This window comes from Polaribacter sargassicola, assembly GCF_021991835.1.
Lineage (GTDB): Bacteria > Bacteroidota > Bacteroidia > Flavobacteriales > Flavobacteriaceae > Polaribacter > Polaribacter sargassicola.
On sequence record NZ_JAHDAU010000009.1, the window covers coordinates 57,672 to 115,342 of the forward strand.

At 32.5% G+C, this 57,671-nt stretch carries 34 protein-coding genes (2 of these 34 cut by a window edge); 2 read left to right on the top strand and 32 right to left on the bottom strand.

The window, feature by feature from the left end; all coding sequences use genetic code 11:
- The 22 genes from KI686_RS13645 to KI686_RS13750 all read right to left on the bottom strand — a co-directional run.
- Positions 1-1,984: the 5' portion of a COG1470 family protein gene (locus KI686_RS13645; RefSeq protein WP_237589879.1), read on the bottom strand. It extends 1,520 nt beyond the left edge of the window; 1,984 of the gene's 3,504 nt are visible here — the first part of the coding sequence; its start codon is at positions 1,982-1,984; the stop codon falls past the left edge of the window.
- Positions 1,985-2,069: 85 nt separating this feature from the next.
- Positions 2,070-3,605 (bottom strand): sulfatase-like hydrolase/transferase, encoded by a 1,536-nt coding sequence (locus KI686_RS13650; protein WP_262914003.1) that lies wholly within the window; start codon positions 3,603-3,605, stop codon positions 2,070-2,072.
- 235 nt (positions 3,606-3,840) lie between these two features.
- The gene (locus KI686_RS13655) at positions 3,841-6,486 is read right to left on the bottom strand and encodes a glycoside hydrolase family 31 protein (protein WP_237589881.1); all 2,646 of its coding nucleotides are present in this window, start codon (positions 6,484-6,486) and stop codon (positions 3,841-3,843) included.
- Between the two features lie 10 nt (positions 6,487-6,496).
- The gene (locus KI686_RS13660) at positions 6,497-7,936 is read right to left on the bottom strand and encodes a hypothetical protein (RefSeq protein WP_237589882.1); all 1,440 of its coding nucleotides are present in this window, start codon (positions 7,934-7,936) and stop codon (positions 6,497-6,499) included.
- A gap of 9 nt (positions 7,937-7,945) precedes the next feature.
- On the bottom strand, positions 7,946-10,450 hold the full coding sequence (locus KI686_RS13665; protein ID WP_237589883.1) for a glycoside hydrolase family 95 protein: 2,505 nt from the start codon (positions 10,448-10,450) through the stop codon (positions 7,946-7,948).
- 3 nt (positions 10,451-10,453) lie between these two features.
- Positions 10,454-12,415 (bottom strand): hypothetical protein, encoded by a 1,962-nt coding sequence (locus tag KI686_RS13670; protein ID WP_237589884.1) that lies wholly within the window; start codon positions 12,413-12,415, stop codon positions 10,454-10,456.
- A 446-nt stretch (positions 12,416-12,861) separates the two neighbouring features.
- Positions 12,862-13,743: a sulfatase-like hydrolase/transferase gene (locus tag KI686_RS13675; RefSeq protein WP_368735874.1), complete on the bottom strand. Its 882-nt coding sequence runs from the start codon at positions 13,741-13,743 to the stop codon at positions 12,862-12,864.
- Complete coding sequence (locus tag KI686_RS13680) at positions 13,739-14,422, bottom strand: sulfatase-like hydrolase/transferase (protein ID WP_237589885.1); 684 nt, start codon at positions 14,420-14,422, stop codon at positions 13,739-13,741. The genes KI686_RS13675 and KI686_RS13680 overlap by 5 nt, the downstream gene beginning before the upstream one ends.
- A 322-nt stretch (positions 14,423-14,744) precedes the next feature.
- A complete protein-coding gene (locus KI686_RS13685; RefSeq protein WP_237589886.1) occupies positions 14,745-16,109 on the bottom strand; it encodes an alpha-L-fucosidase in 1,365 nt (454 codons plus the stop codon).
- A gap of 264 nt (positions 16,110-16,373) precedes the next feature.
- A complete protein-coding gene (locus tag KI686_RS13690) occupies positions 16,374-19,544 on the bottom strand; it encodes an alpha/beta hydrolase fold domain-containing protein (protein WP_237589887.1) in 3,171 nt (1,056 codons plus the stop codon).
- 13 nt (positions 19,545-19,557) lie between these two features.
- Entirely contained in the window at positions 19,558-22,341 is a 2,784-nt protein-coding gene (locus KI686_RS13695) for a heparinase II/III domain-containing protein (RefSeq protein ID WP_237589888.1), read from the bottom strand.
- A gap of 14 nt (positions 22,342-22,355) precedes the next feature.
- Positions 22,356-25,016 carry an endo-acting ulvan lysase-like protein gene (locus tag KI686_RS13700; RefSeq protein ID WP_237589889.1) on the bottom strand — a complete coding sequence of 887 codons (2,661 nt, stop codon included), beginning with the start codon at positions 25,014-25,016 and terminating at the stop codon, positions 22,356-22,358.
- A gap of 21 nt (positions 25,017-25,037) precedes the next feature.
- Positions 25,038-26,708 (bottom strand): sulfatase family protein, encoded by a 1,671-nt coding sequence (locus tag KI686_RS13705; RefSeq protein ID WP_237589890.1) that lies wholly within the window; start codon positions 26,706-26,708, stop codon positions 25,038-25,040.
- Positions 26,709-28,730, bottom strand: coding sequence for a glycoside hydrolase family 97 protein (locus KI686_RS13710; RefSeq protein ID WP_237589891.1), 2,022 nt, complete (start codon positions 28,728-28,730; stop codon positions 26,709-26,711). It lies immediately after the preceding gene.
- The gene (locus tag KI686_RS13715; RefSeq protein ID WP_237589892.1) at positions 28,720-30,207 is read right to left on the bottom strand and encodes a sulfatase-like hydrolase/transferase; all 1,488 of its coding nucleotides are present in this window, start codon (positions 30,205-30,207) and stop codon (positions 28,720-28,722) included. The genes KI686_RS13710 and KI686_RS13715 overlap by 11 nt, the downstream gene beginning before the upstream one ends.
- A 6-nt stretch (positions 30,208-30,213) precedes the next feature.
- Positions 30,214-31,023, bottom strand: a complete 810-nt coding sequence (locus tag KI686_RS13720) for an alpha/beta hydrolase (RefSeq protein WP_237589893.1) — start codon at positions 31,021-31,023, stop codon at positions 30,214-30,216.
- Between the two features lie 18 nt (positions 31,024-31,041).
- Positions 31,042-32,364 carry a sugar porter family MFS transporter gene (locus tag KI686_RS13725; RefSeq protein WP_237589894.1) on the bottom strand — a complete coding sequence of 441 codons (1,323 nt, stop codon included), beginning with the start codon at positions 32,362-32,364 and terminating at the stop codon, positions 31,042-31,044.
- 33 nt (positions 32,365-32,397) lie between these two features.
- A complete protein-coding gene (locus tag KI686_RS13730; RefSeq protein ID WP_237589895.1) occupies positions 32,398-33,489 on the bottom strand; it encodes a glycoside hydrolase family protein in 1,092 nt (363 codons plus the stop codon).
- A 47-nt stretch (positions 33,490-33,536) separates the two neighbouring features.
- A complete protein-coding gene (locus tag KI686_RS13735; RefSeq protein ID WP_237589896.1) occupies positions 33,537-34,763 on the bottom strand; it encodes a glycoside hydrolase family 88 protein in 1,227 nt (408 codons plus the stop codon).
- 651 nt (positions 34,764-35,414) lie between these two features.
- Positions 35,415-36,836 (bottom strand): D-xylose transporter XylE, encoded by a 1,422-nt coding sequence (gene xylE, locus KI686_RS13740; protein WP_237589897.1) that lies wholly within the window; start codon positions 36,834-36,836, stop codon positions 35,415-35,417.
- Between the two features lie 60 nt (positions 36,837-36,896).
- Positions 36,897-38,213 carry a xylose isomerase gene (gene xylA / locus KI686_RS13745; RefSeq protein ID WP_237589898.1) on the bottom strand — a complete coding sequence of 439 codons (1,317 nt, stop codon included), beginning with the start codon at positions 38,211-38,213 and terminating at the stop codon, positions 36,897-36,899.
- A gap of 66 nt (positions 38,214-38,279) precedes the next feature.
- On the bottom strand, positions 38,280-39,764 hold the full coding sequence (locus tag KI686_RS13750) for a xylulokinase (RefSeq protein ID WP_237589899.1): 1,485 nt from the start codon (positions 39,762-39,764) through the stop codon (positions 38,280-38,282).
- 831 nt (positions 39,765-40,595) lie between these two features.
- On the opposite strand from KI686_RS13750, the gene KI686_RS13755 reads away from it, so the two are divergent.
- Complete coding sequence (locus KI686_RS13755) at positions 40,596-43,814, top strand: SusC/RagA family TonB-linked outer membrane protein (RefSeq protein ID WP_237589900.1); 3,219 nt, start codon at positions 40,596-40,598, stop codon at positions 43,812-43,814.
- Between the two features lie 25 nt (positions 43,815-43,839).
- The gene (locus KI686_RS13760; protein WP_237589901.1) at positions 43,840-45,627 is read left to right on the top strand and encodes a RagB/SusD family nutrient uptake outer membrane protein; all 1,788 of its coding nucleotides are present in this window, start codon (positions 43,840-43,842) and stop codon (positions 45,625-45,627) included.
- 2,000 nt (positions 45,628-47,627) lie between these two features.
- Here KI686_RS13760 and KI686_RS13765 read toward each other — a convergent pair.
- The 10 genes from KI686_RS13765 to KI686_RS13810 all read right to left on the bottom strand — a co-directional run.
- On the bottom strand, positions 47,628-48,926 hold the full coding sequence (locus tag KI686_RS13765; protein ID WP_237589902.1) for a TRAP transporter large permease: 1,299 nt from the start codon (positions 48,924-48,926) through the stop codon (positions 47,628-47,630).
- A gap of 5 nt (positions 48,927-48,931) precedes the next feature.
- A complete protein-coding gene (locus KI686_RS13770; protein WP_237589903.1) occupies positions 48,932-49,402 on the bottom strand; it encodes a TRAP transporter small permease in 471 nt (156 codons plus the stop codon).
- On the bottom strand, positions 49,399-50,292 hold the full coding sequence (locus KI686_RS13775; RefSeq protein ID WP_306665757.1) for a TRAP transporter substrate-binding protein: 894 nt from the start codon (positions 50,290-50,292) through the stop codon (positions 49,399-49,401). The genes KI686_RS13770 and KI686_RS13775 overlap by 4 nt, the downstream gene beginning before the upstream one ends.
- Before the next feature lie 443 nt (positions 50,293-50,735).
- On the bottom strand, positions 50,736-53,060 hold the full coding sequence (locus KI686_RS13780; RefSeq protein ID WP_237589905.1) for a GumC family protein: 2,325 nt from the start codon (positions 53,058-53,060) through the stop codon (positions 50,736-50,738).
- 17 nt (positions 53,061-53,077) lie between these two features.
- Positions 53,078-53,836 (bottom strand): polysaccharide biosynthesis/export family protein, encoded by a 759-nt coding sequence (locus KI686_RS13785; protein ID WP_237589906.1) that lies wholly within the window; start codon positions 53,834-53,836, stop codon positions 53,078-53,080.
- A 52-nt stretch (positions 53,837-53,888) separates the two neighbouring features.
- Positions 53,889-55,280 carry an undecaprenyl-phosphate glucose phosphotransferase gene (locus tag KI686_RS13790; RefSeq protein WP_262914004.1) on the bottom strand — a complete coding sequence of 464 codons (1,392 nt, stop codon included), beginning with the start codon at positions 55,278-55,280 and terminating at the stop codon, positions 53,889-53,891.
- Between the two features lie 43 nt (positions 55,281-55,323).
- Positions 55,324-56,091, bottom strand: coding sequence for a glycosyltransferase family 2 protein (locus tag KI686_RS13795; protein ID WP_237589908.1), 768 nt, complete (start codon positions 56,089-56,091; stop codon positions 55,324-55,326).
- Positions 56,092-56,103: 12 nt separating this feature from the next.
- The gene (locus tag KI686_RS13800) at positions 56,104-57,006 is read right to left on the bottom strand and encodes a glycosyltransferase family 2 protein (RefSeq protein ID WP_237589909.1); all 903 of its coding nucleotides are present in this window, start codon (positions 57,004-57,006) and stop codon (positions 56,104-56,106) included.
- Positions 57,006-57,575 carry a putative colanic acid biosynthesis acetyltransferase gene (locus KI686_RS13805; RefSeq protein WP_237589910.1) on the bottom strand — a complete coding sequence of 190 codons (570 nt, stop codon included), beginning with the start codon at positions 57,573-57,575 and terminating at the stop codon, positions 57,006-57,008. The genes KI686_RS13800 and KI686_RS13805 overlap by 1 nt, the downstream gene beginning before the upstream one ends.
- Positions 57,575-57,671: the 3' portion of a polysaccharide pyruvyl transferase family protein gene (locus KI686_RS13810; RefSeq protein ID WP_237589911.1), read on the bottom strand. Its footprint extends 1,040 nt past the window's final position; 97 of the gene's 1,137 nt are visible here — the last part of the coding sequence; its start codon lies off the right edge, out of view; its stop codon occupies positions 57,575-57,577. Before KI686_RS13810 ends, KI686_RS13805 begins: the two co-directional genes overlap by 1 nt.

A 57,671-nucleotide genomic window follows, 5' to 3' on the forward strand; every position in this document is an offset into this window, starting at 1 on the left:
CTTTAGCTTGAGAGCGTAATTGTACAATTCCCATATTATCTGCATATGCAGACTCCGTCATTTTTTCTGAAGTTACTTTTGGTAAATCAGGAACACCATACAATAAATCTCTTTTATCTCCTCTATTAATAATAGCTGCATATTCTGGATCTTTATACACATAATAAGCCAATTCATAAGACTGCCCAGACAGTTTTCCTTCTACAGCATCATTTACTGCTAACAACACACCTCTAAAATCCATAAAAGAAATAGAAGCATCCCACATGTCTTTTATTTTTACGTTATTTCGTTCTATTTTTCCCCATTTTTCAAACTCCATTCCCATAATTCCACCTTTACGTCTGCTAGATAATAAAGAGAAATGTTTGGTTGTTCCGATAGGAAAAGTTCTATCTTTAAAATTAATTCCCCAAGGTTCTAAAGCCAATCCTATTTCTGTAAATTCTGTTGCTACCCAAGTGTTATAACCAACCGCACACTCGTACCACCAACCATCATTCATAATACCATGTTCTAGATGTTTGTAAATACCTGTAGAACCATTTAATAGTTGATTAATTAAATTCCAATCTTGTAAATTTAAAGCACAATAAGTAGCTGCTGTAAGTTCTGCCACATTCCAATTACTTATTGCTCCTTTAGTATTTCCTTTTAAGGTTTGATTTACAAACAATCTAAATGTTTCTTCTGTTAACCTTTTATCTTCTATAGTTACTTGTGGACTATTTCTAATTAAATCGTACATTCTACCTACAGCTTGCCAAAATTTACCTTCTCCTACAAAAGAATTACTACCTCCTACCAAAGTTGCCGGATACCCTATTTTAGGATCGATTAATCTTCGTAATAATTTTAGACATTTTGCAGCATATTCTTCGTTTCCTGTAAGCTGATAAGCAATGGCACAAGCGTAAATTTCTTTACCATCTGTTTTAAAAATAGATTGCCCTAAAGGACGTTCTATTGCATTAGAAAAGTCTGTTCCGTCTGGTACTTTCCATTTTTCTGCTTTATCAATATAATCTTGTAGTCCTTCTTTTGCCCAATCATATTTATCCACCTTAGCTCTTACTTTGTCCCAACCTTCTTTGGTAAAAACAATGTTAGGAAAAGGAATACTTACTGCTGTAACAAACTCTATAGTAGCGCTAGATGCTCCTAATCCGTTTGCAACGGCTTTAACAACTTGTGTTTCTATAACTCCTTTAGGTAAATGTTTGGGTATTTTTACTGTTAGAATTGCTTTTTTTATCTCTCCTGGTTGTAAATTTAAATTAGTTGGCTCTATACTAGTTTGCATAGACTCCCATCCTTTTTTTTCTATTTTTAACTGAATTGCCTGTGCTTTTTCTGTTGTGTTACCAACCTCTATTTCATATTTAACCTTACTACCTACGGTAGATGATTTTCCTTTAATACCCGCTGCCAAAAAAGTAGTTGCTCCTTTAGTTATTTGTATATTTTTAATTTGATAAGTAGAATTTTCTTTTGAAGATACAGCTAGTAATACATGTTTTACAGCAAAAAGAGTCGCCGTTTTTTGACCTGCATCTACATCAAACAGATCCCAAGTAATAAATATTTGATGCCAACCTTTTCCTTTTACTTGAATATTGGCCGTATTTATCGGATTTAAATCTCCATAATCTAAAGAATCTACTTTAAAAACAGCTGTTATTTTAGCCAAAGTTTCTTTTTTAAAATACACTTCAAAAGACAAACCTTTGTAGTCTGTCCAATTTGCTGCATCTCCTAAAAAAGGTCTTTTAATTCCCGGAAAATAAATACGATTTTGATTGGAATATGTATAAGAAATAGTATCTCCTTCTGCCACTATTGCAGCATTTTTTTTCACTTTTTCTACACCTTTCCAATCAGAAAAATTTATACTTCCAACATGTTTTGTGGCTTGCCCAAAAACACTACTTACAACAAACACGCACAATACAGCCAAACACTGTAATTCTTTTTTAAATAACATATAAAATTTTATTTTCTAAACTAGATAATAGTCGGTTTTTTATTGATTTAAATATTGGCTACTTTATTAAAAGCCTCTTTATTATTTACTGAATTATCTTTTTATAAAGCTCTTCTGTTTTTTCTCTAAATTCTTTTAATACTTGTTTATGCTCTTTACTATGAGCTAAATTATTTTGTTCTAAAGGATCATTTACAACATCATACAATTCTTCTATTCTAGGATTATGTTCGTAATACACAAAATATTTCCACTTCTTAGTTCTAACTCCTCTTGCTCTGTAAGATTTATTTTCCTCTATTAATTTTTGATTGATTTCATCTGCCTTAGGATTGTTTTTTGCTTTAAACATATCTACCAAAAACAAATCTTCCATAAAGACTATATCTCTCCATTGAGATAGATCTTGCATTTTATTTAAAACACCAGTAATATCTTTACCTTGCATACTTTTAGGAATTTCTAATCCTGCTAAAGAAACAATGGTTGGTGCCATATCTACAGATGAAATTAAGGCATCTTCTCTTCTACTACGCTCGGCGGCAGATTTTCTTCCATCATAAACAATTAATGGCGCTTTTACAGCTTCATCATAAAGCAAACACTTATCAAAAAGTCCATGAGTTCCTTGAAAACGTCCATTATCACTAGTGTAAATAATAATGGTATTATCTAACATGTTTCTTTCTTTAAGTTTTTCCATAAGCTTTCCTACTTGGTCATCTACCGAATAACCTTGTGTAGCAAACCTGCGCACCAAACGTTGATATTGTTCTGGTTTTGCTGTTCGCTGGCGATGTAAATAAACTCCTCTGGCATTCTCTTTTACTACTTTTGGTAGTTTTTCATTTTCTCCTTCTACATAATTCTCTGGCACAGAAAACTCCTCATTTTTAAATTGCTGAAAATGTGGCATAAACATATCATTATTAGAATCATGTTTTACAGCATAAAAACTCACCGATAAACAAAAAGGTTGATTATCTGGCTGTGTTTCTATAAAACGAAGCATTGCTTCTCCTGTTTTTAAAGTTCTTCCAGAATTGGGTCTATCTTCTTTGTAAATTTCTTGCAGATCTAAATCGTTTTCTGGCCATAATTCTAAACCTTTTTCGGGTCTGGTTTCACTGCCAGCAAAAAAATCAAAAGTGTTTCCTAAGTTTTCTTTGTAAAAATGTTGTTTCGGTATACTTGGTCTTTGTGCTTCTTTAGTTACCGTAAAACCAACTTTACCAACAAACCCTGTTCTGTAGCCTGCTTTTTTAAGTATGGCTGGATATCCTTTTGCAAAATCTGCTTGAGATAAAGTATAATCATCCGGAGCAACAAATCCTACACGGTGATTTGAATTGTATCTCCCTGTCATCATGGTTACACGACTTGGCATACAAATGGCTACCGCATAAAAAGCATTGTCAAAAACAACTCCTTCTTTTGCTAATTTATCTAAATTGGGAGTGTAAAATTCTGGACGCCCATAACATCCCATATTATCCCATCTCTGATCATCTGTCATTAAAAAAATAATGTTTGGTTGTTTTGTTATTTTTTTTGTTGAGGATTGACCATTGCATAATTGTAATACCAACAAACAATAAATTAAGAATATGTAAAACTTCATCGTTTTGTTTAAAATTTTGGTTTTTTAAAATTTAATTAAGAGAAGATTCTTTTCAAAAAATCATTCTTAACCTATTTACCTATCAATTATTACAGTAAAAATAATTGATGCTAGTTCATTATGTTATAAGACATGGTTCTTTTAGTATAAAATAAAAACCAAAAAAGGCAATACTAAGAGTCTTGCTCTAGTATTGCCTTTTGGTTTTTAGCTAGTTAAGTTTTATACGTTTTTACTAAAACTGAACTTTTAATTCTTCTCCTAAAAAAGTATGTAACTTTACTTCTTGATCTTTACCAACTACATAAACAGCTAAATCTATTGGAGAAATACTAAAATCAAAATAATCTCCGTTTCCTTTTTTAACGATTAGCTTTTTATCTTTTTCTGAATAAGAAAAAACAACTTCAGAATAAATTCCTTTTTCATATTCATAACTTTCGTTATCATCAAAATATAAAGTAAACTCTGCATCTTTACCTGGATATATACAAATTTTAAGAGGATCTTTGGTTGGCTGATTTGCATATTGAACTTTTGGTCCGAGAGGTAAAATAGTACCTTCTTTTACAAATATTGCTGTTTCTTCTAACTCAGCTTTTACATTAACAGTTTTACCGCCTATAATTTTTTCGTTTGTCCAGTAATTGTACCAAACTCCTTCAGGTAAATACATATTCTTTGTTCTTTGCTGATATTCTGTAACAAAACCTACCATTAAAGATTCTCCAAAAAAGAACTGATCTTTAATACCCCAAGTATTTTTATCATTTGGATAATGATAAACTAACGGACTCATAAGCTGCTTACTGTTGTTGGTAATTTGCCATGCTTGAGAATAAATATATGGCATTAATTGGTAACGTAAATCGATAAACTTGCGTGCAGTACTTTCAAAAGCATCATTATATCTCCAAATTTCTGTTTCTGAGACGTAACCGTGAATTCTAAAAATGGGACTAAAAGCACCAAACTGAAACCAACGAGTTAACAATTCTATGTATTCGGGGTTTGTATATTGATTGTCAAACTGTGGATTGATGGATTTAGAATCTCTAAAAAAACCACCAATATCATGAGTCCAATAAGGTACTCCTGCCATGGTAAAGTTTAAACCTGCTGCTATTTGCTCTGAAAATTGTTCCCAAGAAGCTTCAACATCACCAGACCAAGAAGTTGCTCCGTAACGTTGTTGTCCTGCATAGGCTGAACGAGTTAAATTAAACACACGCTCCATTGGGTATTCCTTTCTTCTCCCTTCGTACATAGTTTTTGTAACCAACAACGAATAAGGATTCTGGACTTCTTTATAAGGTCCTACAGCAGTTCCTACACTAGTATCGTTTACTCCTTCTGGTTCTGTTCCATCTAACCAAATAGATTTTACTCCTTTATGAAACATAGAATCACTTAAAGCTCTATAAAATTGATCGCTTACTTTTTTATCATAAATATCTACGTAATTGCTGCTTTCTATCTTCGTCAATCCGTATTTTTCTTCTAATGCTTTGTTTTTTACCTCTGGCCATACAGAAACCATTAAATTTAAATTCAGTTTTTTTAACTCATCCACCATTGCATTAGGATCTGGGTATTTTGCTCTATCCCACTCAGGTCCTTTGGTTCCTTTTGGCCAATAAAACCAATCTTGCACAATATTGTCTACAGGAATTTTTCTTTCTCTCATTTCACGAGCATTTTCTAGCAACTCCTCCTGATTGTGATATCTTTCTCTACACTGCCAAAATCCGTAAGATTTTTTAGAGAACATGGGTGCTTTTCCTGTTAAATCTTGATAATTAGCAATTGCAGTCCCTGGATTTTCTCCATAAACGAAATAGTAATCTATGGCATTTCCTTTAATACTACTAAAAACAGTTTTGTTAAAATCTGGTTCGTTGTAGAATAACTTCCCTGGTATTTTTGCTCCAGTATTCTGGAAAACAACTTTGTATGTTTTACCCGCTTCTAAATATTTTTTACCAGAATATCTTCTTGGCATCCAAATAGTTGAATAGTTTATAACAGGATCATTGTCTATACTTACATTAATTTCACCTCTCATACGACCTTTATGATCACTCAAAGCTAAAAATGTATACTCTCCTGTTTTAGTGGGGGTAAAAGTAGTTTCTCTAATATTTTTTTTCTTAGCTTCTTTGGCTGCATAAGCGGCTACATTTTCTTTTTCACCATTTGCAGGCACTACTTGTTCTTGTTTGTTTTCTTCTACAACTTCTTCTACAGTTTCAAACTCAATTTCGTTTTCAGGATTGTTAAAATCTGTAAGGCTGTAATTGTGCCAATAGATTCCATATCCTTTGGTAGATACCAAAAACGGAATGGCAATTTCTTGATTGTATTGTTGCAAACGAATAGGTACATTTTTCCAGTTCATAATACCACTTTGAAACTGACCCAATCCATATAAACCTTCATCTCCCGCTACAAAAGCCTGAGAAACACTATGCTCATCTGTAGTGTTAGCTCTTATAAAAGTATTTTTGTTAGTTTCTGCCAATAATGGTTGATTGTCTTTTGTTTGATACTCAATAGTTCCATCACTATTTACAAATACGGTTACATTTTCCGTACTAACGCTTACACTATCTTCAGTTTCCGTAAAATCCCATGCTATATTTTGAGGCTCTAAAACAGTTACATAATCTGGAATGGTGGTTGCCTTACTATCTTCTTTTATTTTGTGTACATGAATGATGGATTCATTAATCACTTCTATTGAAATAAGAGTACTATCTTTTTTAATGGTAATACCATTGTCTAATTTTTCTACTTGATATCTAAATTTTGATTGGCATCCTATTACCATCAACAATAAAATAGACATATGAATAAACCTAAGATTTTGTCTCTTTTTCATAATATCCTTTTTATTCTTCAATAAATTCTAATAAGTTATCAGTGCCATAATTAGAAACCTCTCCTAAAGATTGTCCAAAAATCCCTATACTTTTATCAGATAAAAAAACAGGAAAATTGGTAAGGTTTATCAACTCAAAATCAGATCCTTTAAAATTATTTTGCTTTGGTAAATTCCCATTTTGCAAACGAATATTGTTCTTATCTCCACCAACACTTATTTTTAATCCTTTTTCTACTCCTTGATTAGAACCACGTAAAATAATTTTATGTGTACTACCACCAATATATGCGATATTACCAGAACCATTATAATACTCTTCTGTAGATGATAAAATAGTAATATCTGCATTGTAAGCCACATCTCTTTCGTATGTAGAAGCATAAGCGGGTCCATAAATTACATCTGCTCTACAATTAACTACCGTACCAGAACCTAAAGAAAATCCATTTTCATTACCCAAAGAAGTACAATTTTCTACGTATTTTTTACCTGTTGCATGAGCAATGGTAACACCAGTTCTCATATTTTTTACGACACAATTTTTTACTGTTGGGTTAGAAGTTCCTCTATTATACGTTTTTCCGTCTATTATTGTTTCACCTCCATCATAAGCACGTATACCAGCTTCTCCGGTACTTAACATATATCCTGCGGGTAATTTATATCCCCAAACTGTCATAAAATCAACTTTATCTGCAGGAGAACCTGTACCTGCTTCCGCTAACATATCGTCTGTTTTTCTAACTTCTCCTTCTACATAACATCCTTCTATTAGAGGATTGTTTGCCCCTTGCATAAAAATACAATGCCCATAACTTCTGTGAAAAAATGTTGAATTTTTAAGATGATTCGATTCTCCTCTTATTAAACAAGCACTATGTTTTCTATGTTTTATAACCGATTTACCTCCTTTACCAAAAGCATCTCCATAACCATACGGAAAAGAGCCTTTTGTTGTAACAGTAAAACCTTCAATTCTATTATAAGAACCATCCATTACAATGTTTGTTGCTCTAGCTGTTGGTGCATCATGTACAGAACCATCATCAATAAGTGTTAAATTTTTAAGAACATTATTGTTTCCTATAATTTGAAGCTCATGTACTTGATAATTACCAAAAGATTGATGCACTTTTGTATCAATTTTTATGGTAACTCCAGTAAAATCGTAAGTACTATTGTTTCCTTCAAAAAGTAATAATATTTTACTAACTCTTTTTAAATTCAGTTCTTTTTTATACAATCCCTTTTTTACATCTTCTGCTGTTATTGTATATACTCCTGGTTTCATTTTTACAGTAACATCATCATCATCTAAAAACGGCATTAATTCACTTAATGAGGTTACAATAGTTTGTGCATATAATGTTGAGTTAGCAAGTAAAAACAAACTCAATATTAATAATGGTTTTAAAAATACAGTCTTGTTATTTTTTGATTTTATCATCGTTTTAATTTATTTGGCTACTAAAATAATTTCTTCTCCAATTTTTGTTTTTATATCATATTCAAAGACCTTTTTTAAGTTTACTTTTTCATCTTTTGCTAATTTTGATATTTCTGGTTGCTTAATCTCTGGCAATTGATAAAATGGATTTTTATTTACGCCTTTGGCTAAAGAAAGTTTTTTATCATTCTCTAATTTTAACTCATTATAAGACCTTAATCTAAGTTTACCGCCTAATTTAGATTTTAAGATCGCTTTTACAATTTTTCCTTTTTTCCATTCTAAAGAAACAATTTCAAAACCACCTCTAGCTCGTAAACCTTTTACAAAACCATCTTGCCAAACATCTGGTAAAGCGGGTACTAAATGGATAGCTCCATCATGACTTTGTAGCAACATTTCTGTAACCCCAGATGTAAATCCGAAGTTACCATCTATTTGAAATGGTGGGTGTGCATCTAACATATTTGCATACGTTCCTCCTCCTTTCGGAGAATCTGGACGGCCAACCAACTTAATTTGATCTCCCATTAATTTATACGCATGATTTCCGTCTAGCAATCTTGCCCACAAATTAATTTTCCAATTCATAGACCAACCAGTTGATGGATCTCCTCTTTGAATTAAAGTGTTTTCTGCTCCTTTAAATAATATCGGATTTCTATAAGGAGATATTTGATTTGATGGATACAATCCGTATAAATGAGAAACATGTCTATGATCATCTTCTGGATCATCTAAATCTTCCATCCATTCTTGTATTTGATTGTATTTACCTACTTTATAAGGCGGTAACTTTTCTAGAGTTAATTTCATTTTCTTTATCAACTCTGCATCAACATTTAATATTTTTGCAGCAGCAATTGTCTTTGTTAACATATCAAAAACCAATTGACTATCCATAGCAGCACTTTCTACAATATTTACACTTTTTGGGCGTCCTTTAGGGCCATGTTCTGGAGAAATTGTAGGAGAAATCACCAAATATCCATTTGGATCTTCTGTTAAAAAACTTAAACAAAATTCAGCAGCTCCTTTCATTGCCGGATATACCGATTTTAAATATGCTACATCTCCATTAAACATGTATTTTTCCCATAAATGTTGCGCTAACCACGTTCCTCCTGTGGTCCACATTCCCCAAGTTGCACCATCAACAGGCCCCGCAATACGCCAAAGGTCTGTGTTGTGATGTGTTACCCAACCATCTGCACCATACATTACTTTTGCTGTTTCTTTACCGGTTACAGAAAGGTCTTTTATTAACTGAATTAATGGTTCGTGCATTTCTGATAAATTAGTAACTTCTGCTGGCCAATAATTCATTTGAGTGTTAATATTTACAGTATAAGCACTTTTCCATGGTGGTGTTAAATCTTTGTTCCAAATTCCTTGTAAATTTGCTGCTTGTCCTCCTGGTTGCGAGGAACAAATTAGAAGATAACGTCCAAATTGAAAATACAAAGCGGCCAAACTAGGATCGTTAACAGTACTAAATTCTTTAATTCTAACATCTGTAGGTTTGTCTTCTTGTTCCGATTTTCCTAAATTTAAAGAAACTCTATTAAAATAATTTTGATAAAATTTAGTATGATTTTTTAATAATTGATTGTATTCTTTTTTTTCTGCTTTAACAATGTAATCCGCTGCTTTTTGATGAGCATTTGCACTAACATCTCGATAGTTTACAAAATTAGTAGCAATAGACAAATAAAGTGTTACGCTATCTGCGTTAACAACTTCTAATTGATTATTTTTTGATGAAATACTTCCGCCTTCATTTACAATTTTAAGGCGAGATTCAAATGCTACTTTTCCTTTAATTGGTGCTGCTTTCCCTAATCTTTTATTTAAATTATCGCTACCAAAACCAATCATTTTTAAAATATGATTACCTTCGGTAGACACCGTAACTTTTGCTGGTTCTGGTCTATCCATATCTGCAGTAAAACTCAATTTCCCTTTTTTATCCGCAGTTAATCGCATAACAATAACTTGGTCTGTAAAAGATGTAAATATTTCTCTTTTATAGTTTACACCATCTACAGTATAAGTAGTTGTATTTACAGCATTTTTAATATCTAATGTTCTATGATAATTAGAATATTTTTGATGATTTAAAAAATCTAATCTTAAATTACCCACTGTTTCATAAGGCATTCCGTGGGATGTTTTAGATATAATTTTAGCATTTGCTAAATGATGAGCTTCTTTATATTTACCCTCAAATAATAATTTTCTAATTTCTGAAAGTACCGCTTTCGCATTTGGATTGTCATTTCTATGAGGTCCACCTGCCCAAAGAGTACTTTCATTTAATTGAATATTTTCGTGTTCTGGAATACCATAAACCATTGCGCCTAAACGTCCATTGCCTAATGGCAAAGCTTCATTCCAATCAGCCGCAGGTGCATTATACCAAAGTTGTAAAGGATTTTTTTGTTGTGTAAAAACACTTTCTATCAAAAGAATTGATAGTACAACTATAGAAAATATGGTATTCTTTTTGTTCATTTCTTAGAGTATTGGTGTGTAAATTATTGTAATTGTTCCCTCTTTTAAAGGTTTTATAAAATCGATACCAATTCTCTTGGCATCTTTTCCTTCTCTCAAATATTTTACAGGAACCGGTTCTGGATTAATAGCAACTTTACCTCCAGTACTTTTTATTTCTACTTTTACTTTTTGGTTTTTACCTGTTAAAATTAATGTAGTTGCATTTACTATTTCGTATTTAGAATAGGTCATAATTGCGGTTCCAAAATCAACTTTTTCTGAGGCTTTAAAATCATCCTTTATAGTTATAATTCCGTTTTCAGACTTGTCATTTATCATCGTTCTTTGTAAAGATTCTAGCATTGATAATTCGTAAGCTGGTTTTAAATCCATCACTACTTTATCTATAGTCTCTTTAAAAACAGTTTCTAAAACTTCTCCTTTAAATTGATATCCGTTAGATTGTAATTTTCCATTAATTATAGGAACCGGATGCCCCCAAGAACTTCTTGCTTTATTATTCGGAGAGAAAGAACCAGCTCTGTAAGAAGGTGCACCAATATCTCCCGAAATTAAATCTTCATCTAACACTAAAATATAAGTACCAACATCACTATGGTTATGGTTTTCTGCATTATGACCCGCTTTAACGGCTATCGAAAAAGGAGTTTCTTGTTTTCCTCTAGAAATAACCATTCCAAAATCTTCAAAATACGTGTGATTTTCTAAAGTAGAATTTTGATTATTTTCTGTTGTATTTGGACTAAATAATGCTGGATTATTCCAAGCGATAATTTGTTCTACCGCTTCTTCAAATCTAATTTCATTAGGTTTTATTGCTCCATAATATTTTGATGATAATACCCTAGCAAAATTGCTACCTTTACTTGAGGTATGCGAAACTCCATCTGCAAAAGGAGCACAAGTTCCATTTTGTATTTCAAAATGCTCAGGAAAATTACCTACTCTTTTTAGTTTTTCAAAATCTTCCCCTTCAAATAAATTTATTTTACCATCAGTATATTCGAATATAATTTGCGCTAAATACAAATAATGACCAAAACCATATCCCCAATATCCCAAACCTTCAGAACAATAACCATCGTCTCCAAAACCACTTAAATAATATTTCATTCCGTTTATTGCTGTACCAACTGTTGCCAAACGTTCTTCATATTTTTTTGAATTGGTAATCGTCACAAAAACAGTTCCACTGGTACATACAGAATTCCAATTACTTTGCCCATCAATCCATCTATTATTTTTATCTAATCTTTTGGCACTTTGCAAATAAGAGTCTGTAATTCTTCTCTGTAATTCTGTATTTATTTGACTTTGCAACTCCTTAGAAAGTACATCTCCTAATAAAGATTTTGCTAATACTAAAACAGAACCAAACTTTCTAGCCCCTAAATCAATCGTCATTCTTTTGCCTTCTAAAACAGTATTATTGTCATCATCATGGTTAGGATGTAACCAAGATTTCATTGCTAAAATTGCTTTTGAATAGGTATGAATTTGTGGAATAAATTGCCCTTTATTTTCGATACATTCTGCTAAAATAAAATGTTCTAAACGATCCATTGTTCTGTAATATCTTGGCTTATAAATAGGTCTATTTCCTTCTTTATTAGCTCTTCTATAAATTTCATCTGTAATTGGTACTTCTGGATCTTTAGGTAATAAAGTAATTGCTTTTTCTAAATAAGCTTGTCCAGAGGTAGTTGCTGCTATTTTATTCCAATAAGATCTATCTGTAATATTAGGAGCCGGTTTAAAAGCTTGTTGTGGTATTACTTTTTTTAGCATTTCTATTTGCTTTGCAGAAGGGTATATAGTATCTGCATTGGCTAAGGATAAATACTCTTTAATATTTAGCGGTTTTTGTTGTATGGCAACTTCTTTCTGACAAGAAATTATTAAAAACAAGGTAAAAAAGAAGGTACAATAAAGTAAGTTTGATAAAATATTTTTAGATTTCATTTTCTGTATTTATTTAAATTAAATAAGCTTAAATATAATATTTAAAATTTATTTTGGCCATACCTTTATTTTATTCTCACCCAATTTTAAATCTTTAAAAGGTCCAACCATAGAAGACAATTTATTTCTTTTTTCTCCAAAGAAATCTTTATCTATCCATCTAAAAAATTAACAGGACTTTTATTGATAACTATTACAATTTTAAAAAAACTATTAAATCATTTATATGAAACAAAATTCATTTTATTATAAATAATACCCCTTTTCTATTTTTTAAGGGATATAGGAAGAAAATAACCGGAGACAATTCGTTATAACTAAAGACGTAATTAAAAAATTCGCTTTTAAAAGCGGATACCTCTTTTTTACTACTACTCTAAAAAATGAAAAAATAAGATTTCTTAAAAACTGACTTGTAGTCTATTTTTTACTAAAAATGATTAGAGTTATTTCACATCCATCCAAGTTAATTGTTCCCAATTTTCTTTTACAAATGGTTGTGGTTCTCCTTCTGTAGATCGACCATTTTTTATAATGTTAGTAATTTTTTCTTGAAGCTTTTGTACAACTTCTGGATGTTTAAAATATAAATTAGTTGTTTCTCCTGGATCTTTTTCTAAATCATACAGTTCAAACAATGCTTCTCCTTCTTCGGGTTCTATTAATACAGGTTTTAAAGAACCTCCAGAACCTCTTAACATGTTCAACTTCCATTTACCTTGTCTTATTGCAAAATGTCCTGTAAAAGAATGATGAATAACTGCTCTGTTTGTATCTAACTCATTTTTTGTATCCTTTAAAACAGGATATAAACTATAACTATCTTCACCTGCATTATCCAGAATTTTAGCTCCTACAATATCTGCAATTGTTGCTAAATAATCTGACTGGCAAACCGGCATATCTACTTTTCCTCCCGCACTAATTACATTAGGCCAACGCATTAAAAATGGCACTCGGTGTCCTCCTTCATAAATATCTCTTTTACCTCCTTTAAAATTCATGCTACTGTAATGATTATAGGTATCTCTTTGATATACGTAATTAGATTCAGCTCCATTATCCGAAGAAAAAATAACCAAAGTATTCTCTTCTAAACCATTTGCTTTTAAAGCATCTAGCACTTGCCCAACACGATAATCTGTTTCTTGCATAAAATCGCCATAATTTCCACAAGTACTTTTTCCTTGAAAATCTGGATGTGTACAATGCGGTAAATGCGGACTAGTTAAAGGCATGTACAAGAAAAAAGGGTTGTCTTCTTTAGCTGCATTGTTAATATATTCTACAGCTTTATTGGTTAAATTTTCTAAAACATATTCATCAATTAAACGACGGTGCTACCTCTACATATCCTTTGGCAATTTCTTCTTGATAAGGCGGTGTCATTCTATATGTACGTGGTGTAATGTCCATTTTCTTTTTAGTAAATAAAATTGGAGGATCAAGCACTTTGTCATTTTCTAAATAGGTTAACACACCATAATTCATAGAGGCTGGTACACCAAAAAAATAATCAAATCCTTTTTCTATGGGGCCATCTGTAAAAGGTTTAGACCAATCTCTACCTTCTCCTCTTTTTCCTTCAAATTCCATTTGAAGATGCCATTTACCAATCATAGCGGTTTTATATCCTTTTTCTTTAAGTAAAGAAGCAATTGTTACTCGTCCATCTTCTATCAAACAAGGTCCATCTGCTCTTAAAACCCCTTTTTTTAAAGATGTTCTCCAACTATATCTACCTGTTAACAAGCTATATCTAGATGGCGTACAAACTGCATCACTACTATGCCCGTCTGTAAAAGTGATTCCTTCGTTAACCAATCGATCCATATTTGGCGTAGAAAACTTGGCTTCTGGATTTAATGCACTTACATCTCCGTAACCTTGATCATCAGTATAAATAATTACAATATTGGGTTTCTTTTCTTCTGATAATTTTTCTGGTTTACAAGAAACCAACGAGAAAACGCTTATAAGAATGGTTATTTTTAATATACTTTTCATTTTTTAATTATCAATTATTATTTTTTACAATTACGTTGGCAACTTCTTTTATTTGATTTAAGGTACTAACAATGTTATTTATTTTTAGCGAAAAACCTGTTAACTCATGGTTCAATCTATATAAACTATTACCTCTAATACAGTTTATTTTACATCTTTTTAATTGTCTTTATCATCATTTTACATCGTAGAATAATCATCTTCTGGTTTTGTTAAACTGAATCTTTAATTTAAATAACTTTCTTTTTATTATTATAAATAAAACAGGCAAACACCTTAAACGATGTTTGCCTGTTTTACAATATTATAAGATCTAAATAATCTATTTTGCTAACTCAATTTTAACGACTGTTACTGTAGCATCTGGTGCTAACATTGGTACATCAACTAAAACCTCTCTAGAAGTTGCCAATGTTGTTAACTCGGTTTTAGGATCTGTTAAAATAGTGGCTTTTTTAACTTTAATATCTTTGTGTAATTTTAAAGTTCCTGATGTTGGCCAGTTAAAAACATGAGCATATAAAACACCATCTTTAGTTGTGTAACGTCCCCATTTTGGTTTTTCGTAAGGACTAGCAGATGCTCCATAAATAGCTTCTCCATTTTTCTTTGTCCATTCTCCCATTGCTTTTAAGCGTCTTATACTTTCTGATGGAAAACGTCCAAATCCATCAGGACCAATATTTAATAAAAAGTTTCCTCCTTTAGATACAATATCTACCAATTTCTCTATTAAATCTTCACTACTTTTCCAATTATTATCCGATGGTTTGTATCCCCAAGAACCATTCATTGTCATACAAGCTTCCCAATCAGAATCTATTCCTGTATCAGGAATTTCTTGTTCTGGTGTACCAAAATCTCCGGCAAACTGTCCTGGTTTGTTGTTCATTCCATCCATTCCTGTTCTACCTTTGTCTACTCTATTATTTACAATTGTATTTGGTTGAATATCTCTTATGTATTTATACAAATCTTTACCCATTTCTGTGGTATAATCAGAAATCCAATCACCATCAAACCAAACTACACCAATATCTCCATAATTTTTTAATAACTCACCAACTTGTGGTTTCATATAATTCTCGTAATACTCTGGGAATTCTGGGTTTACAACCGATGGATCATCATGTTGAGAAATATTATAATTTGGATATAAGTTTCCTTGTGCTTGTGGATGATGCCAATCTACAATTGAATAATAAAAACAAAACACAATACCTTGTTTTTTACACGCTTCAGATAATTCTTTAATAATATCTCGTTTAAAAGGAGAAGCATCCATAACATCATATTTAGATACTTTAGAGTCCCATAAAGCAAAACCTTCGTGATGTTTAGAGGTTAGTACAATATATTTCATACCAGCTTCTTTTGCCATAGTTACCCAAGCATCTGCATCAAACAATTCTGGGTTAAACATTTTTGGATATTTTTCATACTCTTCTATTGTATAATCTAATTTATCCATAGCCCATTCTGCTCCTCCGCCAGCAATTTTAGTTCCGCGTTCTCCACCAATTATAGAGTATGCTCCCCAATGAATAAACATACCAAACTTAGAGTCTCTCCACCACTCCATTCTTTCATCATCAGAAAGCTTTTTTACTTTCGATTTTTTTTGTGCATTTGCATTTCCCAAACAGAAAATAGCTACAAATAATACTAATAAAGATTTTTTTAACATTCTTATTAAATTTTAATTTGGTTTTCTTTTTTACAACACTATAAAAAAATAACATTGCAACCCATTTATCATGTTGTTACAATGTTATCGTTTTTTAATCTTTTTCTGTTTAAATAATGGTTCATCTTCTATAAATTATGATTTATATAGTCCTTTTATCCTATTAAAAACAAGCATTTAATGATTTTTAATCTAAAACCTAAAAATAAAAAAGGTCTTTATTATATCAATTACAAAGATGTTGCAAAATGTTCTTATCTAATTTTATTTTACTCTAATTGTTAATTTTTTTTCTGATTGATTTCTCATCACCACAAGGTCTAAAATATCTGTTTTGTTTTCAACATTTATTTTAAAGAAATCTTGCACATTCTTTACTTTTTTTCCTCCTGCTTGTAAAATAACATCTCCTTTTTTAATTCCGTTATTTTGTACAGCTGGGCTTGGTTTCCAGATACGTAAAATAATAACACCTTCTGGTGTATTTAATCCGTAAGCAGATTGTTCTTGCTCTGAATCTACACTTTTAATATTGTTACGCAACCAAGCAACAACAGGACTACTTTTATTTTCTGATGGATCTTTTATTACAGGAACTTCTGGTGTTTTAGCAATCTTTTTTAAACTTGCTTTTTGAACACCAAATTTATTCATAGGGAAATTCTTAAAACCTATTTTAATTGCTGGTGAATTTTCTGCTACTGTAAAATCTAATTCAGATGGATTTTTAAACATCGGATCTCCATAAATACTATGCAAATCTCTATTATAAATTTGAGGCTTCATCATCGATTCTTCGTTAGGAAACAAATTATAATCTAATTCTTTTCCCCAGCCTAATAAACCAACATCTTGATAGGTATCTGCAACAATATTATGTTTAAAAACATCTCTACTATTGGCAAACCAAACATGCGGATGCAAAGAATTATTTACCATGATATTGTTTTCTGCTACACGGGCAAAACCCTCACGCAGCTTTAAACCACTATTTAACAACAAGTTATTATAAATATGATAATTAGAAGAACCATCATCTAAATCAATATCCCAACCATGATCGCAACGAAAACGGTTGTTTCTAATAATGGTTGTTTTTACGGCATCCCACAAATACATATCTGGATGTTCCGTAGTAATTTCGTTCATTTTACCACGTTGTGGATGCCAAAAACGATCTCTTCCCCAAGAATTAAAAGAGCCATGATCACTGGTTTCTAAAACCGTATTAAACACATCATTAAACTCTAAAATATGTCCTCCCCAAGTTCCATCACCTATATTAATACCCGCTCTTGGTACATCGTATATGCTGTTATAACTTACTGTAATATCCATAGCCATAGATATTTGCACACCTGCTGTTTGTTTTTCTGTACGCCCAATTCTGTGAATTAAATTGTCTTTTACCAAAGATTTTCTAGGATATAATTCATTCTTAGGACCTGTAACAGTATCCATTTCTGAAAGTTCTACAAATTGTCTATAATTAAAAGATGGAGAACGTACTGCAGATGCATCACCTACAAAAGAGACTGCACTTGCTCCGTTATCATGAATATGATTTCCTAACACTTGCAAGCCTTTGTTGTACTTACTTGCCATAATTACATTTCCTCCCAAGTAAACAAACTCATTATCTTTTACCACACAGTTTTCTGTACCTTCAAAAAAGACAACACTTCCTCTATAAATAGACCAATCACTACGCAATAATGGTTCGTATTTTTCCATAAATGTACGTTTTGTGTACTTAAAACTGAGGTTGCTAATCGTTACATTCTTTACCGGTTCTTCTAATGTTCCTAAAACCTGAATTAAATCTTTAAGTACTGCAACCTCTATTGTAGCGGTATTTATACTTACATTTTCTGTAGGCCAATAATACAGTAAATGTGCTTTTTTGTCTAAATACCATTCTCCCGGACTGTCTAGTTCTTCAAAGACATTTTCTACCATTCTAAATTCCTTATGTGGCTTAGAACCTCTGTTGTTTTGTTGACCTCCTTCTAAAGTAACTTCTCCATTTTCATCAACTCCAGTAATCTCGTAATGAAATCCTCCCCATTTACCACTGTGTAAAGCATGAAAAAAACCTCCTTTCGGGTTTTGCCAAGTAGCAACACGTTCTTTTGAAATCGCATCTGCAGCAGAACCTTGCCAATATTGAGAAGCTTCATCATAATTAGGATAACGAGCTAAAATTTGTGGTTGTTCATTTACAATTAATTGATCGAAATCTAAATTTTCAGCAACAGGAGTTACATAAATGGACTTATTGTATTTTTTCCAATTTGAATTGATTTTTACAGAACCTTTTATGGTTACCTCATCAGCATTTGTCCCTTTTATCGTTAATCCGTTTAACAAAGGAGAAATCTTAATAGACCCTTTTAAATGATAAGCTCCTGGAAGAATATTGATATTTACCTTTGCGTTTTCATTTTTTAACTTTAAAGCTCTTGCTTGTTCTACAGCAGATTCTATACTTGAAAATGATTGCCCCTTAGTTCCTTCATTTTTTAGAGAACTTTTAGCAGAAGACACTAACAAGTTTATGGTTTCTGGTTTTTTAAAAGTAGGTTTTCCTTTTACATATCCTAAAGATTCTAAAAACACATCTGCTTCATAAGTGGTTTTTAAATAATGCTCTCTTCCTTCTTTTTTCCATTGATTAAAAAAACCATGAGATTGATTTTTATACACAAATAAATCACACCTACTACCAACAGCTTCCATTTTTGCTTTGTAATTTTCTGCCGTTGCAACAGGAATATGTTGGTCGTTATCGCCTAAAAAGAAAATAGTAGCTGGTGCTCCCTTTTTAATATTATGTAATGGCGAAATCTCTTGATATCTATCGCCAATTCTTTCAAAACCATAACCTTCTTTGCCATTGTCTATAACCGGATTGTATAAAATTAATGCGCTAACTTTTGTTGTTACAGACAAATCTTCGTTAGGCTCGTTTAAACCTTCTAATAAAGTAGTTGCTGCTGCCAAATGTCCTCCAGCAGAACCTCCAGATGCTACTATTTTTTTAGAATCTATATGCAATTCTTTGGCATGTGTTTTTATATATCTTATGGCAGATTTTGCATCTCTTACCGCATCAAATGGTGTTGTTTTATTTCTGTTTTCTACTCTGTAATCTACCAAAATAGCCACCATGCCTCTTGAGGCAAAATACGTTGCTTGATCTTTAAATTGGGTAATACTTCCACCTTTCCAACCTCCTCCAAAATAGAAAACAATAGCGGGTTGTTTTTTCTTTACTTTCTTTGGATAAAAAAGCGTCAGTTTTAAAGTATCGCCATCAATTATTTTGTAAATAAGTTCTTGTGGCAAAGTTTCATTTACATCAATTTTATTTTGACTATTAGTAGTTGTAAATGTCAATAAAAAAAATACTGCTGTAATTAAATTTTTCATCATTTTTCTATACGTTTTAATAAACGATTACTGCTTTTTCATAGGCTTTAGACAATCTAAACTCTAATTGATTTGGGTTAGATCTGTTAATTTGCCCTTGTCTTCTACTTATCAATTTTCCGTTTTCATATACTTTTAATTCTGCTGATTTTTTTCCATTTAAAAACGGAATTCGAATCAATGCTGCATCGCTATTTTCTATTTCAAAACCATTCGCTGTACTTTCAATCGCAATATTTATAGGCAAGCCAGAAGCTATAATTTGCCAACCATCAGATTCGTATTTGTACATGCCAGATAAAAATAGGTAATCTATAGCATTGCTGTCTTTTATTTTTCTTTTAATAGAGAACAATCCTTTTTGATAAAATTCTTTTTCTTCTACCACTTCTTCTTCAGATGCATTTAATATCATATAATCTGTAGTGATTTCATCACTTAACAATACTGCAATTTTTTGAGTACTAAAGTTGTTTGTAGAAGTACCAAAAGATACATTTTTTATAGGATTTTCCTCTCCGTCTATATAAGGATTAAACACCATTGCAAACGGATTGTCCCAAGCCTCTGCCTCTCTTTTAACAATTAAAGTAGCTAAAGAATCTTTTAAGACTTCTATTGGTGCTGTTCCTTTAGAAATGGCATTAGACCTTGGCGATAAGGCTTTGTATATACTTTGTTTTTGGCTTCCTTTTACCCAAATTTTCATTAAATTATCTGACTTATTTTTTTCTTGCAATCTAAAAATAGCTTGTACATCTTTATCTGTGCTTGCTTTCTTTTTACTAGACAAATAATCAAACCCTTTAATATCTCCATGCTTACTTCCAAAATCATCTGTTGCCTGCAACTTTAATGCATTTCCGTTTACACTTAATAACTCTAAAGATTGCCCTAAATTATGATACAAATAATCGTGTCTTTGTATTCCTCCTGCTTGTTTTTTAGATCTAAAAACATCAACAATATAACTTTTAGCTTGGTTTCCCTTTACAATTGCTGTAAACCTTTGTTGCTTCGATTTGGTTTTAGGCTCAAAAAAAGAAACGTTAGAAAAAGTAAGCATCTTAAAATTTGTAACTTCTCCCGATTTAGGGAAACTTTGTTCTAACACAAAAGGATGATATCCTCTCATGGCTTGATAATCGGATTTTCCATCGACGATAACCGTATTGTGTGCTGCAAATTTTGAATAATATTCTTTAAAATCTGAATGCCAATAACTAGACCCTTTTCCAGAATCTGGTCCTAAAACATAATTGTTGGCAAACAACTCTAAAGAAATTCCATTTGCATGAGAATGATTTCCATAAGAACCAACAGTAGCAACCATTGTTGCATCATTTCCTTTTCCTAATCTTTGGTTAAATAAACTTACGTTAGCACTGTAAAAAGTAGGAGAAACCATTTTACTTATATCTGCTTTTGTTTCTTTATCTATCGCTAACTCATCCACATAAAAAAACAGCTCAAACAAACTATTTGCTTTTCTTTTGTATTCTCCTTTTTTAATAATTTCGGCTAATAAGTTGGTAATATTTTCTTCTTTTTCTTTATTCTGATATTTTCGATAATTAGAAATTAACAGCTCAAAATTTTCTGGCGGAATTGATTTGTGCCCAGAATCTCCAAAACCCAATAAATAACCGCTTGGAAACAAATAATTAAAAGATGCCAAAGCTGCTTTTTCAATCATAGGAAAATTAGACAGTTCGTTCCTATTTGTAGCGTTATCTAATAGCGTAAAAATGTCTAAAAGAGTTGTAATTACATGTACAGAATACGAAGGACATTCTGGCCAAATACCACTTTTTTGATCGTACACCAACAAAGATTCTTTTACAGATAATTGCCTAGCTGTAGAAGTATTAAATGTATATTCTAAAAAATATTCTCTTCCTTTTTTATTTTGATAAGCTTTGTTCTCATCTAAAATTAATGCCACATAAGTTAAAAATCTTGCTTGAAACAAATTCCAGTTATTATCTGGTATTCCTTTTTCTATAATTTGATCTCCCCATCTTTGAAAAACTGCTGCTGTTTTTTCTAAATCTACTTTTTCTTCTTTAAAATAATCATACAAAAAATCATACGTAGTAATTAAGTTGATCAATATTTTTTCGTGAATAACTTCAAATGTTGCCAATCCAGAAATTCCTTGCTGATTTCCGTTCTCTAAATCTACAGGTGCTTCTCTGTAATACATGCCAAGTATGTAGGTTTCAAAAACTGGCTTTGCAAATTCTGCATATTTTTTATCTCCGGTTACCCAATATAAAAAAGCAGCATCTTGTACCAAACTCATAATTCTAGCATTTATATTCTCTATCATATGACCTGTTTCAGCAGCTTTAACCCATTCTTTTTGATGCGTTTTTTTATGCGTTACATAAAATCCTCTTTCATCATCTAAATAAGGTATTACCTCTTCTAACTTTGGTGTATTGTAATTTGTTGCCCAATCTCTAGTACCCGAAAAACGAACTGTAGGTACAGGAGCTTTTCCTTCAGAATGATGAAAATCTCCTCCTTTTAAAAAAACTTTATCATGCTTGGTTTTCCAATTCATTTGCAATCTAGACACCAACCAAGTAGCATCTTCTGCAACATAATTTAAATATTTATCTAAGTTTTCTTTTTTCTTATCTAAAAAAAAATTTTTCCAAGGCGTATTGGCTATTCGTTCTAAAAACGCCGTTTTAGAATCATTAGTGGTATAAATTCTTGGATGCTCTAATTGTTGTCCCCATGTAAAAAAAGAGACAAAAAATAGAACTGTAAATATTAAAATTCGTTTCATAGACTACTTAAAAACTATTTTATTTCCAAATCATATCCTGCAGGATATTCTTTTGCTTTTCCTTTTTGTAACTTTATAAATAAGGGCTTATCAGACGAATAAAAATATTTACCATCTTGCATTCTAATTTCTGCTGTAATTGCTTTATCTACAGCTTCTATTTTAACTTTTCCTTTTTGTAGCAATTTTCCCTTTCCTAAATATAAATACTCAATTGCTCCATTTTTTTCGGAAGCAATTGCAAATACTCCTTGAAATTTAAATTTCTTAATCGGTTCATACACCTTGTTATCAATAGCGTTTCCAATAAATTGTGTACTATTTTTAGAAGAAACTTTAATACTTATCATATTTTTAGAAGTATGTAGGCCTTCTATTTTTTCGATACTTTTATTTCCTTTTTCATAGGCTTCAAAAACAGATACAAAAGGATTTTCTTTTGCATTAATGTTATTCTGACGCACAATTAAAGTGTGTGTTACTTGCGGACTTTTATTTATCTGATTAGGTGTAATATCATTTCTTAAAGTGGTTGGTGGGGCTTCTACGGCATAGATTTCTCTATTTTTTTGTCCCATCATCCACATGTTTACTTCTAAATCATTAAGATCCCAAATGGCATTAAAATCATTTGCGTAAGCAACCTTTTTCTGATTTTTAAAGAACGCATAATTTTTATTGTAATCAACGCCCAGATCATTTACCTTTTTTAAATCTAAAGCCGTTTGATTGTTATTTTTAAGCACTACAGAATTCCCCAAATTATGATGAATAAAATCATTATTTGCTTGATCTGATCGAAATACATCTACATAATATCCTGTAGTTTTAGAAGTACGAATCATCGCTACCAAACGGCGTTTTTCATCCGCAGATACATCTGCAAAAGACACTTTTTTTGATGTTGTTTCTGTATTGTAAAAACTGGTTTTGGTATCTACAAAAGGGTCCATTGCATTTACAGTAATTGCTCCTTTTTTATATCCTGGCACAATGGTATTAGAACCTGTTATTCCTCTATGATAACCTGCATCTTTAGACCAATAAGATTCGTATGCAGAAGCATCCGGAGCTAAAGACCATCCTTTTCCGTAAAACTGCATAGCTAAACCATTTTCTCCCAAGTGAGATTGATATCTTCCACCGTATAAAGTAAACATCATTCCATTTTGTTCATCATTTCCATTCTTAAAAATTAGATGTCTATGAAATTCGGAATAAGCTGCTTCTTGAAAAGGCAATTCACTTTCAGAAGCTGGTAAAGGTTGATTTAATATAATTCCTATCCAATCAGATTGCGATCTATCATATTGACCAGATGCCGTATTTTTTCTGATGACAGTAGCCATTTTTTTGGCTGTTTCAGTATCTCCTTCCCAAGTTGCATACGTTAATAAAGACTCAAAAGCAGACATGTTAGCAGGGCCACCACGCATGTCACCAAAAACAACCAAGTTTCCACGAGCATCTAACCAACCTAAATTTGCCAATGCTGCTTTGGTAATTATTGGGTTTCCTTGTAAAGTGTTTACCCCTGCTTTGTACAACTGTAATCCCATATCTAATACAAAAGGAATCATACCAGATGCATAACCTGGAGACTCTGGCCACAAACCTGTTACCTTATTATAATTTGCCATTATTTCTGGCAAACCTGCATAATGATCTCCAGATTTTTCGGTGTAAAACGGAATGTAATATTCTCGTCCTTTTCCGTCTTCATAAAAATCATTCGATTCTAAAACTAACATACTTTTTAAGATGTTTTTGTAACGGTTTACGTTCCAGTTTCCTTTTTTACCACCTCTTACCAATCCTATTTCTATAAAACGTTTAAAAACTGTTCCTGCTACATCTACTGTCTTTTTATTGATGTTTTTTAAATGCTCATTAGGATGTTTGTTTAAATAATCATACAAAAAATCATAAGTAATTGCCATTGGGATTTGTCGATCGTCATGAATTACTTCATAATCATAATATCCTAAAATTCCTCCTGGTTTGTATCCTCCGGGTCCTCCTGCAGATTCTTTTGGGTCTAAAGGCGGATTCATATAATAAACACCCAGTAACCATTTCCAGAAAATATCCGAAGAAAATTGAGCATATTTTTCGTCTTGGGTAATGTAATATGCAAAAGCCGCTTTTTCTGCCAACTTTAAAATTTCCATATTGTTTTGACGAACCATGTGCCCTGTTTCTTTATACGGAATTAAAACTGGTGTTTTATCTGATTTAGAACGGCTAATTCCTAACATGTCTCCGGTTTCGTTATAAGGAATTCTATCTTCTAAAGGTACGTTTACATAATCATTCCATCTACGCATTCCTGGCAAACGTACAGTTGGCACAGGTGCATTTCCTTCTCCATAATCCCAATCTTGCTTTTTAATATAACATTGGGTATATCTTTCTCCTTCTTTCCAATACATAGCCAATCTAGACACCATCCATTCTGGGTCTGATTGATGACGATTTACATGTACCTCTATTTCTGAGAGGATTTTTTTCCATGAAGCTTTTGCCCAATCTTCTTTTTCTATTTTATCTAATAATACAGTTCTATCTTTATTAGTAGCAAACAATCTTGGGTGTGGTACTACTTCTTGAGCCAAACAAGTTGTAATAATAAAGCTAAAAACTAAAAATAAATAAATGTGTTGCTTATACTTCATGTTCAATCTAATAATTGTTTTTTAATGTAACGGTACCGTTTCTATATCTGGATTGTTTTTTGCTTCTAAATATTTTTTCAATATTTCTTGATCTAATTGAGAACTGTCTCCATATTGCGCTCTTAAATCTGCCAATTGTTGTTTTAATTTTACAACAATGTCTGCATACGCAGGATCATCAATTACATTTTTCATTTCATTAGGATCTTTCTTTCTATCATACAATTCCCATTCATCCACATCATAATAAAAATGTGCCAATTTGTATTCTTGCGTAATAATTGCATAATGTCTTTTTACCATGTGTATTCCTGGATATTCGTAATAATGATAATACACCGCATCTCTGGTCCATTCATCATTATTACCTAATAATAACGGAATTAAGCTTTCTCCTTGCATGTCTGATGGAGGCACAATATGTGCTGCTTCTAAAATAGTTTGTGCAAAGTCTAAATTCTGAACCATTTCTGTATTAGTTGTTCCTGGTGTAATTACATTTGGCCATTTAATTAATAATGGTGTTTTAAAAGACTCATCGTAAACAAAACGCTTATCAAACCAACCATGTTCTCCTAAATAAAACCCTTGGTCTGATGTGTAAATGATAATGGTATTTTCATCTAGTTTTGTTTCTTCTAAATAATCTAACAAACGACCTACGTTTTCATCAACAGAGGCAATACAACCTAAATAATCTTGCATATAACGTTGATAACGCCATTTCATTAATTCGGTTTTATTCATAGAAGGATATTTTTCCTTAAATTCTTCCATCATAGGCTTATAAACAGAATCCCACACAGCTCTTTGTTCTTTATTCATTGCTCCTACTTCTCGTTCAAAGGCTTCTAAATCCCAACCAGACATGTCTTTTATACCCAATTCTTTCATCATTTCTGGATATAGTTTAGAATCTCCAGCCCAATTCATATGTGTTAAAAGATTCATTTCTGCAGTTTTTGCTGCAGTTCCTCTTCCTTCATAATCATCAAACAAAGTTGCTGGCTCTACAAACGTTTTCTTTGTATATTCTTTAAAATGACGAGGCGCAGGCAACCACTCTCTATGCGGTGCTTTTTGCATAGAAAACAACATAAATGGTTGATCATCATCTTTGTTTTTTTCTAACCACTCTAAAGTCATGTCCATAATAATATCCGTTACATAACCTTCTACAGTAATTTGTCCATCATTGGTATTAAAAATAGGATTGTAATATCTACCCTGACCCGGTAAAATTTTAAACTCATCTACCCCTTTTGGGTTGTTTCCAAAATGTAATTTACCAAACATTGCTGTTTTATAACCAGCTTGTTGCATAATTTGTGGAAACGTAACTTGAGATTCATCAAACGGAAAAACGTTGTCTACTTTACCGTGAATATGCGTGTGTTTTCCTGTTAGAATTGTTGCTCTAGAAGGTGCACAAATAGAGTTAGAAACACAAGCATTTGTAAACTTAAGTCCCTCATCTGCAATACGATCTATATTGGGCGTTTGAATTAAATGATCGCTATAAGCACTAATAGCTTGATAGGCATGATCATCAGACATCATAAAAATAATGTTTGGGCGTTTGGTTGGTAATTCTTTTTTTGCTGCTTTTTTTTCTTTTGGCTTACATGATATTACAAGTATAGCCAAAAAGAAAAACGATAAAAACCTTAATATTTCTTGTTGATTTTTCATTTATTGTTGAATTATTTGCATTACAAAACCATTGTTGCTTTTTAAACTAAGGTGCTGTTTTGTTTTATTAGACACTTCTATTTCTTCTATTTTAACTTGGGTTCTTGTTTTTACAGTTTCATCATCTGTATACACTTTAGCTATGTATTTTTTGTTTGGTTCTAGAAAAGAAAAATCTACTTCAACCTCATGAGGAGTAGTTCCGTTAATTCCTCCAACAAACCAATCGTTTCCTTTTCTACGAGCAATCACTCCAACTTCACCAATTTCAGCTTTTAACACTTTTGTTTCATCCCAAGTGGTAGGTACATTGTTAAAAAACTCAAGTTCTGGTTCGTTACCAATCGTTTTAGTATCTCCCCATAATCCATCTTCTTTTATTGGAGCTGCAGGTGCTTTATCATACCAATACAAAAATTGTAGCGGACTAAAAATACAGATCGTTTTTGCTAATTGAGATGCATGTGATCCCATTTTATCAACACGTGAGTTATAGTAACAAACTGTGTTATCCGATGCTCCGGCCAATGTTCTGGTAAACATTGTTATTAAAGTATGGTCGTTTGGCACTGATTCTTCATCTCCTCTAATTCCTTCTTGCGTTAACAAGTTAGGGTATGTTCTAGAAAATCCTGTTGGTCTGTACTCATCATGAACATCTACAATCATTCCATATTTAGCAGCTTTTTTAATAGCTTCGTGCATCCATGCAGTTGCATCTTGATCTCCAACTCTTACAAAACCAAACTTAATACCTGCTACTCCCCATTCTTTAAACAATGGCAAAATAACATCTAACTGCTTTTCTAAAGCACGACGATTTACATACAAAATAAGTCCTACTCCTCTTTCTTTTCCGTAGGCTGTAACCGCTTGCATGTCTAAAGGCCCTTTTGATCTTTTAGGATCTAAAGTAACCGTAGTAGCATCAGAACTGTTCTTCATTTCATTTCCATACCAACCCGCATCAAACATAATGTATTGCATGTTGTGGCTTGATACAAAATCTATTGCTGCAAATGCTCCTTGAGTAGTTAAAGTGGTTTCTCTAAGTACTTTTCCTGGTTTAATCCAAGAATCATCAGCAATTTCAGATGGTGGATTTAAGTTCTGTATTAAATAATTATTTTCTAACAATTCGCCATAATTTTCTCCCATCATAACCACTCTCCATGGAGATTGAAAAGGAAGTTTTTTATGTACTCTAGCTCCTGCTACTTTGTTTTCTTCTACAACAGCTCCTGTAATTTCATCTTGCTTTAATGCTTCTGTTTTTCCGTCAAGAGTAGATACAATACTATATTCTGATGAATTTCCTTTATCAAAACTCATTCTAGCATAATCTACCAACTGAGCTTCTGCCAAAGCAATTTTTATATCATCACTTACTTCAATTAATAAAGGTCTGTCTGCTCCTTCTTGTAACTCAGTCATAGGAATTTTACTGTATTTTCCTTGAGCTGTTAATACTCCTTTTTCACGTTTTGGAGTAGACCAAACCGGAAAGTTTTCAGAAAAATTATAATGAATATTTTCACTCAACCCGATTTTTTCTATTCCGTTTTGCTCAGGAATTTCATAAGAAAATGCAACTCCCTCATTATAAGCTCTAGCTATAATATTTAACTTGGCATCTCCTTGCTTTAAGTAAATTTTAGTTTGATTGTAATTGTCCGGAATGGTACTTAACTCACTAAACCTAGAATTCCAACTAGTATTTACAGTTGTATTTTCTATTTGTTCAACAGTTACTTTTCCAGAAAAATTTAATTCTTCTGATAACAATTCTAAGACAGATGTTTGAATTACTTTTTGATTATTGTAATAAACTGAAAACGTAACATTGTTATTATTTTCTCCTTCTAAGAAGATAATTTTTTTAGAAGTATCTGGTGATGATAATTCTATAACATCATTTGATTGATCGCAGCTACTAGATATTACAACCAATACAAGAAAAATGATATACTTTATTCTTAATAAGAACATATTTAATAAGTTTACGTGTAATTTAATTTTCATTTCTTACCCAAACATGACTTCCGTCTAACAAATCTTTGTATTGTAGAGCAAATTCTTTTTTCATTTTCTCGAAAACTACAGGATTCTTTATAGATAAGTCTTCTGATTCTGTTACATCTTCTTGTAAATTAAACAATACGTAATCTGTTAATTTTGCGTTTTTCACCATCTTTTCATTTCCATCATAAAGATTATGAATGTGTGGTAATTCCTCATTATTTTCATCTACCAAACGAGCCATTATTTTCCAATCTCCCATTCTCATTGCAACTCTACGTTTGTTAATTGCATCGTAAAAAGCCCAAATTAAAGGTTTGGTTCTTTCAAATTCTCCTTTATCAAATAACGCTGTAAAAGACTCTCCGTCTAACTTTTTACTTGGTAATTTTGCTCCGGATACTTCTGCAAAAGTTGGTAAAAGATCTAATGCAGATACCACATTGTCTGTAGTACCTGTAAAGGTTTCTTTTCCTATCCAATTTACAATACCAGGTACTCTAAAACCAGCTTCATTAGTCCATAATTTCATTCCTTTTAAATCTCCAGGAGATCCGTAAGAATGTTTTGCTCTATAATATCTCATCAACGTTTCTGGTCCGTTGTCCGAACTAAAAACAATCAATGTATTGTTCATATTGTTCTTTTTAAAGTACTCTATCAAACGTCCTACAGCAATATCTACATTTTCTACATTGGCAAAATATTCTGCTTGTTCTCTATTTTTTGCTTTTGGTAAATATTTTTGCACCAAATCTTCTGGAGACGCAATTGGTTCGTGTGGTTCATGAAAGGTTACCTCTAAAAAGAAAGGCTTGTCGTCTTTTTTATTATCCAACCATTTAATAGCTTCTGATACAATAATCTGACTGCTAAATCCTTCTATTTCTCCTACCTTTTCTCTATTACGTACAAAGTTGGTCGGATTTTTATGAGTAGGTGCTGCATTGTTATGCGTGGCCATCCAATAATCAAAACCAAAATCATCTGGTTGCGGTTGCAAATCGCTATTAAAGCGAGAACTACAGTGCCATTTACCCACCAAACAAGTAGCATATCCGGCCGATTTTAACATGGCAGGAATGGTTTCTTCATCTGCTTGTAAGTGCACCAAATCTCTATTGTCTTCACTCTTTTTTAAACCAGGTATAAAATCATATACTCCAGCTCTATTAGGACTTCTACCTGTTAACAACCCAACTCTAGAAGGAGAACATACTGGGGCTGTAGAATAAAAATTGGTCAATTTAATTCCTGTTTCTGCTAACTTATCTAAATTTTTAGTTTCAATTACAGGATGCCCAAAAGAAGACAAATCCCCATAACCCAAATCATCACACAACAATACTACAATATTGGGTTGTTTGTTTATTTCTGTTATTGTTGTATTTAATTTCTTACTCGCTGTATTGTTAGATTTACACGAAGTAACCAACACCGTTAAGCTAATTAAAACAATTTTTAATATTCTACTATTCATGATATTTTACTTAAAAAACTCGTTAAAAAATAACATTTGATATTTAATGGAATTCTTCCAATATTCATTGGTATGTCCACCTGGTCGTTCTATATAGTCATGCGGTATATTTCTCTGTAATAGCTTTTTATGTAATCTTACATTGGCATCGTAAAAAAAATCATCAACCCCACAATCGAACATTAATTTTAGATTTTTACCATTTAACAAATGCACTAAATTAATCACCGTATTTTGTTCCCAATGTTCTTTATGTTCTGCATAACTGCCTAATCGTTTTGCAAGATCCCATCGCAAAGGAAAAGGTCTAATGTCTACACCGCCACTCATGCTAGCTGCCACACCCCAAATATCGGTATGCTTAAACGCTAAATACAAAGCTCCATGTCCGCCCATACTTAAACCAGAGATTGCTCTATTCTTTTTATTGACGATTGTATTAAATGATTTGTCTATTTCTAAAACAAGTTCTTCTGAAATATAAGTTTCATATTTCATGGTTTCATCAACAGGACTATCAAAATACCAGCTCGTTTTATTTCCATCTGGACAAACAATTATTACATTATATATATCTGCATATTTACCCAATTTTGGTACTTTTTTTAACCAATCTTTATAATCTCCACCAGCTCCATGTAACAAATAAACTACAGAATATGCTTTCCCTTTTTTCGAATATGAATCTGGAGTAATCACAATATTTTTTATATTCTTGTTCATCGATTTACTGTATACATTTAAAGTATCTACTTTAGATGCATAAAGCTGTACAGAACAATAAAAACAAAGTATGAATCCAATGATATTCTTCATATGACACTAATTAACTTCCTATTTTTTTAAAATAATATCTTCTAACTCTTCTAATGTTTTTCCTTTGGTTTCTGGCATTAAAAAAGCCACATATAATAATTGCAATACCATCATAACTGCAAAAACTAAGAAGACCATTCCTCCTCCTATCGCTTTTAACAACAAAGGAAATAAGGATGGAATGATTGCTGCCAACACCCAATGTGTAGAGCTACCAAAAGCTTGCCCGGATGCTCTTAAATGATTTGGGAATATTTCTGAAACAAAAACCCATATTACCGCTCCTTGCCCAACTGCATGTGCACCTATAAATAAAAATAAGAAAAAGGGTACAGCCATACCTGTCCAATCTAAGAAGAAAGCGGCAGACAAAAGACTTAATGAAACAATATATGCCACAGAACCAATATACATTAAAGTTTTTCTACCTAATTTATCGATTAAAAACACCCCTAACAAAGTAAATATCAAATTAGTAACCCCTAAACCAATACTATTTAACAAAGCGGTACTTTCTCCCAAACCAGCTGCTTCAAAAATACGTGGTGCATAATATAAAACGGCATTAATTCCAGAAAATTGATTAAAAAAGGCGATTAAAAAAACCAACATTAATGGGTAACGGTACTTTTTTATAAAAATAGTTTCAGATTTATCGCTACTATCGTTGTGAGAGTTGAATTCGTTAATTTTTTCTTGTACATCTACTGTAGGATCTATAAATGTTAAAATTTCTTTGGCTTCTGCTTCTCTACCCTTAGATAATAACCATCTCGGACTTTTTGGTAATTTTAACGCAAATAACATATACAATACTGCCGGAATTGCTTCTACACCTAACATCCATCTCCAGGCATTTTCGCCAACACCACTCAACAAATAATTAGATAAATAAGCAATCATAATACCAAATACAATATTAAACTGATACATGGCTACCAAACGCCCTCTATCTTTTGCAGGTGCAATTTCTGAAATATAAGCAGGCGCTGCAATGGTAGAAGCTCCTACACCTACACCACCAATAAAACGAGCAAATGCAAACACATAGGGATCATTTGCCAATGCAGACCCAATAGCGGAAACTGCAAACAAAGCACCAATAACCAACAACGTATTTTTTCTACCATATTTATTAGTGGGTATACCTCCAAAAATAGCTCCTAATACAGTTCCCCACAAAGCCATTCCCATTACTACAGAACCATGAAACGAATCTGATGATTGCCATAATGCTTGTAGTTTTTGATCTGCTCCCGAAATGACTACGACGTCAAAACCGAATAAAAACCCTGCCAAAGCAGCTGTTATAGACCACATTAATATTTTTTTATTCCCCATGATTGATGCTGATTATTTTAGTTATTTGTTTGTTTATTCTTCTTTTAATGGGATTACCATATTCCATGTTTTGGTTCCATTTCCAAATCCGCCAGGACCATCCATCGTCGCAAAAAAGAGATGTGTTGGTTTTCCTTTTTCTACCAAAACAAAAGGACGTTCTAACTGCCCCTGTTTAATAGTTTTGCCATTATTCCATTGTACTAATTTTGTATAAGCTCTAGGGGTTTTGTCTATTTCCCAATCAATTCCGTTTTTAGAATGAGCTAAAAGTCCATCACCCATTTCTCCTGTAATTGTACCTCTTTGATCTTTTGCTATCATGTGATAACCTGTTGCATCACTCCACAAATGCGGATCTTCTACTTCGCCAAAATGTTCCATAGAAAATAAAGGCGCATTGCCAACAACTGTATATTTACCATCGTAAGACGGTGCAGTGGCTACTCCAATACTCATGTCACTATTGGTAATACCATCTTTTTTATAACTTCTTCCTTTAAATAATAACACTACAGAACCATCTTCTTTAATTAATGGTGATGGATTAGAGGTTAAAAAACTATAATAAGAATTTGGTTTTACCTCTAAAATAGGACTGTCTAATCTTTTCCATGGTCCGTTTGGGCTTTTAGAAATGGCAATACCTACACGTTTGCCCCAACGTCCTGCAATACACCATTTACTAGACAAATCAAATTCGTTTACATTTTCTTTAGTTACCTCTTCAAACGGATGCGTAGATCCCATATAATAAAGAATGTATGTGTCTTTATATTTTACAATTTTAGGATTGTGGCAAGAGCGTCCATCCCAATATTGTGCTCCTCTTGCTCCCAAAGCCACTTCTTTAAATTGGTAAGGCCCTTCTGGTGTTTTAGAAGTAGCGTGTACAATTTCTGACGCAATCATCCAACCAGGATGAAAAGGCAACATTTTTGGCCACCTAGAAGCGTACATATGATATAACTGATCTTCTCCCTTTATAACCGAACTTCCCCAAACCCAATAACCTTCCATTTCTAAACCACCACCTACTGGTGCTGGTTTAAAATTGCTAATTGAGTTTTGCGCATTACTTATAGCAACACATCCTAATACAAAGAAAAAAATATATTTCATCATCCTTTTACATCACTTTATACTATTTTTCTACTGCTTTTAAACAGTATTTATTCTGCTGCAAAAGCTTCTTGCATTTTATTTAAACGTACTAAGGCTTCCATAAAGTAGTAATCTGCATATACAATTGGCACATCTACTTCTGAGTTGTGTGGAAAATGCCCTGTTGAATGTAATAATAGTGATTGGTTTGTATCGCCGCTTAAATATTTGTCTGATGACAATGCTTTAATATAACTAACTGCCGCATTGTAATATTTTGCTTTTAGTGTTTCATCTTTTACCAACATAGACAACTCTAACATTCCGCAAGCGGCTACACCTGCTGCTGAAGCATCTCTTGGCGCATTCGGAATTTTAGGATCATCAAAATCCCAATAAGGAATTTTATCTTCTGGTAAACGGTTGATATAATGATCTGATAATTTAATTGCCGTATCTAAAAATGCTTGTTCTCCTGTTTCTCTATACGCCATAGAAAAACCATAAATACCCCAAGTTTGACCTCTTGCCCACATAGACTCGTCTGCATAACCTTGGTGTGTATAGCCTCTTAAAAATTCTCCAGTATTTTCATCAAAAGAACCTACATGGTATACAGCACTGTCTTTACGCACAATATATTTCATAGTTGTTTCTGCGTGAGTTTTAGCAATATCATATAATGTTTGACTTCCCCCATTTTTAGCTGCCCAAAAAAGCAACTCTAAATTCATCATATTATCAATAATGGTATTGTGTCTAAATTTATGTACTTGACTTGGCCAAGATAAAATAGAACCAACTTTAGGATTGTATAAAGTAGCCAAAGTATCTGCTGCAGCTAATAATACATTTTTGTATTCTTCATTACCTGTTAATCTGTAAGCGTTTCCGTAACTACCATACACCATAAAACCAATATCATGATTGTCTGCTTTTGTATAAGCAATGGTTTTAATAGGCTCCGTAAATTTTTGTGCTTGTTCTTTTATATATTGATCACCAGAATACTCATAAGCAAACCATAAGGTTCCCGGAAAAAAACCACTACACCAATCTTTTACCCCCACAAAATTCCAGTTTTTACTTCCTTTATCTATATTTCTAGGAAAACTATCTGCATAGACCAATGTTTTGGTTACCTCTTTTTCTTTTAAAAGGTTTGCATCTAGCACCGTTTTAACATTGAATTTATCCAAATCAATTTTGGTTGTTGCTGTCTCTTTTTTTGTTGAATTGCATGAAATTATTGTAAAAATTACTGCTAAAAACAATAGTGGCCTTCTGATCATCATATTTAATATTTTTAAAGTATTCTATTTTTTAATTTTTTGTTTGCTCTAAAAAGAAGTCTGTCTACTAAACTTTTTTTATACAATTATAATAACAATACCATGTAGAAAACATAACTTATAATTCAAAGGCTATAACATATCGTTCTTTTGCCTATTTATCATCCTTTTTTATACTATTTCACCTCTTTTTTAAGACAAAAAAACTCTAAACACATTTGCTTCAATCTCAATAATAACAAGACAAACCAGTCTATTGACATCCATAATTCCTCCAAAAAAATATTGCCTTATTCAGATTTCTTAAAACACTGTTGTTTTTGACTAAAACAAGTAGTTTATAGCTTCTTTTTATAAAGATAAAACTGCTTTTATCTCTTCTAAAAAATGGAATCCCCTTTTAAATTTGCTATCAGTATTTTAAGAATAAGAATCTATATTCTTTTTATTGATTTGATTTTTTAAAATAGCAACCTTTCTTAAAAAAGAAGGGGTTTATACCTATCAAATAATGTTTTTATAAAAAAGCTACACTATTTTTAAATAAAAATAATGCAGCTTAAAATTACTAATTCACTTTTTCAAAAATCGTTTATATACTTTTTAATTCCTTTCTTTTTACACTAAAAAAGAAAGGTGAATTGATTGTAATCGTTATTTTTTCCAAAGGTTTTCCATTTCTTCTAATGTTTTTCCTTTGGTTTCTGGCACGTACTTTTTAATAAATAAAATGGCAATGATGCTCATAATACCATATACCCAATAGGCAAACCCATGATTGAACAACGCTGTTAAATACGAATTATCATTCATCATCGGAAAAGTTAAAGACACCAAATAATTAGAAATCCATTGTGCTGCCACTGCAATTGCAAGTGCTTTTCCTCTAATTTTATTCGGAAAAATTTCGGCCAACAACACCCAAGCAACCGGTCCCCAACTCATGGCAAAACTAGCTACATACAACATCATGCAAAACAATGCCAAATAACCTGTGGCTCCTGTAAAAAAGACAAATCCTAAAGAAATCATTGCTACTCCCATGCCCAAAGCACCAATCATCATTAAAGGTTTTCTACCGTATTTATCTACGGTTTTTACGGCAATAATGGTAAATACAAAATTAACAATACCTACTATAATGGTCATTAACAAGGCACTATCTGTACCTGCGGATATGGTTTTAAAAATTTCTGGCGCATAATATAATACTACATTAATTCCTACAAACTGTTGTAATACAGAAATTAAAATTCCTACAATAATTACCAACCAACCAAAAGACAAAAGATGCCCTGATGTTTTTTGATTGGTAGATGCTTTTATTTCTTCTAAAATAGCAATTCCTTCTTTTTTACCATTTACTTTTATTAAAACCTCTAACGCTTTTTCGGGTTGATTTCTTAGCATTAAAGACCGTGGTGTATCGGGTACAAAAAATAAAAAACCTAAAAACAATCCTGCTGGCACAACCTCAGAAGCAAACATCCATCTCCATCCCACTTCATTCAACCAAACATCAGAACCTCCACTTTTAGAAATAAAATAATTGACAAAATATACCACCATAAAACCACCTACAATTGCCAACTGATTTAAAGACACTAGTTTTCCTCTACTTTTTGCAGGTGCTATTTCTGCAATATAAAGAGGAGATAACATAGATGCTAAACCAACTCCTATACCACCAATAATTCTATAAATGATAAATATGGTAGAAAAGCTATGATCTAATTCGCCAATGGGTGCAATTAACATTTCTGGCATTGCAGAGCCCAAAGCCGAAACTAAAAATAGCATTGCGGCTAAAATAAGTCCTTTTTTTCTTCCTAATTTTTTACTTACTACACCTCCAAAAATACCGCCTATAATACACCCTATCAATGCACTAGATACTAAAAAACCTTTAAACGCACTTGCGGCAGTTTCAGACAATCCTTTGGGTATTACAAAAAAACTATCTAAAGAACCTACGGTTCCGGAAATAACACCGGTATCATACCCAAATAACAAACCACCTAAAGTAGCTACTAAAGTTAGTTTTAAAAGATATCCTGAATTTGTTGCTGTTGCCATAAGTAAAAAGTGTTAATTGCTTTTGTATTAGATAAAGACTGTAAAAAAACTGCTAATCAATTAGATGTATTGGTTGATAATATTCTCAAACAATTCTTGTTTACCACTTTGCAAACTTAATTCGCCGTTTTCTTGGGCAATTTTATACAAGTCTGTCAATTCTAATTTTCCAACTTCAAAATCTTTTCCTTTTCCTATGTCAAAAGAGCTGTATCTTTTTTCTCTTAAAGCGTTGAAAGAAGAAGAAGTTATTATTTTATCTGCTGTAAGTAGAGCTCTTGCAAAGGTATCTGCCCCTCCAATATGTGCATAAAAAACATCTTCTAAATCTGTAGAATTCCTTCTAATTTTTGCATCAAAATTAATACCACCACCTTGCAAACCACCTGCTGCTAAAAAGACCAACATGGCTTCTGTGGTTTCTTGAATGTTGTTAGGAAATTGATCGGTATCCCAACCATTTTGGTAATCTCCTCTGTTGGCATCAATACTACCTAACATACCTGCTTTTGCAGCAACAGCTAACTCGTGCTGCATGGTATGTTGCGCTAAAGTGGCGTGGTTTACCTCTATATTCATTTTAAAATCTTTGTCTAAACCGTATTCTTTTAAAAACCCAATAGCGGTAGCTGAATCAAAATCATATTGATGCTTCATCGGTTCCATTGGTTTAGGTTCAATAAAGAAAGTTCCTTTAAAACCTTGTGCTCTTGCATAATCTCTTGCCATGGTTAAAAATTGTCCCATATGGTCTAACTCACGCCCCATATCTGTATTTAGCAAAGACATGTAACCTTCTCTTCCTCCCCAAAAAACATAATTTTCTCCACCTAATTTAATAGTTGCATCTAAAGCCAATTTTACTTGTCCACCAGCTCTTGCTACTACATTAAAATCTGGGTTGGTAGCCGCTCCATTCATATAACGCGGGTTCGAAAAACAGTTGGCAGTACCCCATAATAATTTTATACCTGTTGCTGCTTGTTTCTCTTTAATATAATCTGTAATCGTCTCTAATCTTTTTTCTGATTCTGCAAAAGTTGCGCCTTCTTGTACTAAATCATAATCATGGAAACAGAAATAATCAAATCCCATTTTGGTAATAAATTCAAAGGCAGCATCTGCTTTGTCTTTTGCTGCTTGTATAGGATCTGAAGATTGATCCCAAGCAAAATTTTGTGTTCCAGGTCCAAAAGGATCGCCTCCTTGTCCGCAGAAAGTATGCCAATACGCAATGGCAAATTTAAAATGTTCTCGCATGGTTTTACCAGCAACTACTTGGTCTGGATTGTAGTATTTAAAAGCGAATGGATTGTCTGATTCTTTTCCTTCAAATTGAATTTTATCAATTCCTTTAAAATATTCTTTATTTGCCATTTTAATATTTTTTATATGTTTTCTTCTATTGTTTTTAATTGGTTTTGCTTTACTAAAACATCTCTTTTATTGATGTTTTAAAACCAATTCTAATTCTTTTTTCCAGTTTTGATATGCTTCTAAATATTTTGTTCGGTCATTTTCAGGTACAAAAGTCATTACATAATCATTGTCCATAATTGCTTTGCTAAAAGATGCCAAATCTCCTTTATAAAGATTTGCTGCTCTTGCCGCACCAATGGCTCCTGTGGTATTGTAGATTTCTATTTCTTGCCCTATTAAAGTTGCTACAGTATTTGCAAAAATTTCTGAACGGAATAAATTATCATTCCCAGCTCTTATTACACTTGGTTGAATGCCGTCTGATGTTAAAATTTCCATACCATACACAAAAGAAAAAGCAATGCCTTCTAAAGCAGCTCTGCATAGATGTCCTTTGTGATGATTGTTCAAATTCATGTTTACAATTCGTGTACCTATTTCTTGGTTGTTTAGCATACGTTCTGCTCCGTTACCAAATGGAATTAAACAAACTCCATCAGAACCAATAGCAATTTCAGATGCCAATTGATTCATTTCTTCATAAGAAGCAACCTCCAAATTATTTAACAACCAACGGTACTGAATGCCAGCTCCATTAATGTTTAATAGTTTTCCAATACTTTTATTTTCTGATGTATAATTTACATGTGCAAAATTGTTGACACGTGTACTTTCTTTACTCGATAAGTTATTGGTTACGGCATAGACCACACCAGAGGTTCCGCCGGTTGCTGCCACTTCACCAGCATTTAATACATTTAAAGAAAGAGCGTTGTTGGGTTGGTCTCCCGCTCGGTAACAGATAGGAGTTCCTACCTCTAGACCACTTTCGGCTGCTCCTTTTTTATCTACCAAAGATTGTACACCAAATGTATCTACAAGGTCAGGTATTAAAGAGGCATCCATTCCGTAATACTCTAAAAGAAAATCGGCGATACTATTCTTTTTAAAATCCCAAATAATGCCTTCAGACAATCCCGAAATTGTGGTGTTTATTTGGTTTGAAAATTTATAAGCAATATAATCTCCGGGTAACATCAATTTATCTACCTGCTCATAAATAGCAGGTTCATTTTCTTGAACCCATTTTAATTTGGATGCTGTAAAATTAGCCGGAGAGTTTAATAAATGATCTCCACATTTTTTTGCTCCAATGTCAGTAAATGCCTTTTGCCCAATTGCTACCGCTCTACTATCGCACCAAATGATGCTTTTTCTAAGTAGTTTCCCTTTTTTATCTACCAATACCAACCCATGCATTTGGTAAGAAATACCAATTCCTTTTATTTGTGTTGCATTAATGTTGTATTGCTTTTTTAAACGGGCAATGGTATTGCAAATATGTATCCACCAATCTTCTGGACTTTGTTCTGCCCATCCATTTTTTAGAGCAAACATGCTCATTTCTTCTTTTGGTTCTTGTACAACTCCTATACATTTACCTGTTGCAATTGTTACCAATGCCGCTTTTATAGAAGAACTTCCAATATCTAATCCTAAGTAATACATGTTTTGTTCTAATGCTCTTTATTTAACTTTATAAAAACAGAACCATCTTGTATAAACAATCGTTTTATACTTTTTAATCAAAAATTTGTTTTTCTACTCATTATTGATTCTATAAAAGAAAATTATTTATTTCATGATTTCTTACACAAGTATAATGAGTATTTTTTCTGTTATGCATAACTTATAATTCAAAGGCTATAACATATATCCCTTTTACCACTTGCTAAAAAAATATTTTTAATAACCACATAAAAGAAATACTTATAATAGCTACTTATTATAGTATAGATAAATAAAACTATGTCATATAGAGTCTTTAAAATCAAAAAACAACTTCTAATAAGGAATATGATATAACCAAAAATGCTCTTAAAATTCCTACTCTAATTGTTAAAATAAGTTCCTATGAATCATCATTTTTCAATATCAATTAAGAGAAACTTCTTCTTTTATGAATAACAGATACGCCTTTTAAAAGAGCTCTACTTTAAACCATAAAACAAAACACAGTATTTTACTGATTTTAAACCTCTTAAAACAAACCTTTTCTTTACTTTTAAAAAGACAGCAAAAACATTGTTATAACAACTCTTAAAACAGTTCTTGATCAACTTAAGTTAAAAAGATTATATTTATTACATTTTTAATAAAAAAAAGAATTTAAAAAAACATATTCATGATTTTGTAGGGTATAATTTATCAAATGAACGATATTTTATGACGTTTGAATATTAATTTATAATCTCTTCTTTCAATAATTTTTAACATTGTATAACGATTTGGACATAAACAAATCAATGAAACATAATTAACTAAAAAAATAATAATTTTATGACTAAACTAAGACAATGTCAGATAAATCTGAAAATTTTCGCAAGTCTATTTTGGATAGTGGGCTTTGTATTATGTGGTTCTTTTACAGAGTTACATGCTGCCACATCAACTTATGATGTAGATAACAACCAAAACAGAACGGTAACTGGAGAAGTTTTGGCTGCAGATGACAACTCCCCATTACCAGGAGTTAATATAATTGTAGAAGGAAAATCTATCGGAGCAACTACAGATTTCGATGGAAAGTATACAATTAACGTGCCAGAAGGTAGCACTTTAGTGTTTTCTTATTTAGGATTTATTTCTAAAAAAGTTGAAGTAGGAAACAAAAGCGTTATTAATGTCTCTTTAAAACCAGATGCTACAACTTTAGATGAAATTGTTGTTGTTGGTTATGGAACAGCAAAAAAAGAAACCCTTACAGGATCTGTTGAACAGGTAAGTGCTAAAGCTTTTGAAGATTTAGCAGTAGGTAGTCCTGCCTTAGCACTTCAAGGTAGAAGTCCAGGTCTTGTAATTACACGTAGTTCTTCTAGACCAGGTAATGAAGGTATAAACTTTCTTGTTAGAGGTGCTTCTTCTGTTAATGGTATTACTCCTTTAATTGTTATTGATGGAATTCCAGCAATCAATACATCATCATTTACAGATATGAACCCAAATGATATAGAGAGTATTAGTGTCTTAAAAGGAGGTTCTGCATCTGTATATGGATCTCGTGCTGCAGGAGGTGTTATTTTAGTGACAACCAAAAAAGGACGAGGAGAAGTTAAGGTAGATATAAGTTCTGTTTCTCGTATAGGAACTATTGGTATTAGACCTCCAACACCAACTATGACAGAATATGGTAGTGTATATCTTGCAGCTGTAGATTCTGATTTAGCAGCAGGAAAAAGTCCTAGATATTTCTTTTGGGACAATCGTGAAACTTTACAGAGAATAGCAAATGGAGAAGAAGGTTATTATGATTTACCTATAAACGGAAGAGTATGGTTAGCAGAGGGTAATAGATTTGATGATCTTTTTGGAAATTCTTTCTCAACTCAACACAATATTAGTGTTTCTGGAGGTAGTGAAAATAGTAATTTCCGTATTTCTGGAGGGTATGATAATAATGTAGGTGGTTTAAAAGTTGCTGACGACTCTTCCGAAAGATACAATTTTTCATTAAACTACAATGTTGATGTTAATGACAAATTAAGCTTATCTACAAACGTTTCTTACTTTCACAGACTTATATCGGGTCCTATAGGCGGGTTAGCAAGAGATGCTGCAGCATATGATGCTCCTTTATTTCCAGCCTATAATGATCAAGGACAATATTATTCTGTATTTGGTGGTGTAGATATTTCTGGTGCAAGAAATGCTATCGCTCAAGTTATAGATGGAGGTAGAACAAATTATATTGATGAACAATTTAAAATATATGCTCAAGCATCTTATAAATTAACAGATCATTTAAACTTAACAGGTTCTTATGCTATTAGTAAACAAAATAGTGAAGATCAAGAATATACATTATCTGTTCCTCTATACAGTTGGCAAGGAGATTTTGCTACCTATATAAACGACCCTAGTAAAACATATATACAAGAAGAAACAAGTAATGTTACCTACAAAAATTATAAATCTACTTTAAGTTATACTAATGCTTTTGGAGACCATAATATAACTGCACTATTAGCTATAGAAGCAGAAAAGAATACCCAAAATGGTCTTAGAGCTAGAAGAACTGGTTTTGTAGATTATGGTGTGTACGATTTAGACTTAGGGGCAACAGATCAAGCAATTCAAACAGAAGGTGGCGGAACTGAATGGGGAGCATATGGTTATGTTGGACGTTTAAATTATAACTATAAAGAAAAATATTTACTAGAACTTCAAGGTAGACGAGATGGCTCTTCTAAATTTGGCGAAGGCTATAAATGGTCTAACTACTTTAGTGCCTCTGGTGGTTGGGTAATAAGTGCAGAAGATTTTCTTAAAGATAACAATATCATATCATTCTTAAAACTTAGAGGTGGTTATGGTGAATTAGGGAGTACTTCTGGTTTTGGTAACTTTGGTTATTTATCTACAGTTGGCTTTGGTACTACTGTTTTTGGTCAAACTTACGCTGGTCAACAAGCAACTACAAGAGCTAGTAGTCTATTTAGTAATACAACAACTTGGGAAAGAATTGCTACAAAAGAAATTGGTTTAGATTTTCAACTTTTAGATGGTAAGATTTTTGGTTCTGTAGATCTTTATGAAAAAGTAAATAGCGATATGTTAATTAATTTAATATACCCAGATTTACTAGGTACTTCTGCTCCATTAACTAATTCTGGTACTTTAGAAACTAATGGTTGGGAAGTTCAATTAGGATGGAATGGTAATATTGGAGATCTTGATATTAGCGTAGGTGCAAATATGAGTGATTCAAGAAATGAGATTGTAAAATTTACAGGTGCAGAAGCCATTGACCCAGGTTTAAATGATGTTGATAACGATAAAATTATAGAAGGTAAACCTATTAACTCTTTTTATCTATACAATACAGATGGATATTTTGCCAATCAAACAGAAGTAGATGAATATTACGCTGCTTACGGAGGAAAAGGTATTATAAGAGATCAAGGAAGTACAGCTGGATTAGTACCTGGTGATACAAGAATTGTAGATACTAATGGTGATGGAACCATAGATACAAACGATTTAACTTATCACGGAGATTCTTCAGCTCATTATGTTTACGGTTTAAATTTTCAATTAAAATATAAAAATTGGGATTTAAGTTCATTTTTTCAAGGAACCTTACAACAATATATTGTTAGAACTGGTTATTTTTCTGCTCCTTTTCAACAAATATGGCAAAATCAGTCAGCAACATGGTTAGGAAGAACATGGACAGCTGAAAACCCTGATGCAGAATTTCCAAGATTATCTACACAGGCCAATGTTGCTAGTTGGAATTATATAAATAAAGATTTCATGAAACAAAATAATAGATACATTAGATTAAAATCTTTAATTATCGGATATACATTTAAAGATGTTAAAATAGCAAATACCCCTCTAAATAATATACGTGTATATTTCTCTGGAAATGATTTATTTGAATTTAGTAAAGTAAATGATGGTTATGATCCTGAAGCTCCTGCTGGTGCTAATAACAATAACGCAACTTACCCTTTTATGCGTACATGGGCATTAGGTGTAAAAGTTTCACTATAAAATATTATAAATTAAAAACACACAAATGAAAAAATTAATATATTTAATACTACCATGTTTTATGGTATTATTTAATTCATGCCAAGATGAATTTTTAGATTTAACACCTCTTTCTGACATTACAGATGATGTGTATTATACAGAAGCAGAACATTTTTTAACAGGTTCTAATAGATTTTATACTTATCTAACTACTTGGAAAGATGACCAAGGTATATTTTCTGATCATGGTTCTGATTTAGTTGGTTATTTTGAAGCAGGTGGTATGCAAGAATATAGTAGAGGAGAAACCCTAAGTCCTATTAATGATAATTATTATTCTGATGCATATACCGCCATTAGAGACATAAACCTTTTAATAGAAAGAGCTGCAGAATATAATGGAGAAGCAAGTATTACTGAATATGTAGCTGCTGCAAAATTTCATAGAGCTTGGCAATATTTCTTTTTAGTACAAAGGTTTGGTGGCGTAACATTAGTTACAAATTCACTAGACGTAAATTCAGAAGAATTGTATGCCCCTAGAAACAGTAGATATGAAGTTGTTGCACAGATTATTGAAGACTTAGATGAAGCAATAGCTGGTTTACCTGATGAATTAAACATATCTTCTGATGACAAAGGGAAATTTAGCAAAGAAGCTGCAATGGCTTTTAAAGCTGATGTTTTATTACATGAAGCTACCTGGATGAAATATGTAGGAACTAGTACAGATGGAGATGGTATTAGCACTGGTGCTGGTAGTGCTGGTTATGATGCTTCAAACATAATAAAATATTTACAAGAAGTAGTTACTTTAACAAAGGCCGTAATGGATTCTGGTACTTTTGAATTGTGGAATTATGATGATGCTCTTGATGGTTTAAGTACTAATTTCTTATTTAATTTAGAAGACTCTGGATCTAACCCTGCTGGTTTAGATAAGGCTACTAATAGAGAATATATTCTTTACTCTAAATATGATTTTACATACAGACAAGCAGGTACTCTTGTAAGTCACGTATATACTGGTAGATTAAGACCAAGTAGAAAGATGATGGATTTATTTTTATGTACAGATGGTTTACCTATAACAGATTCGCCATTATTTGAAGGATATTATAATACTCAAGACGAATTTCAAAATAGAGATAAAAGAATGAGATCTTATTTTACTCATCATCAAAGTTTAGGAGAAATTCCACAGACTGGAGATGTTCTTTTAAATGGTACAAATAACTTTGGTTATTTTAACTCAAAATTTGTAACATGGAATTATGATTTACCAATAGCAAATAGAGCAACACAAACTGAAAGTTATGATATTCCTTTATTGCGTTTAGCTGAAGTGTATTTAATGTATGCAGAAGCTTTATATGAATTAAATGGAGCGTTAACAGATACTGAAATGGATGAGTCTATCAACTTAATTAAAGCTAGAGCAGGTTTACCTCCTATTAGTAATGCTTTTTTAACCGCAAATAACATGGATATAGAAACAGAAATTAGAAGAGAAAGAGCGATTGAACTTTATGCTGAAAGTTCGTCTAGATATACTGATTTAAGACGATGGGGAATTGCAGAAACTATTTTAGGAGAAACTATATATGGTGCTGTTATTGAAGGTACTGTTTATGAAAATAATAGCACATTATACTCTCCTGGATCATATAATTATTCTCCAGAAACTACAACTACTGGAGTAGGTGATTTAGAGTGTCTTGTTGTACAACCAGCATCAATCCGTAATTTTTCTAGAGATAATTATTTATTCCCATTACCTACATCACAAATAGGATTAAATGATAATCTTTTACAAAACCCTGGATATTAAAACATTTTATTTTTAATATTATCAATATAATTTCAGCTGTAGCATATATTTATGCTACAGCTGTTTTTTTATGCCTTCCTTTTACCCTCCTATATAACACCTAACTATTTAAAAAGAAAAACATCTCATTTTTATCCTTGATAGCATAGAGAAACGGTCTTCGAGCGGTGGTTGTTTCGAGTTTTTGTTTTTGTTTATTATAATTGGTCTTCAAGAATAGTCAATAATAACCTCTGAGTACAATTAAGAAGCGCGGTCTTCGAGCGAAGTCGAGAAGCAAGATTTAATCTTCATTACAAGATCTCGACTTACTTCGGCTTACTTAGACTCCGCTCAGCAACCACCGCTCGATCACCCTTGTTTTAAAGTAAATTTGTTAGAACACATTATTAATTTAGAATTCTATTTAAAAAGCAAAAAGGTATCATTTTTATCCTTAATAGCATAAAGAAACGGTCTTCGAGCGGAGTCGAGAAGCAAATACAGCAATTATCTATCAAAAAAAAATCAAACCTCAAAATGTCATATAGAGGTATTCGAGACATCTTATTTAAAGGTTTAGTATAATTACAAGATCTCGACTTACTTCGACTCCGCTCAGCAACCACCGCTCGATCACCGTAGTTGTTTCGAGTTTTTGTTTTTTGCTTATTATAATTGGCCTTCAAGAATAGTCAATAATAATCTCTGAGTATAATTAAGAAGTGGTCTTCGAGCGGAGTCGAGAAGCTGTACTTAGTGCTCATTACAAGATCTCGACTTACTTCGGCTTACTTCGACTCCGCTCTGCAACCACCGCTATGTAACCACCGCTCGATCACCGTAGTTGTTTCGAGTTTTTGTTCTTGTTTATTATAATTGGCCTTCAAGAATAGTCAATAATAATCTCTGAGTATAATTAAGAAGTGGTCTTCGAGCGGAGTCGAGAAGTAATGTTTAATCTTCATTACAAGATCTCGACTCCGCTCGATCACCGTTGTTTTGAGGTAAATTTGTTAGAATACATTATTAATTTAGGATTACAATTAAAAAGAAAAACATATCATCCTTATCCTTGATAGCATAGAGAAGCGGTCTTCGAGCGGAGTCGAGAAGCAAATACAGTAATTATCTATTAAAAAAACAATCAAACCTCCAAATGTCATGTCGAGGTACTCGAGACATCTTATTTAGAGATTTAGTATTTAACTCTAAGATCTCGACTTACTTCGACTCCGCTCTGTAACCATCGCTCGATCACCGTAGTTTTCAGTTAAATTTGTTAGAACACATTATTAATTTAGAATTCTATTTAAAAAGCAAAAACATATCATTCTTATCCCTAATAACATAAAAAAGCGGTCTTCGAGCGGAGTCGAGAAGCAAATACAGCAATTATCTATCAAAAAAACAATCAAACCTTCTTAATGTCATGTTGAGGTATTCGAGACATCTTATTTAAAGTTTTAGTATTTAACTCTAAGATCTCGACTTACTTCGACTCCGCTCTGTAACCACCGCTCGATCACCGTAGTTGTTTCGAGTTTTTGTTCTTGTTTATTATAATTGGTCTTCAAGAATAGTCAATAATAATCTCTGAATATAATTAAGAAGCGGTCTTCGAGCGGAGTCGAGAAGTAGTGCTAATATTTAGTTACTGGATCTCGACTTCGCTCGATCACCGTAGTTTTGAGATAAATTTGTCAGAATACATTTTTAACTCAGGATTCTATTTAAAAAGCAAAAACATATCATTCTTATCCTTAATAACATAAAGTAGCGGTCTTCGAGCGAAGTCGAGAAGCTGTATTTAATGTTCATTACAAAATCTCGACTTACTTCGGCTTACTTCGACTCTGCTATGTAACCATCGCTCGATCACCGTTCTGTTCATCAAATTTTAGTATTCCCATTGTTACTTTTCAGTGATCACCAATAACAAAACAACCAATAAAGAAAACCCAACACATCTTATACAAGATGCATTGAGTTTGCCCCAAAAATCAATTACAAATAAAAAGTTACATCAAATCAAATGTTCTAGGTAACCATAAAGTTAATTCCGGAAAGTAAGTAATTAACAGCAAGACGCCTATCATCATTAAAAACAAAGGCAGTAATGGTTTAATTACTTGTTGTATTTTTAATTCTGCCACACTACACCCAACAAAAAGCACAGAGCCCACAGGTGGTGTACAAAGACCAATACATAAATTCATAATCATTATAATTCCAAAATGTATCGGGTTCATTCCTAACTCCGTTACAATAGGTAAAAAAATCGGTGTAAAAATCAATACTGCCGGAGTAATGTCCATAAATACACCTACAAACAATAAAATTAAATTGATAATGATTAAAATAACTATTGGATTGTCACTAATTGCCAATAAAGTATTGCTAATTTCTTGCGGTATGTTTTCATAACTCATTACCCAAGACATGGCGATAGAAGTGGCTATTAAAAACAATACAATAGCAGATGTTTTAATGGTTTCTATCAATATTGGCGAAAGATCTTTTACCCTTATTTCTTTATACACAAAACCCAAAACCAAGGTATATACTACGGCAATGGCAGAGGCTTCTGTAGCGGTAAAAATTCCGGCTACAATCCCACCAATCACTACTACCAATAACATTAAACTCGGAAAAGCAGCTACAAATCGTTTTATAAATTCTTTAAAAGAAACCAATTTATCTGTTGGGTATTTTTTAATGATCGAGTATATCAGCGCAATTATCATTAACGCTAACCCCATTAATAAACCTGGTACATATCCAGCAATAAACAAAGCGGCGATAGACACACCTCCACTTGCCAAAGAATATACAATTAACACATTGCTTGGCGGAATAATTAATCCGGTAGTAGCACTGGTAATGTTTACGGCCGCACTAAACGATTTGTCGTATCCATCTTTTTCCATCATCGGATTCATAAAACCACCAATGGCAGAGGCTGCTGCTACGGCAGAACCAGAAATGGCTCCGAACAACATGCAAGAAATAATGTTTACAAAGGCCAAACCACCTGGTAGTGGCCCTACAATTGCTTTTGCAAAATTAATCAACCGTACCGCAATACCTCCTCGATTCATTATTTGTCCTGCTAAAATAAAAAAGGGAATTGCAGAAAGCGTAAAACTATCTAAAGAAGTGGCCATTCTTTGTGCCAAAGTAGTTACCGTTGGTAAAAATGGCATTGCACTTAATAAGGTTAATAAAGCGGCTAAACCCACCGCATAAGCTATGGGTACCCTTAAAGATAAAAAAATTAAAAAGCTAGTTACTAAAATTAATACTTCTACTAAATTCATCTCTTTTATGCTTTATGTGCGTTTTTTTTTAAAATTAATGTGTCTATGGTATAATAGCAAATTAAGCTACCAGAAATAGGTACTACCAAATAAACAAGTCCTAACGGAATTTCTAAGGTAGCAGAGGTTTGGCCGAATAGAAAACTCAATTGGCACAATCTGATTCCTCCTATCACCATTACAATAAAAGCAAACACAAACGTAGATAGGTAAACAATACCATCAAACAAACCTTGTTTTTTATTTACAATGTGCTCTGGTATTAAATCGATGGCTAGGTGTAAATGCTTCCCTGTAGCATACGCAGCCCCTAGTAAGCCTATCCAGATTAAAGAAAAACTAGAAATTTCATCTGTAATGGTACTCGGCGATTTTAAGACAAATCTAGAAAACACTTGCCAAACCACACTAAGTAACATCACTGCTAAAATAAGCAGCATCAACTTTTCTAATAGGGTATCTATTTTTGCTCTCATTCGTGTAAATTTTTTATTGCGTTGATCAATCGATTCATTTCTTCATCTTCTTTAAACAGCTCTAATATTCCTTGTGTTTGTGCTTCAAATGCTTTTTTATCTGGATAATAGACCTCAACTCCCGCATTTTTTACAGCTTCTAAAGAAGCCTTTTCAGATTCGGCCCATAATTGTCTTTGTACCTTTGTACTTTCTGCTACTGCTTTTTTTAACCAGCCTCTTTCCTCTTCATTCAAACGACTCCAAGTATCTTTACCTATTAATAAAACATCGGGGATGGAAGTATGCTCATCTAAAGAAAAATACTTACAAACTTCGTAGTGTTTAGAAGAATAAAAACTTGGAGGATTATTTTCTGCACCGTCTACCACTCCTTGTTGCAAAGCGGTGTACAATTCTCCCCAAGAAATAGGAGTAGGCGATCCTCCCAAATCATTGACCATGGCAATGGCCATATTGCTTTTTTGTACTCTTATTTTTTTCCCTTTTAAATCTAAAGGTGTTTTTACAGGGTTTTCTTTCATGTAAAAACTTCTACTTCCTGCATCGTAAAAAGTAAGCCCCCTTAATCTAAATTTTTCTCCTTTTAACAACAGTTCTTCTCCAATACTACTGTCAAAAACATTAAAAAAATGTGCTTTGTCTCTAAACATATAAGGCACACTAAACACTTTGTATTCTGGAATAAAATTTTCTAAAACCGCCGCAGATACTTTGGTAATGTCTAAACTACCTATCTGTAACAACTCTAAACATTCTCTTTCTCCTCCTAATTGACTACTCGGATAAATAGTTACAAGCAGTTGCCCATTGGAGTGTTCTTTTAATTTTTCGCCCAAAATAACCATGGCTTTGTGCACCGGATGTTGGGTATCTAAAGCGTGGGCCAACTTTAAAACTTTTACTGTTTTCTCTGTCTTACATCCTATTAAAAAAAAGAAAGTGAGTATCAGGAAACTGGTAAAAAAAGGACTCTTTTTAATCATTTTGTACAGATTTATATTTCTTGATTCTTTAAAGAATCGATCATTGTAACGTAGGTTATATACTATTACTACTACGTGCTTTAGAAATGTAAATCTAGAAAATCATTGCAGGTTTGTTATATAAAATAATATCCATTGTGTATCACATAATCCCCATTTTAAGGTTTTTTCACTATAAAAATGATTCCTCTTAAAAAGGCTGAAAACAATGGATTCTTTTTAAACAATTATCAAGTCTTTAAATGCTTAAAAAGGCGTAAAGAAAACGTTCTGTAAAAATAATCTGCATAAAAAAACCCTGTTTCTATCAAACAGGGTTTCTTTAAAATATATTATAAAGTATTTTATTACGATTCTCCTTGGCCGTAACCATAACCGTAACCATAACCATAACCATAACCGTAGCCTCTCTCTACATCTACATCATTTAAGATGATAGACATGTTTGGCAAACGTTTGTCTTGATACAATTTGGCCGGTATTTCTAACAAGCGTTTGTCAGAATAATTGGCTCTTACGGTATAAATAAATAAGTCTGCATTTTTACCAATTACCATTGTATCCGTCACTAATTTTATAGGAGCTGTATCAACTATTACAACATCATAATGCTCTTTCCCATAGGCTAAGATTTCTTCAAAACGCCCATTGCTTAACAATTCCGATGGGTTTGGAGCAATGATTCCAGAATGCAGTACATCAAATCTTAAATCGTCTAAAGGCTCTATCAATTCTGAGACTTTTATAGAACTGTCTGTTAGGTAATGCGTAATTCCTTTACCAAGTTTTTTACCTAAATAATCTTCTAAACGTGGTTTTCTAATGTCTGCTCCTATTAACAATACTTTTTTATTAGAAAGTGCCAATACAGAGGCCATATTTACCGCAATAAAAGTCTTACCTTCTCCTGGTAAGGTAGAAGTTACAAAAATAGTTTTTCCTTTTGTTTTATTCCCGGAAAGCATAAAATCTAAATTGGTACGCAACATTCTAAAAGATTCTGCAATACCGCTTCTGTCATCTTTGTTTACCACCACTTTTTTACTATCACTAGCCCTTGGTATCTCCCCTAAAAATGGTGCTTTTACCACCGCTTCTACTTCTTTTACATTCTGTACCTTATTGTCTAATAAAAATATCAGATAAATAATTCCAAAAGGTATTGCCAACCCTAATACAAAAGCTACAATATAAACTAATTTACGTTTTGGGCTCACAGGTAGATCTCCTGCTTGTGCGGTATCAATCAATTTGGCATTGGCTACATTTAAAGACATTGAAATGGCATTTTCTTCTCTTTTTTGCAATAAATACAAATACAAGGTTTCTATAATTTCTTGCTGTCTTTGTATGTCTCTAAACTGTCTTTCTTGTTTGGGTACAGAAGTCATTTTAGTATTCGCTATTTGCTCAGCTTTTTTGGCATCATTTAGAGAAATTTCTAAAGAAGATTTTAAATTGACCAACCCTTGGTATATGCTCGCACGTAATTGTGTAATTTGAGAATTTAAATTTTGTACTACTGGGTTTTTATCACTGGACCCTTTTAAAATTCGGTTGCGTTCTAAAATCAATTCGTTGTATTGGGTACTATTGGCACTCACAGATCCATCATTTAACCCCAAATTAGAAGGAATTAAATTGTCTTTATTTTCCGTAATATAATCCATTACATAATCCGTCAAACGCAATTGGGTATTGATTGATACAATTTTCTTTTCCAGCTCGGCATTGTTATTTAATGCCAAAGAAGCTACCGAAGAAATATCCGTTAAACTGTTGGTTGCCTTAAAATCTTCTACCCCCTTATCTACATCCGATAAATCTTTTTCAATCACTGCCAAACGCTCATTGATAAAATTTTTGGTATTGTTTCCTACCATGTTTTTATCAGCTACTGCATTTTCATTGTATTGTACCACCAATCTATTTAAAATGGCTTTTGCTTTTTCCCTATTTTCCGCAGTCAAACTCAATTCTACAATACTGGACTTGTCATATTTTATACTAACTCCCAATCCACTTCTTAAATTACTAACCACCTTTTTTATAGGTGTTATCTTAACTTTTATTCCCTCTTCTTTGTGTAGTAAAGTTTCATCTCTGGGAGTAATGGTAATATCTCCAAACTCCGTACTGATATTTTCTCCAAAAACATGTGTTGAAACAACACTTTCTCCTAATGTCATTTGAAATTGCGCAGATGATATCGGAACAATCGTAAAAGTTTCATCTAAATCTAATACTGTTTCTTTTTCTGCGAACACCACCTTATAAGGTGGTTGCTCATCATAAATCTCTACATCTCTAACATTGCCTTCTTTGTAAAATGTGATATTGATGCCTAAATCTTTTACTACCGTTTCCATTAGAGAATACGATTTTAAAATCCCGATTTCATTTTCTATGGATTTTTTATCATTTCCCATCATAGCTAAATCTTCAAAAGCTGTCAATTCATTAGACAGACCTCCACTATCTTCATCGTCTATTAAAATAGTAGTCGCTACTTGATATTGATTGGGTGTATAGCGTAAATATAAAAAGGCTATAATAATTGCTATTACTATAGTTACCACAAACCATTTCCAATAATACAAATATTTTTCTAATATAGCCCTTATGTTGATTGTTTCGTCTTCTTCAAAGACATTGTTAAATTCTTGTTGCATAGTTTAGAAATCTTTTTTTAAAATAAAATGGCAATGATGGATAATAAAGATGATATCGCTGAAAATATAACACTCGTATTGGCTCCTACTACCGATGAGTTGATTTGTGCCTTGTTGGGCTCTACATAAATGACATCATTTTGTGCTAAATAAAAATAAGGCGCATTGAATAATTCTCGATTTGTTAAATCAATTGGTATTAATGTACGTTTTCCATTTATTTCTCTAACTAAGGTAATGTTTTTTCGATTTCCCTTGATGGTCAAATCTCCAGCCAAACCAATAGCCTCTAGTACCGTAATTCTTTGATTAGGTATGGTAAATGCCCCAGGTTTATTTACTTCACCAAGTACCGTAACCTTAAAATTAGTGGTTCTTATAGTTACAATCGGATCCGAAAGATATTCTTTTAATTTATCAATTAGATAGACACTCAATTGATTATTGGTCATCCCTTCTACTTTTAAGCTCCCCAGAATTGGAAAGTTAATTTCTCCTTTGGCATTCACCAAATAAGGCAAAGGCTCTATATTAGCTAGAGAGTTTCCCATCACAGGTGTTTCATAAATATTAAAAGGCAATACAGCCTCAGAATTAGTTGCAGATACATTGATGGTAAGCATGTCATCTTTTTGTATGGTTGTCTCATACTCCTGTAAAACCGCATCAACTTGTAAACTTTCTTTATCCCCAAAATACACCATTTTTTGCTTGGATACACAAGAGGTCATTAATAAAGTTATCAATACAATCCAACTGATCTGTAAATTCTTCATCTTTTTTTGTTTTTTTTTGATTTTGATTATTCTTTGGTTCTTCTTCAGGACATTAAAAAGCATTTTCATCTTTCTTAAAAAACATGGAAAATGCAGTATTAAAGATAATCTTTATATCCAACATAAAACTCCAGTTTTCTAAATACCAAATATCCGCTTCTGCCCTATTTGCCATATCACTCACTTCTTTAGTTTCTCCTCGGTAGCCATTTATTTGTGCCCAACCCGTTACCCCAGGTTTTGCAAAATGACGTACCATAAACTTGTCTACCAACACACGGTATTCTTCGGTATGTTTTAACATGTGGGGTCTTGGGCCTACCAAAGACATGTTGTTAAACAGTACATTTAAAATCTGTGGCAACTCATCAATACTGGTTCTACGCATAAAGGCTCCGAAAGGTGTGACTCTTTTGTCGCCTTTAGTAGCTTGTTTTGCATCACTTTCTTCGTTGACCACCATGCTTCTAAACTTTAAACACTGAAAAGGCTCATCATCTTTACCCGTTCTTAATTGTTTAAAAAACACTGGCCCTTTACTCGTTAACTTAATAATAATAGCAATGATCGGGAATAACCATGAAAAAATTAAAACAACTACTCCTAGAGAAAACACAATGTCAAAAACTCTTTTGATTACTCGGTTAGACAATTTGTTTAAAGGCTCGTTTCTCAATTTCATCACAGGAATGTTCTGTATGTAATTGATGGTAAATACTTGCGATAAATATTCCGAAAACTCTGGAATAATTCTTACACGAATCATGTTATTGTCTGCGTAACGAAACAAATCATTGATCAACTTACTCTGGGTATAAGGCAAACTGATGATGATTTCATCTACTTTGTGATCGTCTAAAAAAGCAGTCACTTCAGACAATTTTCCCTTGTAAAAATCTTTAAAATCGTCGGTAACCTTCGCATCCGTAAGTATTCCTTTTATTTGAAAACCATAACTTTTGTTCTTATATATTTTTTCTATCAGCTTGGTAACGTTTTCATTCATCCCAATAATAACAATGCTACTGCTTCTATTCCCTTTTCGTCGGGTGCTTTTTAACCAATACATGGCTGCCATTCGCCAAGCCGTCATGCTGATTACAAAACCTAATAACACTAATAAAACAAAAGTTCTAGAAAATTCGTATTCTGTGATGATGAAAAACAAACCAGTACTGATAAAAAAGAAAACCAAAAAGGCTTTTAAGTTTTTTGTCACTACTTTGTGCATTTGTATAATTCTTGGTACATCATACAAACCTAGTTTTAAACCAATAATGGCCCACAACAAAGACCAAGATAAAAACAACAATACAAACTCTAGTTTAAAAGAAATCAGTAAGTTGAACATTAGTAACTTTGCAATAATAAAACAGCTTAACAGTAGTACCAAATCTACTGTTAGTAAGATCAAGGAGATTTTCTTATTTTTTGGCTTAAACATTTTTTAAATTCTTTTTAGGGGAAATTGTAGCAATTCTTATTTTTTATGTTGTTTTTACGGGTACTATTTTAGGAATCAAATACTGAGGTATTTTTCTGGCAATTTTAAAAAACAACGTGACATATCCTAATAATTTGTGCTTTTTTATAATTATGAAGTCTTCACTAGATTTTTTCTTTTGCAAACTGGCTGTGGTACTTTTACCACCCAATCGCATGGTAACTACCCAATCGTTCAAAAAGTATTTTTTTATGTTCATCTCTTTAAACCATCTTAAAGAAATGTCATAATCACTGGCTATTCTATAAGATTCATCGTACAAACCATAATCTTTAAACACTTCCTTTTTCACATAAATGGTGGTGTGTAAAGGAATCCAACCAAAATTTAAAAAGCGTTTTTGATAGGGTTTGGCTTTGTAGATTCTTTTTACTTCTTTAATGTTGTCTCTTTCTACATACATGCCATTGGCATACAATAAATCAGCATCAGAGCTGGTAAAAGCATTGGCTATTTTTGCTACCGAAGTTGATTCATAAAATAAATCATCCGAATGCAAAATACCAATGACATCTCCTGTTGCCGCCTTTATTCCTTTATTTAAGGCATTGTACAGGCCTTTGTCTTTTTCAGAAAGGTAATACCCCAATTGCGGTATGTAAGGGTTGATTATTTTTTGGGTACCATCCGTAGATCCACCATCAATAATAATATGCTCGATATCTTTATAGGTCTGACTTAAAACAGACTGAATACAGCTTTCTATACAATTGGCATTGTTATATACAATGGTAATAATGGATATTTTCATATTCTACTTCTTCTAATTAAAATAGGTCTTTTTGATATACTCTTTAATAGCCTTATCATCCTTATTAAAACGTCTGTTTAATTCATATAATTTGGCATCCACTAGAAAACGATACCAAAATCCTTGTAACACATGCCATATAAAGCCTTGTTTTCCATCTAAAAAACCAAATCTAAAGATATAGCGATAGACAAAGTTAAGAAAAGGACGGATAAATAAAGGTATGTTTGCATATTTTAGTTTCATAAATCGTTTACGCTGTTCACTAGTACCAAAAATATTAGACTCCACCTCTTTTTGTGAACCTAAACTGTATTTGATACTAAGCATATCTACCATTTCTCTGGTTGCATAATGATTATGTTTGTCTGTCCACCAAGTAAAATCATTTAAATTGGCATCAATTTGACAACCTTCTATTTGTATCGTTTCTCCATGTTTTAAGATGATGTGTTCATCCATCCAACGATTCTCACAACTCCCTATTTTATGTCTAAAAATTTTTAAATTCCAACGAGGTGCCCAAGTACCATGTTTTAATAACCTCCCCAAAAAAACAATCCCTCTTCGCACGTAAATGCCCGTAACTTCTTCAGATACACTCGGCAATTGTTTGCTTAAATTGGCTATTAAAGTTTCATTGGCATATTCATCGGCATCTATACGCCATACCCAATCTGTAGTGATATTGCAATTTTCTAGCCCCCAGTTGAACTGAGTAGCATAATTTACCCACTTATTCTGAAACACTTTGGCTCCTAAATTTTCTGCAATAGCCACTGTATTGTCTTTGCTATAAGAATCTACTACATACACTTCATCTACAAAACCTTTTAATGAATTGATGCATCTAGCAATGTGTTGTTCCTCATTATAGGTAAGTATAATTACCGATATGGTATTTGCCTTATTCATTATTCTAAATTTCTTTTCTTTATAAATTTAGCAGGGTTTCCACCTACAACCGACCATGCTTCTACATTTTTAAAAACAGCGGCTTTTGCACCTACAACAGCTCCTTCACCCACCGTTACTCCAGGTCCAATAAATGCCCCAGCAGCTACCCATACCTTTTTTTCGATTACTATTGGAGCTAAGAAAAGGGGGTGTGATTTTTTGGTATAATCATGACTTGAAGCACACAAATAGGTCTTTTGAGATATCGTAGCATTGTCTTTAATAGTAATTAACCCTTGATTATAGCAATCTACTTTAGGTCCTAAACAAGCATAATCTCCCATTACTAAATTCCAAGGTGCCCAAATTTTTACATCTGCATTTACCATCGCTTTCCAACTTACTTTGGCTCCAAACATTCTAAGAACAAAAACACGCCATTTTTTAAATAAACGCAATTTAAAAGGTCTAAACAATATTATTGAAAGGATATTCCATACCCCTCTTTTAATTTTATTTTTCTTTGAAAATTTATGCCTTGTATTTGTATTATTTAATTCTTTGTGGTCCATTTTCAGCTGTTGCATTAAGCATTTATTGAATCTTCTAAAAATTGAATTGAATTTTGTCTTTCTTTTTCCAACTCTTTTGCTGAAAAATCAAAATTAATATTCATAAAATCT

Bases quoted from the DNA above. Each gene is read 5' to 3' on its own strand.
- KI686_RS13650 (WP_262914003.1), bottom strand. From the start codon at position 3,605: ATGAAGTTTTACATATTCTTAATTTATTGTTTGTTGGTATTACAATTA.
- KI686_RS13655 (WP_237589881.1), bottom strand. From the start codon at position 6,486: ATGAAAAAGAGACAAAATCTTAGGTTTATTCATATGTCTATTTTATTG.
- KI686_RS13660 (WP_237589882.1), bottom strand. From the start codon at position 7,936: ATGATAAAATCAAAAAATAACAAGACTGTATTTTTAAAACCATTATTA.
- KI686_RS13665 (WP_237589883.1), bottom strand. From the start codon at position 10,450: ATGAACAAAAAGAATACCATATTTTCTATAGTTGTACTATCAATTCTT.
- KI686_RS13670 (WP_237589884.1), bottom strand. From the start codon at position 12,415: ATGAAATCTAAAAATATTTTATCAAACTTACTTTATTGTACCTTCTTT.
- KI686_RS13680 (WP_237589885.1), bottom strand. From the start codon at position 14,422: ATGAAAAGTATATTAAAAATAACCATTCTTATAAGCGTTTTCTCGTTG.
- KI686_RS13685 (WP_237589886.1), bottom strand. From the start codon at position 16,109: ATGTTAAAAAAATCTTTATTAGTATTATTTGTAGCTATTTTCTGTTTG.
- KI686_RS13690 (WP_237589887.1), bottom strand. From the start codon at position 19,544: ATGATGAAAAATTTAATTACAGCAGTATTTTTTTTATTGACATTTACA.
- KI686_RS13695 (WP_237589888.1), bottom strand. From the start codon at position 22,341: ATGAAACGAATTTTAATATTTACAGTTCTATTTTTTGTCTCTTTTTTT.
- KI686_RS13700 (WP_237589889.1), bottom strand. From the start codon at position 25,016: ATGAAGTATAAGCAACACATTTATTTATTTTTAGTTTTTAGCTTTATT.
- KI686_RS13705 (WP_237589890.1), bottom strand. From the start codon at position 26,708: ATGAAAAATCAACAAGAAATATTAAGGTTTTTATCGTTTTTCTTTTTG.
- KI686_RS13710 (WP_237589891.1), bottom strand. From the start codon at position 28,730: ATGAAAATTAAATTACACGTAAACTTATTAAATATGTTCTTATTAAGA.
- KI686_RS13715 (WP_237589892.1), bottom strand. From the start codon at position 30,207: ATGAATAGTAGAATATTAAAAATTGTTTTAATTAGCTTAACGGTGTTG.
- KI686_RS13720 (WP_237589893.1), bottom strand. From the start codon at position 31,023: ATGAAGAATATCATTGGATTCATACTTTGTTTTTATTGTTCTGTACAG.
- KI686_RS13725 (WP_237589894.1), bottom strand. From the start codon at position 32,364: ATGGGGAATAAAAAAATATTAATGTGGTCTATAACAGCTGCTTTGGCA.
- KI686_RS13730 (WP_237589895.1), bottom strand. From the start codon at position 33,489: ATGATGAAATATATTTTTTTCTTTGTATTAGGATGTGTTGCTATAAGT.
- KI686_RS13735 (WP_237589896.1), bottom strand. From the start codon at position 34,763: ATGATGATCAGAAGGCCACTATTGTTTTTAGCAGTAATTTTTACAATA.
- xylE (WP_237589897.1), bottom strand. From the start codon at position 36,836: ATGGCAACAGCAACAAATTCAGGATATCTTTTAAAACTAACTTTAGTA.
- xylA (WP_237589898.1), bottom strand. From the start codon at position 38,213: ATGGCAAATAAAGAATATTTTAAAGGAATTGATAAAATTCAATTTGAA.
- KI686_RS13750 (WP_237589899.1), bottom strand. From the start codon at position 39,764: ATGTATTACTTAGGATTAGATATTGGAAGTTCTTCTATAAAAGCGGCA.
- KI686_RS13755 (WP_237589900.1), top strand. From the start codon at position 40,596: ATGACTAAACTAAGACAATGTCAGATAAATCTGAAAATTTTCGCAAGT.
- KI686_RS13760 (WP_237589901.1), top strand. From the start codon at position 43,840: ATGAAAAAATTAATATATTTAATACTACCATGTTTTATGGTATTATTT.
- KI686_RS13765 (WP_237589902.1), bottom strand. From the start codon at position 48,926: ATGAATTTAGTAGAAGTATTAATTTTAGTAACTAGCTTTTTAATTTTT.
- KI686_RS13770 (WP_237589903.1), bottom strand. From the start codon at position 49,402: ATGAGAGCAAAAATAGATACCCTATTAGAAAAGTTGATGCTGCTTATT.
- KI686_RS13780 (WP_237589905.1), bottom strand. From the start codon at position 53,060: ATGCAACAAGAATTTAACAATGTCTTTGAAGAAGACGAAACAATCAAC.
- KI686_RS13785 (WP_237589906.1), bottom strand. From the start codon at position 53,836: ATGAAGAATTTACAGATCAGTTGGATTGTATTGATAACTTTATTAATG.
- KI686_RS13790 (WP_262914004.1), bottom strand. From the start codon at position 55,280: ATGTTTAAGCCAAAAAATAAGAAAATCTCCTTGATCTTACTAACAGTA.
- KI686_RS13795 (WP_237589908.1), bottom strand. From the start codon at position 56,091: ATGAAAATATCCATTATTACCATTGTATATAACAATGCCAATTGTATA.
- KI686_RS13800 (WP_237589909.1), bottom strand. From the start codon at position 57,006: ATGAATAAGGCAAATACCATATCGGTAATTATACTTACCTATAATGAG.
- KI686_RS13805 (WP_237589910.1), bottom strand. From the start codon at position 57,575: ATGCAACAGCTGAAAATGGACCACAAAGAATTAAATAATACAAATACA.